We start from the raw sequence: 57,671 nt of genomic DNA, 5'->3' as shown, positions 1-57,671 counted from the left end.
CCAGGCTCAATGACTGAATATCATTGACCGGGTCTTTGGCCGTAGCGGCCAGCTGCAGATTCTTCAGCTCGGCATTATTCAGTGCCGGCACGATAAATAGCTCAGTAGCACCGCTGGCGGTAAAGGCCAGCTCGCCATTTTGTCCCGCCACATCAAAGTCGAGCTGGGTCCATTCTCCTGGCGCAAAACGGTTCAGGGTAAGGTTCAACGCACTGATTGAGGTAAAGGTACCGGTCTGCTCATCACGAATCTCAGCACTGGCATTGACCAGTTCGACACCTTCAAGGCTGATGGTCCATGGCTGCCCTGATTCCTGAGAGGTTGGCTCCTGAGATGATGGAGCAGGCTCAGAAGCTGTGCCTGTCTCGGATGCTGCCGTTGGCTGGCTTGACGTAGTCTCCAACTGCTGCTCCTGGGTCGCTGGCTGCCCGAGCCCGTCAAGGTTGCTCACACCGTCTTTACGTGTCTGGATAAAGACACGGCCGTCTTGCAAGCTGACATGCCCTATTTCAAGATGACGGGAGAAAAGCGGGACAACGGATACCGACAGCTCGGCACTGCCTAGCTGAACCAAATTTGGCTCGGCAAAGCCTTGCGGATTGCGAAACTCGGTTTGGCCCAGAGTAAAACCGATACTCGGAAAGAAACGCCAACCAATATCCCCGCTGATCACCAGATCACGCCCAGTCGCCTTCTTCACCTGCTCGGTGATCAATGGCTTAAACTGATTTGGGTCAACCAGTGCCAGTAATGCACCGATCCCCACAACGATAACAACTACAATTGCCAGTACGGCATACAAAAGCTTTTTCATCGTGTCCTCGTGTTATCCGTCCACTCTAAATAGGGTTACAAGCCTATGGGTATTTCCAGAGCCCGTTCCTGATATATCCAAGCAGTCATTTGATGTAACTTGGGTATACGACAGCAAATAGATGTATTAGTTTTTAATTATCTGTTATTAGAGCAAAAAAATAGGCAGCCGTTAAGGCTGCCTATCAAATATTGTCATTTCCAGTCAAGGTAGGCGCTGCCTGCCTCATTGCCAATGCTACGATTTCAGCAATCGAGCAATATGTGCCTTCAGCACGTCGATGGCAATACGGTTTTTACCACCGCGTGGAACAATAATATCAGCGTACTGTTTAGACGGTTCAATAAACTGCATGAACATAGGGCGTACCGTCTTTTGGTACTGCTCAAGTACCGACTCCATCGTACGGTCACGTTCAGCAACATCACGCTGAAGACGACGTAGCAAACAGATATCAAGCGGTGTATCCATAAAGACACTCGCATGCATGATTTCGCGCAGACGCGGATCGGTCAGCAGCAAGATACCTTCCAGAATGATCACCTTCTTAGGTGTCATCGGCGTGGTTTCTTCCATGCGGGTGTGCTCGCTGTAACTATACTGCGGTACTTCAACCGCATTACCTTCAACCAGCATCTGCAAGTGATCACAAAGCAAATCATGATCCAAGGCATTCGGATGATCGTAATTGGTCTTGACCCGCTCTTCCATGGTCAGGTGACTTTGATCGTTATAGTAACAATCTTCCGTGATAACACCGATCTGATGATCGCCGACTTTTTCTTTTAGCTCTTTATAAACTGTACTGGCAATCAGACTTTTACCGGACGCAGAAGCGCCTGCGATACCGATAATGACGCATTGGTGTGAGTTTTCAGACATATCAGAAAGCACCTGTAAGACAACGTAGCGAGGTGGAAATACTCATTTAAACAACTATCTGCTTTTACATCGTAAACCAGATAATTGTGCGAATAGGTATAATTAAACCGCCTGATTATAGGGATTTTCGTGGCCAGATGCCAACAAAAATGCGACACCCGGCACGATTAACTACAAAGTTTACATAATTGTTGCAAGAAAAGGATTACATTGTGCGAATTGTAATCTGCTCGGCAATCGGCTGACCCTGCCAGAACAAGCGGCTGGCCACCTGACCCGCCAAGTCAATATAAGCCGCAGCCTGCTCCGAATCCGGCGACGAGGCAACCGTCGGTCTGCCGCTGTCGATATCTTCCCGGATCTTGATATGCAGCGGCAACTGCGCCAGCAAGGGAACAGAATAGTCTTTCGCCATACGCTCAGCACCGCCGGTACCGAAAATCGGCTCATGATGGCCGCAGTTACTGCAAATGTGGTAGCTCATATTTTCCACGACCCCCACAACAGGCACGTCGACCTTTTCAAACATGTTGATCCCCTTGATGGCATCAGCCAACGCCAGATCCTGCGGCGTGGTGATCACCACGGCCCCGGTAACCGGGATCTGCTGGGCCAATGTTAGCTGGATATCGCCAGTGCCCGGTGGCATATCGACGACCAGATAATCCAGATCAGGCCACCAGGTTTCAGTAATAATCTGAGTCAGCGCCTTGGAAGCCATAGGTCCGCGCCAAATCGTCGCGCTGTCAGCCGGCACCAGGTAGCCCACCGAATTGGTAAACAATCCACACGACTCTATCGGCAACATCATCTTGCCGTCGGGTGATTGTGGCTTCTCATCCACGGTTCCCAGCATCATGGGAACCGACGGGCCGTAGATATCGGCATCCAGCAAGCCCACCTTGGCTCCTTGCTTCTCCAGCCCCAGGGCCAGGTTAACCGCAGTTGTCGATTTACCCACCCCGCCCTTGGCCGAGCTGACCACAATAATATTCTTTACCCCACGCAGCGGTGTCTTCTCGCCGGTTGCCAGAGGCGCAACCCGGGTCGTTACGTCAAACGTCATACTCTGGGCAACATGATGAAGCTGCTGCTGGGTAATAATCCAATGCTCTAGCAGCTCTATCACCGAGTTGGCGGCAAACGGCAGCGTGATCGACACAACGCCCTGAGCCGATACCGACACAACCTTTGGCGTGTCGGCCCACTCATGATGCAGCCATGGATGCTCGAACTGATTCAGCCAACGGCAGATATCAGCCACACTCTCAAATCGGATCATTGAATCACTACTCATCGTTTTTAGCGCTCCATTATGGTTGTTCCCATCCATCGTACCACCAAAGCCTATTTATCGCCGCTATTTAGCGTGATTATCACTGGATGATGCTAGGCAATACGCTGTCCATCAGGTACTATTTGAGGCTACATTTTTTTACCCATCATGAGCGAAATAAGTAATTATGGCTGCAAATCCAAGAAAAATTCTGGTGACCTGCGCCCTACCGTACGCTAACGGTTCGATCCACTTGGGACACATGCTTGAGCATGTGCAAGCGGATATCTGGGTGCGCTATCAGCGCCTTCGCGGCAACGAAGTTCATTTCATCTGTGCAGACGATGCACACGGTACTCCAATCATGCTTAAGGCCCAGCAGATGGGTATGGAACCTGAGCAGATGATTGCCGAAGTGAGCAAAGAGCACCAGGCCGACTTTGCTGGCTTCGATATTAGCTTTGACAACTACCACAGCACACATTCCGACGAGAACCGTGAGCTGGCGTCGTTCGTTTACACTCAGCTAAAAGAGAAAGGCTTTATTACCAGCCGTACGATCTCTCAGCTATTCGATCCTGAAAAGGAAATGTTCCTGCCAGATCGCTTCGTAAAAGGGACCTGCCCGAAATGTAAGGCAGAAGACCAGTACGGCGATAACTGTGACAACTGTGGCGAAACTTACAGCCCGACGGATCTTATCGAACCAAAATCTGCTGTTTCCGGCGCGACACCGGTAATGAAGGATTCCGAGCACTTCTTCTTTGACCTGCCTCAGTTCGAAGGCATGCTGCAAGAGTGGACCAAATCAGGTGCACTGCAGGACGAAACCGCCAACAAGATGCAGGAATGGTTCGAGTCTGGCCTACAGCAATGGGATATCTCGCGTGATGCGCCGTACTTCGGCTTCGAGATCCCGGGTGAAACGGGCAAGTACTTCTACGTATGGCTGGATGCACCAATCGGCTATATGGGCTCATTCAAGAACCTGTGTGACAAGCGTGATGACCTGAACTTCGACGAGTACTGGAACAAGGACAGCTCAACCGAGCTTTACCACTTCATCGGTAAAGACATTGTCTACTTCCACAGCCTGTTCTGGCCTGCAATGCTTGACGGTGCTGGTCTGCGCAAACCAAACAATGTCTTCGTTCACGGCTACGTTACTGTAAACGGCGCGAAGATGTCGAAATCGAAAGGTACCTTTATTAAAGCCGGTACTTATCTGCAGCATCTGGACCCAGAATGCCTGCGTTACTACTACGCGGCCAAGCTGAATAACCGTATTGACGATCTTGACCTTAACCTTGAAGATTTCACCCAGCGTGTAAACAGCGATGTCGTGAACAAGATTGTCAACCTGGCATCACGTAATGCCGGTTTCATTGCCAAGCGCTTCGAAGGCAAGCTGTCAGACAGTTTTGCTGAGCCTGAGCTATATGCCGAGTTTGTTGCCGCCTCTGATCGCATCGCTGAGCTTTACGAGAACCGTGAATACAGCCGTGCAATCCGCGAAATCACGGCACTGGCAGACAAGGCTAACCAGTACGTTGACGAAAAAGCCCCATGGGTTGTTGCCAAACAAGAAGGCAAAGATCAGGAGCTGCAGGAAATCTGTTCTGTCGGCATTAACCTGTTCCGCGTACTGATGACCTACCTGAAGCCTGTTATGCCTCAGCTTGCTGAGCGCACAGAGGGCTTCCTGAACGAGACCCTGACCTGGGAAGGTATTGCCCAGCCGCTGACTGGCCACGAAGTGACTAAGTTCAAGGCGCTGTTCAACCGCATCGATGCCAAGAAAGTTGAAGCTATGGTTGAATCTTCAAAAGAAGATGCCGCAGCAGAAATGGCAGCTAAAGAAAAAGCAGAAGCAGCGAAGACAGAAACTGAGCTAAGCAAAGAACCAATCGCAGACGAAATCGAGTTCGATGACTTTGCTAAAGTGGATCTTCGCATTGCGAAAATCGTGTCTTGCGAATCTGTGCCTAAAGCCAACAAGCTACTTAAGCTTGAGCTAGACCTAGGTGGCGAGACTCGCCAAGTATTCGCAGGTATCAAGTCGGCCTACAGCCCTGAAGACCTAATTGGCAAGCACACTGTAATGGTGGCTAACCTCAAGCCGCGTAAGATGAAGTTCGGCATGTCTGAAGGTATGGTACTGGCAGCGGGCCCTGGTGGTGAAGATCTGTGGATCCTTGAACCACACGAAGGTGCGCAGCCTGGTATGCGTGTGATGTAATTTTTATGCACAATTAACGCAATAATAAAGGAGCTTCGGCTCCTTTTTTTATTCAGCGAGCAATGGTTGCCAACCACTGGCAAATTGTTTCCAACTCACTGATTATCTGTAGATATTCCAAATTTATTAACCTTATCATTACCTACCAAACAGCAGACAGCTTCATAGGATATTTTCTCGGCAAAAACAGATGTTAACGACTATTTTTATCATGACGATAAATTTCGCTTTTATTCGGTATAAACGCCACTGATATTCGCTATTACCGATACAGCAGCACAAAAACTGTATATATATCAACCGGTAGGTTAATGCTTGGTTAAATTTAATGTTTTCGGAATACCATTCTGCATCAGAAAGTGTGATCTGAAACATACCTTTGAATTTTGCACAGCATTTTACTTCGCTTTAACACCTAAACTGCTGTTAACCTGCTCCGCGCTCTGGTGAATGATTTACAGAGTGAATAATTATAAGGAGTGTTCATTTCATGCCAACACAAAAAAAGAAAATGTCCCTGACTGGCCGAGTGATTCTCGGCATGCTGCTGGGCATCTTGACAGGATTCGCTATTCGCTCCCTTTTTGCTGAGACTTCATTTGTACACGAATATCTAGTGAATGGCCTGTTTGACGTTGGTGGTGCGATCTTCATTGCTAGCTTAAAAATGCTGGTTGTGCCTTTAGTATTTGTTTCTTTGGTTTGTGGTACCAGTACGCTGAACGATATCAGCACGCTAGGTCGCCTCGGGGGCAAAACCTTGTTGTTCTATCTAACAACAACAGCGATTGCCATCACCCTTGCACTGACCATGGGTAACCTGTTCCAACCTGGAGCCGGTGCCGATCTTTCTGCCGCAACAACGTTTGCAGCCAAAGAAGCCCCTTCATTGGGTGATGTCATCATCGGAATGTTCCCGACGAACCCAATCAACTCTATGGCCCAAGGCAATACACTTCAAATTATCGTGTTTGCTATTCTGTTCGGTATTGCCATTAGTGCTGCCGGCAAGCCTGGTGAGCGTATTGCTGCTGTCTTTGCCGATCTTAACGAAGTCATCATGAAGCTGGTCGCGCTGCTGATGCATATTGCGCCTTACGGTGTCTTCTTCCTGATGGCGAAACTGTTCACAGGAATCGGCCTTGATGCCATCTACAACCTGTTTGGCTACTTCGTGGTCCTAACTTGTACCCTGTTGATTCACGGTCTGGTTGTATACAGCACAATGCTGAAGGTATTCACCGGTTTGAGCCCGAAGACATTCTTGAAAAAGATGGAAGATGCAATCATGTTTGCCTTCTCCACGGCTTCGTCAAACGCAACCATTCCTGTAACGATGGAAACAGCGACCAAACGTCTTGGTGCTTCTAACCGTATCGCTTCGTTTACCGTACCACTAGGTGCAACCATCAACATGGATGGCACTGCAATCATGCAGGGTGTTGCGACAGCGTTCATTGCTCAGGCTTTCAACATTGACCTGACAATGGGTGACTACATGGCAGTCATCGTTACAGCAACACTTGCCTCTATCGGTACAGCTGGTGTTCCGGGCGTCGGCCTGATCATGCTGGCAATGGTACTGAGCCAGGTAGGCCTGCCAGTTGAAGGTATCGCGATTATCATGGGTGTCGACCGACTACTTGATATGATCCGTACTGCCGTCAACATCACTGGTGACAGTGCGGTAACCTGTATTGTGGCCAAGTCTGAAGGTGAGCTGGATGTTAATCGATTCAATGACCCGGCAGCAGGCGAGAAAGATGAAGAAGTCCATCTTCACCCGCAAGCCAAAACAGCCAGCTTCGACTAACAGTCAACGCTTGACTATAGCGGCAACATAGCAAATCCCATTAAAAGCCCCGCAAGGGGCTTTTTTGCACCATTAGGAAACATACTTGCCCCATCAACGCCCAAGGTTTTGAGCTTGATAAACAATCAAACGGTAACCAGCTGATAAATATAAAAAAATAAACCATGCCGACAGATTATTCAACGGCACACTTATTGCGTTATTCCCTCTATGAAGCACCATTGATGCTGGAGGGAAAATGCTTATCATGTCATTGATTATTGGAGTTGTGTTTAGTCTCGGCTATTACACCTACCATGTAAGGCAGAGCAATTCACTGCTGCAAAACCGCTTTAACCAGGTGATCGGCCTACGCCAGCTTATTCATCTGTTACGCTTTCACCGTCGTCAGACTCACCAGTTGCTGAATACCAGCGGGAGTTTCCTTGGAAAGGAGCAACCTTTAAACGAATCACTGGCAATCCAGAGCCTGCTTCGGACTCTAATCAGCCAGGCTGAGCACTCGCAAAAGCCCATGTACCGGATATTAATGAAGCGCATTACATCATTACTGGACGAGTGGCCAAGGTATTCTTTACAGCGAAATCAGGCTGTTCACGGCAAGGCCATCCGTCATGTCCTGTACCTGATTGATGACACCATCACCCAGAGCCTGCTGGCTGCTGACAAAGAACATGTCTTTCAACAATACCAGTCGACCTGGCCTGTCACTCTAAACGCTATCGACAGTTTGAGCCGTTTTCGCCACACTATTCACAGCTATCATCCGAACAGTACGGCGATAAAGCGCGAACTCGGTTTACATACCCAGATCCTGCGCCGGCGTCTCGGCCAGATGACAGTTAGAAGCAGCAACCCTGCTCCGCCACTTATTATTGAGGCACTGTTTGATCAGTTCGACAAGATTGACCTGGACAACCCGGACCCGGGTCTGGTCAAAGAACAGCTTTATCATTTTTCTCTGCAGGTATCAGAGACAATCTTCAACCTATTCGATCTGGTACTCGGTGATATCGGCAAAGAAGTTTCGATCAGACTTCCCGAGCTCCCTGTCGATGCCAGCAATGTAGTCAAGCTACCTCCGTCTGTTCAGGGCGTTGACAGTTCAAAACAAAAAAACCCAGCCTAGGCTGGGTTTTTATTAAACAAAAGCGGCAATTAACCGATATGTGTTTCACCGTTCATGTACTTGCGCAGTACTTCAGGGATCATAATGCGACCATCTGCTTCCTGATTGTTTTCAAGAATCGCAACCATGGTACGGCCAACAGCCAGACCAGAACCGTTCAGTGTATGAACAAGCTCTGGCTTCTTCTCGCCCTTACGACGGAAACGAGCCTGCATACGGCGAGCCTGGAAATCCCACATGTTTGAACAAGAAGAGATTTCACGGTAAGTTTCTTGAGCAGGAACCCATACTTCAAGATCGTATGTTTTCGCTGCACCGAAGCCCATGTCACCAGTACAAAGAACCACTTTACGGTAAGGAAGTTCTAGCAACTGAAGAACTTTCTCAGCATGGCCAGTCAGCTCTTCCAGTGCCGCCATTGAATCTTCAGGCTTAGTGATCTGTACCAGCTCTACTTTGTCGAACTGGTGCATACGGATCAAGCCACGGGTATCACGACCGTAAGAGCCCGCTTCAGAACGGAAACACGGCGTATGTGCCGTCATCTTAAGCGGTAGCTCAGCTTCGTCTGTAATGGTATCGCGAACCATGTTGGTCACAGGTACTTCCGCAGTCGGAATCAGTGACATACCTACACCTTCTTCAGTTGCAGGCTTGGTGTGGAACAGATCTTCACCAAATTTAGGTAGCTGACCAGTACCGAATAGGCTGTCTTTGTTCACCAGGTATGGTACATACATCTCGGTGTAACCATGCTCGTCAGTGTGAAGATCCAGCATAAACTGGGCAATCGCACGGTGCAGGCGAGCAAACTTGCCTTTCATCACGATAAAGCGCGAACCAGAGATCTTAACTGCACTTGCAAAGTCAAGACCGTCTGCCAGCTCGCCAAGATCAACGTGATCTTTAACTTCAAAGTCGTAAGTCTTAGGCTGACCCCAACGAGACACTTCAACATTCTCGTCTTCGTCTTTCCCTGCAGGAACACTGTCATCCGGCAGGTTAGGCACAGAAAGCGTAATATCCTGAAGCTCAATTTGAAGCTCAGCTAGCGCCTTTTTCGCTTCATCCAGCTCACCGCCAAGGTTGGCGACTTCAGCCAGAATCTTTTCAGCAGCTTCGTGATCGCCTTTAGCTTTAGCTTGACCAATCGACTTCGATCGCGAGTTACGCAAAGCCTGTAGCTCTTCAGTCTTAACTTGAAGGGACTTACGTTGCTCTTCTAGGTTGCGTAATTTTTCTACGTCAAGGGTAAAACCACGACGTGCGAGTTTTGCAGCTGTTTCATCCAGCTCAGTTCGAAGTAATTTAGAATCTAGCATGCTAATCCTGTGCTCTTAATATTCTGAAATGCACGTTATTTAGACAATTCTTGTCAAAATAATCTTAGGTTTACGAAACGCCAGTCAATCTGGCGTCAATTGTTCAACGATACCCAAAAAGCCTTATTATTGGTAGCGCTTTAATGCGCTTTTTGCATCTAAAGAAGCAAGATAATCCAACTTTTCGGCAATTTTAGTTTCCAAACCGCGATTTGTTGGGTGATAGTAGCGTGTACCTTCCATTTCCGGCGGGAAGTAACACTCACCGGCCGCATAGGCACCCGGCTCATCATGGGCATAGCGGTATTCTGCACCATAACCCAGATCCTTCATTAGCCGCGTAGGGGCATTACGCAAATGATTAGGGACCTCGTAGTCTGGATGGTTCATCGCATCCGCCTTCGCTTGCTTGAATGCTGTATAGACCGCATTGCTTTTCGGCGCACTGGCAAGGTAGATAATTGCCTGCGCAATGGCACGCTCCCCTTCGTAGGCCCCAACCCGGGTAAAACAGTCCCAGGCCGAGATAGCCACCTGCATCGCCCGGGGATCCGCATTACCGATATCCTCGGAAGCGATCGCCAGCAGACGTCGAGCCACATAGAGAGGATCACAACCGGCCTGCAACATACGGGCGAACCAGTACAGGGCTCCGTCGGGGCTTGAACCGCGAATCGACTTATGCACGGCGGAGATCATGTCGTACCAAAGGTCACCCTTGTTGTCGAAACGAGCGATTTTCTCACCCGCCACCTCTGCAAGCAGCGACAAAGTGATCGGCTTGATGCCTTTTTCGTTCTCTTCTGCCATGTCGATGAGCTGCTCGAGATAGTTCAGCGACATACGCGCATCACCACACACCAGATCAGCCAGCCTTTCTTTTACATCATCGACAAACTCAAGGTTGGTTTCGCTGATCCCGCGTTCAGTATCCGTCAAGGCCTGTTCGATAACCTCGAGAATGTCTGTCGACTCCAGCGACTTGAGCTTGTAGACACGGGCCCGTGACAGCAGTGCGTTATTCAGCTCAAACGACGGATTCTCTGTCGTGGCACCGATAAACGTCACGGTGCCATCTTCAATATGAGGCAAGAACGCATCTTGCTGACTTTTATTGAAACGGTGCACCTCGTCGACAAACAAGATGGTCCGTCGTCCGGCCATTTTGTTATCACGGGCTTTGTCGATAGCGGCCCGGATATCTTTCACCCCGGAGGTGACGGCCGATACACGCTCGACTTCGGCATTGGCATAATTAGCAGCCACTTCGGCCAGTGTTGTCTTGCCTGTCCCCGGCGGCCCCCAGAGGATCATCGAGTGGAGATGACCGGCTTCAAGCGCACGCCTGAGAGGCTTTCCCTCGCCCAGAATATGGCGCTGACCGATATATTCCTCAACCGTACGTGGCCTCATACGTGCAGCCAGCGGGCGAAAATCTGACGAGAAATCGAGGCTGAAGTTATTCAAAATAACAGCTCCTTAAAACGAAATTAGGCGGCACAAGGGTGCCACCTAAGAAAAGGGCGAACGGCAGTTCCGGTGTTAGTTACGCTGATCGTCAAGCTCTACACCTTTTGGCGGTGTGAACTTAAACAGGTCGCTCGGTTGCGCTTTACCGCTGAACTTACTGAACGAGAAGTTGCTGCGTTGGCCGTCCTGCTCAACCACCGAGAAACTACGTACTTCACCACTCTTGGCAACCGTCACCACGAACTTGCCCATCGAAGAGGTGCGATCTTTCGGCGTCAGGGTAAAGGTATCGGCAGTCTGGGCAACGTTGTATTTCGCCCAGTCAGCTGTATTGTTTCGGGTTAGCAGCACAAACGGAGTTTGTTCAGTCGCATCGGCAAGCCACATCGCTGTCACCTGCTCGATAAATGGACTGTAGTACCAGAGTGTCTTGCCATCCGAGATCAACAGGTTTTCATCCGGCATCACCGTATTCCAGCGAAACAGGTTTGGACGCTGAATCGCAACATCCCCTTCCCCTTCCACCAGCAAATCACCTTCCGGGCTAATGACTTTTTGCTTAAATTCGGCACTGAAAGCATTCACTTTGCCCAGCCTTGTACTCAGCTCCTGCTGCGGCGTTGCCCATGCAGCGGAAGATAAGAAAACAGGGGCTGCGACAAGCAGACTTACTAATACTTTTTTTATCATTATGACTTAACCTTTTCGGTTCAAAACTGTTCAAATCGTTTATTTACTGTCTCCAAAACCGCTCGGAAACAATTATTAACTTCGGTTACCACGCAGGCCCGGCTATATCAGGTAATCCCCTGATATAGCCTAGTCCTGTGGGGGTGGCGGTGGTGCCAACACCTCACGGTTGCCATTATGCCCCGGGGCACTGACGATACCATGCGCTTCCAGCTGCTCGACAATTCGCGCCGCCCGGTTGTAACCAATCTTAAATTTACGCTGCACGCCCGATACAGAGCCTCGGCGAGATTCGGCAACAAACGCCGCCACCTGATCAAACAACTGGTCGAGATCATCGTCACCGCCACCAGCAGCCTCGCCCGGTAGCAAGCCTTCAGCCCCCTGATCAGCATTCAGAATACCGTCGATATACTGCGGCTTCCCGCGAGCTTTCCAGTCATTAACCACATTGTGGACATCATCATCAGAGGCAAATGCGCCGTGAACTCGGACAGGATGGTTTTTACCTGCAGGCAGGTACAGCATATCACCCATGCCCAGCAAGGACTCCGCCCCGCCCTGGTCCAAAATGGTTCTAGAGTCCGTCTTGGTCGATACCGTAAAGGCCATCCGGCTTGGAATATTCGCCTTAATCAAACCGGTTATCACATCAACTGACGGACGCTGAGTCGCCAGTACCAGGTGGATGCCAGCCGCACGTGCCTTCTGAGCCAGACGGGCAATCAGCTCTTCAACCTTCTTGCCGACAACCATCATCAAATCAGCGAACTCATCGACAATAACCACAATGCTTGGCATTTTTTCAAGCATTGGCGGATATTCATCCATACTGTCTCCCGGTTTCCACAACGGATCGTGGATCGGGTGGCCAGCCGCTGCCGCTTCTGCCAGCTTGGCGTTATAGCCTGCCAGATTACGTACTCCAACCGCAGCCATCAGTTTGTATCGGCGCTCCATTTCCCCGACACACCAGCGCAGGGCGTTACCGGCATCTTTCATGTCAGTAACAACTTCGGTCAGCAAGTGCGGGATACCTTCGTAAATGGAAAGCTCCAGCATTTTCGGGTCAATCATGATGAAACGACAATCTTCAGGCTTACACTTATACAGCAAGCTGACGATCATTACGTTCACACCCACCGACTTACCCGAGCCCGTGGTACCGGCTACCAACAAGTGCGGCATCTTGCTCAGGTCGGCGACAATCGCTTCTCCGGCAATATCATAGCCAAGCACAATCGGCAGGGCTGCCTTCATATCCTGGAACCGCTCGCTGCCCACTACTTCGGACATGTAGACAGTTTCGCGATTGACGTTTGGCAGCTCCAGACCAATGTAAGGCTTGCCCGGAATCACTTCGACCACACGTACCGCAGAAGCTGACAGTGCCCTGGCCAAGTCTTTCGCCAGGCCGGAAATTCGGCTGACCTTCACACCCGGCGCCAAATCCAGCTCGTAACGGGTGATTACCGGCCCCGGATAGACTCCCACGACCTTGGCTTTAATTTTATAGTCAGCCAATTTTGATTCGACCAGCATGGCCGTTTGTTTCAGTTCCTCTTCACTGGCCGGTTCGACGGTCTGTCGCGCCGGAGCCAGCAAATCAAGGGTCGGCATCGGTGTTGTCGGCACCGGTAAATCCGCTTCTTTCTTCATCAGGAACGGATTATCCAACCCTGCCGCATGAGCCTGTGCCTTCTGGGCATCGCGGATCTTCTGCAAGAATGCTTCCTCGTCACTGACATCGCTATCATCTGCAACACCGCTTTCCTGCTCGGCACGCTCCAGTTCCGACATGCCGTCGTGGACACCAATCTCGATATCATCGGAGGCAGGCATCACCTCCGGCGTCACAACTTCAGGCTGCGAGTCTGCAACGCTTGGGATCGGCTGACTCTCTTCCGATACTACGGATCCCATCTGAACTGAATGTGAACCTGGCTCGGTAGCTGCCGACTCAATAACCGCTGGCTGTGGCTGCAAGACTTCAGGTTCATCAAATTCGGATTCTGTTATAACGGCCTCAGGCGTAACAGGCTGCATTGTTACAGATTGTGTTGCTACAGGCGGTGTTGCAGGCTGCGAGGCGGTTTGGACAACAGGCTCTGGCAAAGGCTCAGCGAAAGTGGTGCTGTCATCAGCAACTACGCTTTGCATAGCGTCCGTGTCAATGGTCGGCAAGGTATCTTGCTCATCCATATAGACCGTGAAATTTTCGTCCTTATCGAGTTCTCGCTCAAGCTCAGCAATCGTGAGTCCCTTAGCCTTTTGCGGTTGCCTGCTCGTTATCGGCTCAGGTTGCCTATTCTCTGATAATATAGACTCATGCTGTACTGGCGACTCGATGCTGTCCATCTCCGAATGCGCCGCAGTCAGCTCGACAAGTTCTTCTACCTGACCATCGACCAGCACATCCTCGACGGTAATTGCATCAGAGTGAACGACCGGGCTAGGCTTTAAGCGCTCTGGCATAACAATCTTGGGCGAGGACGGCGCATCGTTCCACGCTTGTTCGGAAAACTGCGGCTCTGTACGTGACTCTCTGCATGTCTCTCGGCGTGGTTCTCTGCGCTCAACAGTATTATCGGCTGCACTTGGCTTGCTCGATGAAGCCAGCAGAATATCATCGGCATCCGGCGCTTCAGCCTGGCTTTCCTGGGCTAACTGAGAGGCATAAGCGGTCTGCTGCTCGTCCGGAATATCTGCGGCAAATGGTGTCAGCACCTCCGATTTGTCCGAACGCACCTTGTTAAGCAACCAGGCCAATGCTCCCAGAGTTGTCTCCCCCAAGGTATCGACAATGGTCAGCCAGGAAATGCCGGTAAACAGCGTAAAGCCCACCGCCCAGACAAACATCAGTACCAATGTCGTTCCAAGCAGATTAAGCACCGGCAGGGCCATATTTGAGACAACATCGCCAACTACACCACCGGAGGAAAAGTACCAGATATCATCGAAGTTAAGATCAGCCAGCCCGCAGCTGGTCAGAAACAACAGCAACAGGCCCAGCAGCCGGGTACCATAAATCATGAAGTCGATGGTATCGCGCTCACCGCGCCGACGAAAAATAACCCATGCCCCCAGTACAATCGCCGCAGGTAATGGGTAGGCCAGCGAACCAAGGGTAAACAGAAAAGTATCTGCTACCAGTGCACCCAAGGCACCGGCTTTGTTTTGCACGGGCCCTTCCCAGGCCGTTTGTGACCACGAAGGATCGGCAGGATCAAAACTTACCAGGGCAACCATGATAAAAATCGCGGCCAATATGCCTATGATCAGAAAGCTTTCTAGCAGACGCTGTCCCCCAGAAAGGCGTATTTTTGGCTGCTGTGTGCCTTTAACTTTCCTCAAAAAACACTCCGGTGTAACAATTGTTGTCGCCTGGTTCCCTATCAGCCATTGCGCAAGGCTTTGCACTATTGATTATGGTGATTAACTGGTGCAAAAGGCTGTCGGTCAGGTCAATTTAAATCTAGTGCCCTATCTTATACCACTTGTCGTCTTTTTTTGACTATTACAAGAAAAGTGGGAGCAAAGCACTAAACTCACGAGATTTCTCTGTCGCGCAGAAAAGCAAATGCCATTGTAAACATTTGTCGAAAGGAAAGATTCATCAGAGTGTTAATTCAGCGCGGCAGGTGGCGAATTATTGTGCATATGGTGAGTTTTGTAGGGGATAAAACAAATCAAGCGGCCTAGGCCGCTTAATTTATGACCGTCAGAACGGCAATGTCGTGTAGAATTAGCGAGTCTTGATAACCAGGTTGTTGGTCTGCTTCACTTCTTCCATAACGACATAGGTACGGGTGTCATTTACGCCAGGCAAGCGTAGCAGGGTTTCACCCAGCAGCTTACGGTACGCTGACATATCTGATACGCGAGTTTTCAACAGGTAGTCGAAATCACCAGATACCAAGTGACATTCCTGAATGTCTTCCAGCTCTTGAACAGACTTGTTGAACTGTTCAAATACATCTGGCGCACCGCGGTTAAGCGTAATTTCAACGAAAACCAGCAGTGATGCATCAAGAAATTGGGGATTTAGCAGAGCCGTATAGCCGCTAATGTACCCTTGACGCTCCAGTCGACGAACACGTTCGAGACATGGAGTTGGAGATAAGCCTACACGTTTTGATAACTCAACATTTGAGATACGACCGTCTTTTTGCAGTTCATTCAATATGTTACGGTCAATTCTATCCAATTCCTTGGATGGTTTCTTTTTGGTATCTACCATTTTTTATTCCACCTTCTTACTTCCTTGCAAAAAAATATACTACAACTTTCTATTATTTAGAATCAAATACTCTGATAGTCAAACTATACTGCCAATAGATCCGCATTTACAACCTTGTCAATAGCCAATCGTACTATGATGCCAAGGGAGAAGCAGGATGATCATTGGTGTACCCAAAGAAATCAAAAACCACGAATATCGCGTCGGGCTGGTTACCAGCAGCGTTCGTGAACTGGTCTCATTAGGCCATCAGGTTCTCATCGAAACCAACGCCGGTAGTGGAATTGGTCTATCTGATTCAGACTATCAAGCTGCTGGCGCTTCAATTATTTCAACTGCTAAAGAAGTTTTTACCAGATCAGAGATGATTGTCAAAGTAAAAGAGCCTCAAGCAGCAGAAAGAGCCATGCTGAATGAAGGACAAATTTTATTCACTTATCTCCATCTTGCCCCAGATTTTCCACAAACAAAAGACCTAATTGACAGCAAAGCTATCTGTATAGCTTATGAAACGGTCACAGATCATCTAGGAAGACTACCATTATTGGCACCAATGTCTGAAGTTGCCGGCAGAATGTCTATCCAGGCAGGAGCACAAACTCTAGAGAATTCTAATGGTGGACGCGGGTTGTTACTCAGTGGTGTTCCCGGCGTAGAACCTGCTAAAGTTGTCGTCCTCGGTGGTGGTGTCGTCGGCTCTAACGCAGCTAGAATGGCCATTGGCATGCGAGCCGATGTCACGATCCTCGACCGTAACCTCGATACCCTTCGTGCCCTCGATGTCGAATTTCAGGGCAAGGCCAAAGTCATCTACTCTACCCACGAAGCGATTGACCAGCTGGTTCCCGATGCAGACGTGATTATCGGTGCCGTTCTGATCCCTGGGGCAGCCGCACCAAAACTGATCACCGCCGAGCACGTGAAACAGATGAAGCCCGGCTCGGCGCTGGTTGATGTCGCCATCGACCAGGGCGGCTGTTTTGAAACATCGCATCCGACGACCCATACCGATCCGACCTATATCGTCGACGATGTCGTTCACTACTGCGTTGCCAATATGCCCGGTGCTGTTGCTCGCACCTCGGCGTTTGCCCTCAATAATGCAACCTTGCCCTACGTGATCAAACTTGCCAGTAGCGGTTACAAGAAAGCATTGCTGGACGATCCGGGGTTCCTTGCCGGACTGAACGTGATCCATGGCAAAATCACCTGCAAAGAAGTCGCCGAAGCGTTCGATTTACACTATACCGACCCAGAGGTTGCAATCAGTATGCATTAAAATATGCGAGTCACTTATTAGAACCACTAGAAATAAGTGAGTCGGAACAAGACTAAGGTATTGTTACTTGCCAATGGGAAGCCTGACTAAGTGCTTCCCTGTTCAAACGATCTTCAATTCAAGGCTACGGACTTCCCCCGTACAGGTTATCTTGGGGGCAACGTCACCGGGGCACTTTCCTTACGTCCTCAATTTACCTACAATCACCCTTCTACATGATAATAATCTCATTTCAGCCTGGAGAAGTAATGAGTAACGTAAGACATTGTAAACTGCTCATCCTTGGTTCTGGTCCTGCTGGCTATACTGCCGCTGTCTATGCCGCACGTGCTAACCTAAATCCTGTAATGGTAACCGGCATGCAGCAAGGCGGTCAGCTAACGACGACAACCGAAGTAGAAAACTGGCCAGGTGATGCAGAAGGCCTGACTGGCCCTGCGCTAATGGATCGAATGAAAGAGCACGCTGAAAAGTTCGAGACTGAGATCATTTTTGACCATATCAACGAGACCGATTTTAGCCAGCGCCCGTTCCGCCTGAAAGGCGACAGCTGCGAATACACCTGCGACGCTTTGATCATTGCCACCGGTGCTTCAGCCAAGTACCTCGGTCTGGAATCAGAAGAAAACTTCAAGGGCCGTGGCGTTTCTGCCTGCGCGACCTGTGACGGATTCTTCTACCGCAACCAGAAAGTAGCCGTTGTTGGCGGCGGTAATACCGCAGTCGAAGAGGCACTATACTTGTCAAACATTGCGTCGGAAGTCCACCTTATTCACCGCCGCGACTCATTCCGTTCAGAGAAGATTCTTATCAAACGCCTGATGGACAAGGTAGAGAACGGCAATATCATTCTTCATACTGATCGCACTCTGGACGAAGTACTGGGTGATGATATGGGGGTGACGGCTGTTCGCATTAAGGACACCAAGTCTGATGCCACTGAGACCATCGATGTCATGGGTGCCTTTATTGCCATTGGCCACCAGCCAAACACCGGAATCTTCGAAGGTCAGCTGGATATGGCCAACGGCTACATCAAGGTACAATCTGGCACCGAGGGCAATGCGACCCAAACCAGTGTCGAAGGTGTCTTTGCCGCCGGTGACGTCATGGATCACACCTACCGTCAGGCTATCACCTCGGCAGGTACAGGATGTATGGCAGCCCTTGACGCCGAGCGCTTCCTGGACGCACTAGAAGAACAAAAATAATCAAAATCGGCCGCTACCCCTGTAGCGGCTGCTTTTAGCCTTCTACCTTTCTGCTCGCTGCCATTTACGGCACAAGATATCTTATGGACAAACAATTACAACGAGACTTGACCAAGTGGTTAAAGTCACAAAGCAAGCTCGCCAAACGCTGGCTGATGTTCAGTGTCGGGCTTGGATTTCTTTCCGGGGTGCTACTTGTCGGCCAAGCTGCGCTGCTTGCCCACATTCTCCATCAACTTATTATCGAACAGACTGATAAATATGAGCTGGTAAACAGTTTTCTCGGCCTGATCCTGATTGTCGGACTCCGCGCAGGCTGCAGCTGGGGACGTGAAATATACGGTTACCGCTGCGGCGAACAAATCCGGCTTCATATTCGACAGCTTATCCTTAACCGCCTGCACAACCTTGGCCCGGCCTACATCAAGGGCAAACCGGCAGGTACCTGGGCTAGTCTGGTACTGGAGCAGGTTGAGGAAATGCAAGATTTCTTCTCGCGCTATATCCCGCAGATGTCTATTGCGGTGCTGGTTCCGCTGGTTATCCTGTTTGCCGTCTTTCCGCTGAACTGGGCTGCCGGTCTGATTTTCCTGATCACCGCCCCGCTGGTGCCGATTTTCATGGCACTGGTTGGCTTGGGCGCAGCCGATGCTAACCGACGCAACTTTAAAGCCCTGCAACGCCTTTCTGGCCACTTTTACGACCGCCTGCAGGGGTTATCGACACTTCGATTGTTTAACCGCGCAGAAGCCGAAGCAGAGAACTTACACGCAGCCTCGCATGTACTGCGCAAGCGTACGATGGAAGTGTTGCGACTCGCCTTCCTTTCCTCGGCGGTGCTGGAGTTTTTCTCTGCCATTTCGGTGGCCATCGTTGCCGTCTACTTTGGCTTTGCCTTCATCGGCGAGCTGAACTTCGGCAACTACGGTGTCCCGCTATCGTTGTTTACCGGCCTGTTCGTCCTCGTACTGGCTCCTGAGTTTTACCAGCCGCTGCGCGATTTAGGGACTTTCTACCATGCCAAGGCCCAGGCCATTGGTGCCGCAGAGTCGATTGTCGAGTTTCTCAATGCAGAAGCAGACGAGATGACCCAGGGTGACGAGGAGCTTCCTTCACCAGAAACCATCCGGATCAGCGTTCAGGATCTGGAGGTGCTGAGTCCGCAAGGTCAGGTTCTTGCAGGGCCACTAAGCTTTGATATTCAGGCCCATGAGCAAGTTGCCCTTGTCGGCCCGAGCGGTGCTGGTAAAACCAGCCTGCTCAATGCGCTACTGGGCTTTCTGCCTTATCGCGGCAGCCTGAAAATCAACGGTGTAGAACTCAAGCAGCTTGACCATAGCGAATGGCGCCAGACAATCAGCTGGGTGGGACAAAACCCGCTGCTGGTACACGGTACCGTGCGCGACAACATTACCCTCGGCAACCCACTGGCGACCGATGAGCATGTTACTCAGGTTGCGCAGCAGGCCTATGCCGATGAATTTATCAGCCGCCTTGAGAAAGGCTACAGCCATCAGGTCGGCGACCGCTCCGGTGGCCTGTCTGTTGGTCAGGCACAACGTATCGCTGTCGCACGGGCCATGTTACAAAACGGTGCCTTCTGGTTACTGGACGAGCCGACAGCCAGCCTGGATGCCAACAGTGAACACCTGGTACTGGAAAGCCTGACAATGGCTGTCAAAGGCCAGACTACCCTAATGGTCAGCCACCGCCTTGACCAGTTAGCGGCCATGGATCGTGTACTGGTGCTGGAAAACGGCAAACTGGTTCAGAACGGTCATTTCGATCACATCCGCCAGCACGGCCTTCTCGCCGATATGCTCGCCCACACAGACAAGAGGGATCTCGATGCGTGATTTAATCCCTTACCTGAAACTCTATCGCAAACACTGGTTTGGCCTGACACTCGGCATGCTGCTTGGACTGGCGACCCTGCTGTCAGCGCTCAGCCTGCTGACGCTTTCAGGGTGGTTTATCGCCGCTTCTGCCGTAGCCGGACTGACTATTGCCCGGGAAACCTTCAACTACATGCTACCGGGAGCCGGTGTACGGGGATTCTCGATGGCACGTACTGCCGGTCGCTGGGGTGAACGCGTAGTCAGCCACAACGCCACCTTCAAGCTGCTTGCCGATCTGCGTCTGTTCTTCTTTCGCAAACTGACGCCGCTGATCCCCGGTCGCCAGGCAAACCTGCGGGATGCCGATTTGCTCAACCGCCTGGTTGCCGACGTGGATGCTATGGACCATGTGTACCTGCGTCTTGTCAGCCCGCTGGTGATCGGCGTCATTGCCCTGCTGGCGATCACTGGCTTTCTGGCCTGGTTTGATCTTGTTATCGGCCTGACACTGGGCTTCATTCTATTGGCGCTGATGTTCACCCTGCCAGTTATCTTTTACCGGCTAGGTAAAACCAATGGTGAAGCACTGACCTATGCCAAGGCTAACTACAGGATAAAGCTACTCGACTGGATCCAAGGCCACGCCGAACTATTGCTGTTCAATGCCGAAGACCGCTATCGCGAGCAAGCCGTCGCCGAGCAAGATGCCCTGCTGGCAGCACAGCGCAAGATGGCAAGCCTGACCGGTCTTGCTAATGCGATTCTGATGGCAGCAACAGGCTGGACACTGGTCCTGATCACCTGGATTGCTGCTGACGGTATTGGCGGTGCAGCACCCGATCCGTTTGTTGCCATGGTTGCCTTTGCCACCATGGCAAGCTTTGAGATCATGATGCCAGTTGCCGGTGCTTTCCAATACCTGGGTCAGACATTGACCTCTGCCCGCCGCCTGAATGAGATTATTGAAGCGACACCGGACACACCGTTTGATCCGAACGGTCATCAAGCGCAGGTCAACGGTGATATCAGTATTCGCAATATCAGCTACACCTACTACGGTAGCGACGAGCCGGTACTGAAAGATGTCTCTCTTGAACTGAAACAAGGTGAAAAACTGGCTCTGCTTGGCCGGACAGGCTGTGGCAAATCGACACTGCTGCAACTGCTGACCCGTAACTGGGATCCGCAGCAAGGCGACATCAGTATTGATGGTATCGCCCTGCCAGCATGGCACGAAGACTCACTGCGCCAGGCGATCACGGTCGTTAGCCAGCGAGTGGATGTGTTCAATGGCTCGCTGCGCGAAAACCTTGTTCTTGCCAAGCCGGATGGCTCTGACGATGAATTCAGGGACGCACTGGCAAAAGTCGGTCTTGAGGCCCTGCTTGACGGCAAGGGGCTGGATACCTGGCTGGGAGAAGGTGGCCGTCAGATTTCGGGGGGCGAACGCCGCCGGATCGGTATTGCCCGCGCGCTACTGCATGATGCGCCCATCCTGCTGATGGACGAACCAACCGAAGGACTGGATCGCCGTACAGAGCAGCAGATCATCAAGCTGCTGCTTGATCATGCTAAAAACAAAACCGTGTTATTCATCACCCACCGCCTTGTAGGATTGGATCAGATGGATCAGATTTGCCTGATGGATGAAGGGAAAATCATTGAGAGCGGGCAGCATGATAAGCTCTTGGCCGAAGGCGGCCGCTATGCCGAGCTGTGCAACCGGATCTAGAAACTAGAAACTAGAAACTAGAAACTAGAAACTAGAAAAGATTAAGCGAGGGATGCAGGTCCCTCGCTTTTTTCGTTTTGAGCCTTAAGTTACAGAACCTTATCTACCCTGACCCCTTCGTCAAAATAAAGGATCCGCACACTGTCTCCGCGCTGGAATATCATTTGCTTGTCGACATCCTGAATCACATCGATGAGCCTGCCATCCTCCGCTTTAATCAACAGCTCAACCAATCGATAATCAACTACCTTCTGGACCGGCTGGCGGTTATGAGCAATACCGGCCCCGGCGACAACACCCACTGCGGTAGCTACTTCACGCCCGGAGCCACCACCGAACTGATTACCAATCAATCCTCCAACAACACCGCCAAGCAGGGTTTCCCACCCGTTGCGCTGGGAGTTAATGACCTCCTGATGAGAGATATAACGTACCGAATCGACATCACCGAACACGATTTTATTGACCGTACGAGCCTCATTTCGGTTATAGGGTGCTGCTGTTACAACAAGAGGAAGCATTAGCAGTAACATTAAGAACTTTCTCATCATATAATTTCCTCAGTGGGGGTAACTGTATATCTAGCTACCTATATTATTTATTCTTGTATTAAGCACCAACGACTACAGTACTTATGGCTATCTATCTGCCGGAACTCGATCCGGTCAATACACAGTTTCCGGTGGCGGAAACCGCCCTGGACGACCCCAACGGACTGCTGGCATTTGGCGGCGACCTGAGACCTGAGCGCCTGCTCTCTGCCTATCGCCAGGGTATTTTTCCCTGGTATTCAGAAGGTGAGCCCATCCTCTGGTGGAGCCCGGCCCCGCGTGCCGTCTTCCTTCCCGATAAATTCAGGCCAAGCAAAAGCTTACGCAAGTTTTTCCGAAAATCAGGGTACCAAGTCACCCTGAACAAAGCCTGTCACGATGTGATTCGCCTGTGTGCCGACAGCCGTGGCCCGGAAGAAACCTGGATCACTGCCGATATGATGCAGGCATACCAGGTCATGCATAACCTCGGCTACTGTCATTCAGTAGAAGTATGGCAGGACAGCACCCTCGTAGGCGGACTCTACGGAATTCAGATTGGTACTGTGTTCTGCGGCGAGTCAATGTTTTCCCTGGCCGATAATGCATCTAAAATTGCCTTGTGGCTCTTCTGTCAGCATTTTCACGCTCACGGCGGCACGCTGATTGACTGTCAGATCATGAATGATCACTTAGCTTCGCTAGGGGCAGTTGAGATTGAACGCTCTCCATTTATGCAATTTTTGCAACAGCAAAGAGATGCCATACTAGAAGAAAGCTGTTACCAACCTCGGGAGCTGCATCAGTAAACTCATGACCAGCTATAACAAACTGTCGCTAAGAATCGGTCTGACCCCGACATCAGATTGCAACTACCTGCCTAGTGAACAGGAACAGCTAGGTGTGGTCATGGATCACCAGTGGATGACGCCATTGGGTTATGGCGTACTTATTGCCTCAGGCTACCGACGCAGTGGTAATGCACTATACCGGCCGATGTGCCAATCCTGTCAGGCTTGTACGCCGCTACGTGTCGACTGTGAGCAGTTTGCCCCGTCGAAAAGTCAAAAGCGCCAGCTGAACCAGATGAAGAAGCTACGTTGGGAATTTAAGCCCAACCTTGCCCCCGACTGGTTTGCTCTTTACGAACGATATATCCGCCTGCGGCATGCCGGGGGAACTATGTACCCGGCCAACAAAGAACAGTTCTTTGACTTTTGTACCGCCGCCTGGATGGAAACCTTGTTTTTGCACGTCTATGAGGACGACAAGTTGATAGCAGTTGCCATCACCGATGTCTTCGATGATGCGCTCAGCGCCGTCTACAGCTTCTTCGAGCCGGAATCTTCACTCTCGCTCGGTACACTCTGCGTGCTGTACCAGATCCAATACGGTAGGCAAACCGGCAGAAAGTGGCTCTACCCCGGTTATCAGATAGATCGCTGCAAGGCCATGAACTACAAAGTTCGCTTCAAGCCCTACCAGAAGCTGATCGATGGTTGCTGGCAGTAGGCCATCGATTATCTATATTAGCGCTCTGATTCGTCTCAGAATCTGATAAAAAAACGAGAAAATACGTTTTAATACGTCACAATAGCTGACAAAGGGTAACGGCAAGGGTAAAATTGCGGCCTAAACTTTACACTCAAACAGTTTCAAGGCATTATCCAGCCCGATCAGAAGCATGGCTGGTAGCCTAAGAGGATTCAATGGCAAAAGAAGACGTAATTGAAATGCAAGGTACTGTACTAGATACACTACCTAACACTATGTTCCGCGTTGAGCTGGAAAACGGTCACGTAGTTACCGCTCACATCTCTGGTAAAATGCGCAAGAACTACATCCGTATTCTTACTGGTGATAAGGTAACTGTGGAACTGACTCCATACGACCTGACTAAAGGCCGCATCGTCTTCCGCGCGCGTTAATCTTAATCCAAGATTAAAGAATGCAAATAAAACCCGGCCTGTGTGTCGGGTTTTATTTTTCTGCCAGATAAAAAATAACCGCCATAAGGCGGTTATTTTCACATCAAAAGCTTGCTGTTAGTGGGCTGGTTCCATTTCACTGCTGAACTGGAAGTCCAATTCGTCATTGACGATATCAACTCGTACCGAGCCGCCGTTTACCAAGCAACCAAACAACAACTCGTTTGCCATCGGCTTCTTAAGGTTATCCTGAATAACACGGGCCATCGGGCGAGCGCCCATAGCTTTGTCATACCCTTTATTCGCTAGCCACTCACGGGCTTCGGACGACACTTCCATCGATACGCCACGGGCATCCAGCTGGGCCTGCAGCTCAACGATGAACTTATCAACCACTTGCGAGATAACATCTTTCTCAAGGTGATTGAACCAGATAATGCCATCAAGACGATTACGGAACTCAGGGGTAAAGATACGCTTGATTTCCGACATCGCATCCAGGCTGTGATCCTGCTGAATCAGGCCAATTGACTTACGTACTGTCTCTTTCACACCGGCATTGGTTGTCATCACCAAAATCACATTGCGGAAGTCCGCCTTGCGACCATTGTTATCAGTCAGCGTACCGTTATCCATCACCTGCAACAGCAGGTTGAACACATCCGGGTGCGCCTTCTCGATCTCATCCAGCAGAACGACAGCATGCGGGTTCTTGATCACGGCGTCGGTCAGCAACCCACCCTGGTCATACCCTACGTAGCCCGGAGGTGCACCAATCAAGCGGCTTACCGTATGGCGCTCCATGTACTCAGACATATCAAAACGCAGTAGTTCGATACCCAGCGTTCGTGCCAACTGTACCGTTACCTCAGTTTTACCGACCCCTGTCGGGCCAGCAAACAGGAAGGACCCCACAGGCTTGTTATCGGCACCCAGACCTGCTCGGCTCAACTTGATCGCCTCTGTCAGCACATCAATGGCAGGGTCTTGACCAAATACTAGCATTTTCAGCTTGTTATCGAGTTTCTGTAAGACATCGCGGTCGCTTGATGATACCGACTTCTCGGGAATACGCGCCATCTTGGCAATCATTGCCTCGATATCACTGACATTGACGGTTTTCTTACGACGGCTGGCCGGAGCCAAGCGACAACGCGCACCCGCCTCGTCAATCACATCAATAGCCTTGTCCGGCAGATGACGTTCATTAATGTATTTCGCCGACAGCTCAACGGCCGCACGAATGGCCTTATTGGTAAAGCGTACCTCATGGTGCGCTTCGTATTTAGGCTTCAGCCCCATCAGGATCTTGGTGGTATCGTCCAGCGACGGCTCGACAATATCAATTTTCTGGAAACGACGTGATAGTGCCCGCTCCTTCTCGAAGATATTGCTGTATTCCTGGTAGGTCGTCGACCCCATGCAGCGAATTTTCCCACTACTCAGCAATGGCTTGATGAGGTTAGCAGCATCAACCTGGCCACCTGAGGCAGCACCAGCACCGATAATGGTGTGGATCTCGTCAATGAAGAGCACCGCGTGGTCTTCTTTTTCCAGCTGCTTCAGAATGCCTTTGAAGCGCTTCTCGAAGTCACCACGGTATTTGGTACCGGCAAGCAGGGAACCAATATCCAGCGAGTAAATGACGCAGTCTTTGATAATGTCCGGCACCTGGCCTTCAACAATGCGCCATGCCAGCCCTTCGGCGATGGCAGTCTTACCGACCCCTGCTTCACCTACCAGCAACGGATTGTTTTTACGGCGGCGGCACAGAACCTGTACAGTACGCTCAAGTTCGTGGTCTCGGCCAATCAGCGGGTCGATTCCGCCTGCACGGGCCAGTTGGTTCAGGTTGGTCGCAAAGTTTTCTAGCTTATCTTCGGAATTCTGCTCGGCACGCGGTTCGTCCCCGCCCACATCAGAACCGTTCAGGTCATCGTTATCGCTGTCTTTGACTGTTCCGTGAGAAATAAAGTTAACCACGTCAAGGCGGCTAATATCACTCTTCTTCAGTAGGTAGGCAGCGTGGGATTCCTGCTCGCTGAAAATGGCAACCAGCACATTGGCACCGGTAACTTCACTGCGGCCGGAGGATTGGACGTGGAACACGGCACGCTGCAGCACGCGCTGAAAACTTAGCGTAGGCTGCGTCTCGCGGCTTTCATCATCAGCCGGGATCAGCGGTGTCGTCTGTTCAATAAACGAATCGAGCTCTTTACGCAATGTATCCAGATCAGCTCGACAAGCCAGCAACGCCTCTTGCGCTGCCGCATTATCTAACAATGCCAAGAGCAGATGCTCAACAGTCATAAACTCATGGCGTTTTTCCCTTGCTCTTGCGAATGCACCGTTCAGACTTGCTTCAAGTTCTTTGTTTAGCATAAGGCACCTCCCCTAAATACCACTCAAAATGGTGTGCCGGAAAAAGTTCAAGCTTTTTCCTTCGTACACAGTAGCGGATGTTCATGCTCCCTCGCATACATCATCACTTGTGCCACCTTCGTCTCGGCGACTTCAGCGGTAAAGGTTCCACATACTGCTTTCCCTTCGTAATGCACAGTAAGCATCAACTGTGTGGCTTTCTCCAGATCCATGGAGAAGAACTTCTGTAACACTTCTATCACAAAATCCATCGGAGTGTAATCATCATTGTTTAAAATAACTTTATACATCGATGGTGGCTTAACCTGAGTATCCTCCTCGTCTAGTACGTCAGACTCAGGAATAATCCATTCATATAACTTGCTCATAATCTCATCTTAGTCATTTGTTCAAGGGCTTGCTACATCATCTGCATAGAAACAAGGATTTTATGAAAATGTTATAGTATGCACTTGACTGTCTAGCTCTTTTTACTAAAGTGTAACCTGTAGTAGATAATAACTGCATCAAAATAGCATTAGTATGCAAGTCGTGGTAAAAAGGAACGGCATACTAATGCAAAATGGATCTTGAATGCAAAGAGGGATGTAAAGCATGGCAACAGGTACAGTTAAATGGTTCAATAACGCAAAAGGCTTCGGTTTCATTTGCCCTGAAAGTGGCGAAGGCGATATTTTTGCACACTATTCAACTATCCAAATGGATGGATACCGCACTCTCAAGGCTGGCCAGCAGGTCAACTACACTGTCGAGACGGGTCCTAAGGGTTTCCATGCCAGAGAGATAGTCCCTGTCGAAGGTGAAGTGGTGAAATAACCCGCAATCAACTTTGTACATCAATTTCTAAGGTGAGCCGAGGCTCGCCTTTTTTATTGTCGCCTCAAACCTGCTACTTCGCCGCTCACTAATCATGCTACGCCATCTTATCCGGGCCTGTTTGCCTCATACCTAAAGTGAATAGTTACTGAATAAAGCAACCTCACCGTTATTAACATTCCTATTAACAATCACACGCTCTTTGCAGCCTTATCTTCTATCATAAGCTAAAAAATCGCTGACGAACATCTTGCGCCGATAACCCTATACCAGAAATGAGGGACTCGACAGCTGTTTCAGGGAGTTACAGACAAAGCGGCTAACCGTCACAAAATAACCAGGCGGCTCCAATAAAAAAGGCTCAGCCGAAGCTGAGCCTTTGTCTATCCGGATGGATATATTTGATTACTTCATCTGCTCGATCATGTCATCGGCAAACTCAGAACACTTACGCAGTGTTGCACCTTCCATCTGGCGCTCAAAGTCGTAAGTCACAGTCTTGTTACTGATTGCCGCTTCCATCGAGCTGATAATCAGATCTGCCGCCTCAGTCCAGCCTAAGTGGCGAAGCATCATCTCAGCAGACAAGATCAGTGAACCTGGGTTAACTTTATCCTGACCAGCATACTTAGGCGCAGTACCGTGAGTTGCCTCGAACAGCGCCACACCGTCACCGATGTTTGCACCCGGAGCAATGCCGATACCACCAACCTGCGCTGCCAGAGCATCAGAAACGTAGTCACCGTTTAGGTTCATCGTTGCAATCACATCATACTCCGCAGGACGAAGCAGGATTTGCTGCAGGAAGGCATCAGCGATGCTGTCCTTGATAACGATCTCTTTACCCGTGTTTGGATTCTTCAGGGTCATCCAAGGGCCACCGTCTAGTAGCTCTGCGCCGAATTCCGCTGCCACTTCGTAACCCCAGTCTTTGAAGGCACCCTCGGTGAACTTCATGATATTACCTTTGTGAACTAGCGTTAGCGAGTCACGGTCGTTATCGATAGTGTACTGCAGTGCTGCACGGATAAGACGTTTAGTACCTTCTTCAGAGACAGGTTTGATACCGATACCACACTGCTGTGGGAAACGGATCTTTGTCGCACCCATTTCGTCTTGCAGGAACTTGATAACTTTGTCTGCTTCCTCGGTACCCGCCTGGAATTCAACACCGGCATAGATATCTTCCGAGTTTTCACGGTAGATAACCATATCCGTTAGATCTGGGCGTTTAAGAGGACTTGGCACGCCGTCAAAATAACGAACAGGACGTGCACAGATGTACAGGTCTAGTTCTTGGCGTAGAGCAACGTTAAGTGAACGAATACCACCACCTACAGGAGTGGTTAGCGGGCCTTTGATAGCCACTTTATATTCGCGAATGAAATCTAAAGTTTCTTGCGGTAACCATGCGTCTTCGCCGTATACCTGAGTTGATTTCTCACCTGTGTAGATTTCCATCCACTCAATTTTACGGTCACCTGCATAGGCTTTTTCTACCGCCGCATCGACAACTTTGATCATAGCAGGGCTTACATCAACACCGATACCATCGCCTTCGATGTATGGAATTACCGGGTTGTTAGGAACGACCAGTTTACCTTCTGCGTCAAGAGTAATCTTCTGACCTTCAACTGGTACAACTACTTTACTATCCATTTAAATCTCCTAGCGTCCATTTGTTATCTTTTTGTAAGATGCGGGCAAATCATACTTGAAATTTTATCGATACGCCACTCGGGTTGTTTTTAGCGTATAATAGGCGGGTCAATTTAGTCACCCCCAGCACAGCACGCTATTTATGAAGCCAAACACCTCGTCACGTCAACCGACACGTTCTAATAATGAGCGTAGAGCATCAAGAAAATATAATAAACCCAAACGTCCTCGTGGCCCGCAAAAGATCATATTATTTAACAAACCTTATAACGTTTTGACCCAGTTTAGTGGCGAACCGGGAGATAAAACACTGTCTGATTACGTCCCGGTGAAGGATGTTTACCCGGCAGGGAGGCTTGATAAAGACAGCGAGGGTTTATTGGTACTGACCAATGACGGCGTACTCCAGGCCCGCCTCACGCAGCCAAAATCCAAACAACCCAAAATTTACTGGGTACAGGTTGAAGGGGCCCCGAGCGAAGAGCAGCTCGACCAACTCCGTAAAGGCGTCACTCTGAAAGACGGCCCGACCCTGCCAGCAGGGGTCGAGCGCATTGAGCACCCCGACATCTGGGACCGTAACCCGCCAATCCGCGAACGGAAAAATATTCCGACCACCTGGCTGGCTATCACCTTAAAAGAAGGGCGAAATCGCCAGGTACGCCGGATGACGGCACATATCGGTTTTCCGACCCTCCGACTCATCCGCCACAAAATGGCCAGCTGGACTGTCGAAGGCCTCGCGCCGGGCGAGTGGCGAGAGGTCAAGCTTTCGCAAACCACCTAACCATTGCGTTGCCGGCAGTCGAAACCACAACTGCCGGCCGAAAACACTTTCTCAGGCTTCCCCACAAAAAACGACACCGAAAAAGCTACACATTCCCCCCGGGTTCATCTATGATACGCCCCACAAAGCAAACGTTTGCGTTAGCATCTCAACTCAGAGAACAAACTGCTGACAGCAGCACAATTTTGCAATGATATTGTCGTTTATAACGTTCTTTTTGAATCCATTTCCGGATATCTGGTCGGTAATTTGAAAAGACGATAAAATTATTAAAGTGTGATTCTGCTCTCGCTCTGTTTCGTGAAAAAGGTTTCTGTTAGAATTGCGCCCTTAACACTATTAACGACTGAAGAGAAATATGTCAGATAACAGCCAGAAAAAAGTCATTGTCGGTATGTCCGGCGGCGTTGATTCCTCTGTATCAGCTTACTTGCTACTTCAACAGGGCTACCAAGTTGAAGGCCTGTTCATGAAGAACTGGGAAGAAGATGATAACGAAGAATACTGCTCCGCCGCAGAAGATCTCGCTGATGCACAAGCTGTATGTGACAAACTGGGTATCCACCTGCATACCATCAACTTTGCAGCTGAATACTGGGACAACGTGTTTGAATACTTCCTTGCGGAGTACAAAGCAGGTCGTACCCCGAACCCGGATATTCTTTGCAACAAAGAAATTAAATTCAAAGCGTTTCTGGAATTTGCCGATGAGGTTCTGGAAGCGGACTACATTGCTATGGGTCATTACACCCGTCGCAGCTTTCCTTCTGTCGAGGGCGAGAAGCCTCAGATGCTGCGCGGCGTAGATAACAATAAAGATCAGAGTTATTTCCTGTATACCCTTAGTCATGAGCAGATCGCGCGCAGCTTGTTCCCGGTCGGCGAACTGGAAAAACCAGAAGTACGCCGTATTGCTGAAGAACAGGGACTGGTAACTGCGAAGAAGAAAGATTCGACAGGTATTTGTTTTATCGGTGAGCGTAAATTTACCGAGTTCCTTGGCAAATACCTGCCAGCGCAGCCAGGCAATATCGAAACAGCTGAAGACGGCAGAGTGATCGGCGAACACCAGGGCCTGATGTACCACACACTGGGCCAGCGTAAAGGCCTGCATATCGGTGGCCAGAAAGGTGGAGGCGGCAACGAAGATGCATGGTACGTTGTTGATAAAGATGTCAAACGTAACGTACTTATCGTCGGCCAGGGTAAAGATCACCCTCGTCTGAAGTCAAACGGGCTGATTGCGGCACAACTTCACTGGGTTGATCGTCAACCAATCCGTGAGCCGCTCACATGTACAGTAAAAACTCGTTACCGTCAGCAAGATATTCCTTGTACCATCATCCCTATCGATGATGAGAACATCAAAGTAATATTTGATGAACCTCAAATTGCCGTGACACCGGGTCAGTCAGCTGTATTCTACAGCGGTGAAGTCTGTCTAGGTGGCGGTATTATTGAGCAGCGAATCTAAGGGAGTTGTCGCACGTGGCACAAACTTTATATGACCGTACTATCGCGTTTGCCGGCATTTGCCAGGCTGTGAAACTAGTTCAGCAGACTGCCCGTGACGGCACTTGCGATCGCGATGCATTGGAAGCCTGTTTAAACAGTATTGTGGTAACAGATCCTTCCAACACGATTGAAATCTTCGGCTGTGAGTCCAATCTGCGTATTGGTCTTGAAACACTATCTGCCGAGATTGACAGCACACCATCTGGAAACGAGATCACCCGTTATCTAGTCAGTGTCATGGCACTGGAGCGTAAGCTATCGAGTCGTCGTGACAGCATGGCACAATTGGGCGATCGCATTGATACCGCCAAACGCCAGATTGATCATTTCGAATTGCTTGATGATCAAATGGTGAGCAACTTAGCCAACATTTACCTGGATATCATCAGCCCACTCGGGCCACGGATCCAGGTAACCGGTACTCCGGCTCACCTGCAGCAACAAAACGTACAACATAAAGTACGGGCCTTACTGCTTGCTGCAGTACGCGGAGCTGTCCTCTGGCGCCAGGTCGGCGGTAAACGCCGCCACCTGATTTTTGGCCGCAAACAGATGGTCGAGCAGGCAAAAATCTTACTTGCCCGCAGCTAAATCAATACTGGGTTTATACCGGACCTACCGGTATAAATCTTCGTACAATAACGGCTCCGTTTATTGTGAGTGCCTACAAGCTGCACCCACAGTTAACGAGCGGTTACAGCAACACATTGTTTAACCCCTAATTAATCAGGAGAGAGCAACATGGAACTGTCAGCATTGACTGCTGTTTCCCCGGTAGACGGCCGCTACGGAAGTAAAACTAGTGCACTGCGCAGCATTTTCAGTGAATATGGTCTGCTAAAATATCGCACAATCGTTGAAATCCGTTGGTTACAAAAACTGGCTGCTACTGACGCTATCGTGGAAGTTCCTGCATTCAGCGACGAAGCAAACGCATTCCTAGATCGCGTTGCTGCTGAGTTTAGTGAAGAAGATGCGCTACGAATCAAGACGATTGAGCGCACAACTAACCACGATGTAAAAGCTGTTGAATACTTCCTGAAAGAAAAAGTAGCTGAAGTACCAGAACTGCACGCAGTGAACGAATTCATTCACTTCGCATGTACGTCTGAAGATATCAATAATACTTCTCACGCCCTTATGCTGCATGAAGCACGTGAGACAGTCATTCTTCCTGAAATTCGCAACGTTATCGATGCGATCAAAGGCCTTGCCAACGAATACCGTGAAGTGCCTCTACTTTCTCGCACCCACGGCCAGCCAGCTTCCCCATCAACCATGGGTAAAGAAATGGCAAACGTGGCATACCGTATGGAGCGTCAGTTCAAGCAAATCGAAAGCATTGAAATTCTAGCGAAAATCAATGGTGCCGTGGGCAACTACAATGCACACCTTTCTGCTTACCCAGAAATTGACTGGCACCAGTTCAGCGAAGAGTTCATCACAGAATCTCTTGGCGTAACCTGGAACCCATACACAACGCAAATCGAACCGCACGACTACATTGCCGAGCTGTTTGATGCAATTGCACGCTTCAACACTATCCTTCTTGACTTCGACCGTGATGTCTGGGGCTACATTGCTCTGGGTCACTTCAAGCAGAAGACAATTGCCGGTGAAATCGGCTCGTCTACTATGCCGCACAAAGTCAACCCAATCGACTTCGAAAACTCCGAGGGTAACCTGGGTCTGGCGAATGCTATCTTCGCTCACCTGGCGCAGAAACTACCAGTTTCTCGCTGGCAGCGTGACCTGACTGACTCGACAGTGCTTCGTAACCTGGGTGTTGGTTGTGGCTACGCGATTATTGCTTATACTTCGACCCTGAAAGGTATTAGCAAGCTAGAAGTCAACCAAGCGGCACTTGAAGCTGAACTAGACAAAAACTGGGAAGTATTGGCTGAGCCGGTACAAACAGTGATGCGTCGCTACGGCATCGAAAAGCCGTACGAGAAGCTGAAAGAGCTGACTCGTGGTAAGCGTGTTGACGGCGAAGGCATGCGTAACTTCATTGACGGCCTAGAGCTTCCAGAGCACGAGAAAGCGCGCCTGAAAGAGATGACGCCTGCTAACTACATCGGTGATGCAGTCAAGCTAACAGATAAGCTTTAATAATTATCTGATACCAATTCAAGGGCCTGCGATATGCAGGCCTTTTTTGTATTCAATGTTTCCATCTGTTCTCCCCCCCCCCTTTCACAAAGATTTTATTCCCTTTTATCAAAGATATAAGTTAAAGATGTATTTTTAATGCAACTTTAAGCTTGACCAAAACCACTTCGGCGCTTAACATGTATTCAAAATACATGTTAAGCATTTTATAGGTAAGTTGTATGTCTATTCACGTTAAGAACAATATTCACTGGGTTGGTCAGCGCGACTGGGAAATTCGTGATTTTCACGGCACAGAATACAAAACCCTTAAGGGTACCAGCTATAACAGTTACCTGATCCGTGAAGGTAAAAACGTGCTAATTGACACTGTCGATCACAAATTCAGCTATGACTTCGTACAAAAGCTGGAGCAAGAAATCGACCTAAATGACATCGATCTGATTGTTATTAACCATGCAGAAGAAGATCACGCCGGTGCACTTTCTCTGCTAATGTCGAAGATCCCCAATACACCTATTTACTGTACAGAAAATGCCGTTGATTCTATTACCGGTCATCATCATCATCCCGAGTGGAACTTCAACACCGTGAAAACGGGTGACAGCATTGATATCGGCAACGGCAAGTCACTGGTGTTTATCGAAACACCGATGCTGCACTGGCCTGACAGCATGATGACTTACATGACTGAAGACGCAGTACTCTTCAGTAACGACGCCTTCGGTCAGCATTACTGCGATGAGCGCCTGTTCAACGACGAAGTTGAGTACAACGAACTGATGGAGCAGTGCCTACGCTACTACTCCAACATCCTGACACCATTCAGCCCATTGGTAACAGCAAAAATCCATGAAGTCCTTGGCTTCAACCTACCGGTCGATATGGTAGCAACCTCTCACGGTGTGATCTGGCGTGACAACCCAACGCAGATCATCGAAAAGTACCTGGAATGGGCAGATGAATACAAAGAAGACAAAATCACTATCTTCTATGACTCAATGTCAAACAACACCCGCATGATGGCTGATGCCATTGCGCAAGGTATGACTGAAGCCGATCCGAATGTTGCCGTGAAAATCTTCAATGTCTCCCGTCATGACAAGAATGAAATCCTGGCAAATGTGTTCTGCTCCAAGGGTGTCCTGGTTGGCTCATCAACAATGAATAACGTTATGATGCCTAAAATTGCGGGGATGCTAGAAGAGATTACCGGTCTGCGCTTCAAGGGCAAAAAAGCAGGAGCCTTCGGTAGCTATGGCTGGAACGGCGGTGCCGTTGACCGAATCCATGCCCGCCTGACAGACGCTGGCTTCTTTACCACCGTAGGTATGAAAGCCAAATGGCGTCCTGATGGCAATGCACTGGAAGAATGCCGCGAGCACGGACGTAAAATCGCGCGCGAATGGGCACTACAACCAATTACCACAACCGAAGTGATTACTTCGCAGCCAGCAGAGCAAGCGAAACCTGAAGTCATTATTGGTCAGCCTGCAACAGTGAAAAGCAATAACGACACTCCGGCAGATAAGACCACAACTGGCGACAGCACTGAAAAGCAGATCTGTACTGTCTGTCAGTGGGTTTACGACCCAGAACTAGGTGAGCCGAACCAAGACGTTGCACCTGGAACCGCCTGGAATGACGTACCGGACTACTTCCTGTGCCCGGATTGCGGTATCGGTAAAGAAGTGTTTGAACCTATTGCCTGAGGACGTAACTGATGGATAAACATATAGTTATTATTGGTAGCGGCTTTGCCGCTTACCAGCTGGTGAAGTCGCTGCGTAAAATTGATGCCGAGACACCTGTCACCGTCATCACAGCCGATAGCGGTGATGACTACTCAAAGCCCGAGCTCAGCCATGTCTTTTCCCGCAGGCAGAATGCGAGTGACTTGATCAAGCAATCGGCTGAAGACTTTGCCAGCACACACAACATCGAACTGCTTGCCAACACCCGGGTTCAGTCCATAGATACAGAGGCAAAAACAGTCCAGCTGGCAGATAAAACTGTCAGCTACTCAGAGCTGGTATTGGCCACAGGTGCCTCATCTTTCGTACCGCCTTTTGACGGTAATGCAACAGATGAAATCGTAACGCTTAATAGCTTGGGGGAATATGCCAGTCATCAGGACAAGATTGCAACGGCCAAGTCGGTAATTATTCTCGGAGCCGGGCTGATTGGTACGGAGATCGCGATGGATCTTGCCGAGGCCGGTAAACAAGTCACCATCTGCGACAGGGCCAGCAGTATAATGCCGACACTGCTTCCCTCATTTATGAGTGCTGAGGTGTTTCAGACCATGACAGAAAAAGGTGTCGACGTGAAACTCTCTGCTACCGTGACAGTGGTTAACCGTCACCACCAGCAGCTGCTTGTCCAAATTGATGACAAAAACATCGTCGAAGCCGACGTCGTGATTGCAGCCATGGGGCTAAAGGCGAACACTGTCCTGGCCGAGCAGGCTAACATTACTGTCAACAAGGGAATTGTGATTGATGAGTTCCTTAAAACATCGGCAGATAGCGTCTACGCACTGGGCGATTGTTCCGAGCTGGGTGGAAAAATCAGGGCATTTCTGCAGCCTACTATGCTCTCGGCCATGGCATTGGCGAAAACCCTGTCAGGCAACCCAACACCGGTAAAATTACCTGCAAGCCTGGTCAAAGCCAAAACCCCGTGGTTCCCGCTTAATCTGTCGGGGCAAACAGCGCGTTCTGATGTGAGTTGGGAAATCACTCGAGATAGCGATGGCTATATTGCCAAGGCATTTGAAAAAGGCACGGAGAAACTTGTCGGCTTCGTTGTGAGTCACGAGCAGCAAAAGGCCGCTTTCCCACTGCTTCGTCAACTGCCTGCCGAGTAGCAACAATAGATTAGCAGCCTATCATCCCTAAACTAAACTGACTGCAGTTGCGCATTCCCGTCACCCTGTGATGCGGAATGCGCTATAATCGCGACAAATGCACCTCGATTAAATGGCACTATGTACCAGCTGACTTTCTCCTTTGAAGCGTTTATGTCCGAGTACTGGCAAAAGAAACCCACTGTAATAAAAGGGGGCTTCAAAGACTTTGATGACCCAATCAGCCCTGATGAGCTAGCCGGGCTAGCCATGGAAGAAGAGGTAGACTCGCGATATATTGCCAAACGCGGTAATAAGTGGGAGGTTTCCCATGGCCCACTCAGCTTCGACAATATGCCGGAGGACAACTGGTCATTTGTTGTTCAGGCAGCAAACCACTGGCATGAAGGGGCTGCGAAACTTGTCACTCCGTTTCACCAACTGCCTAGTTGGCTATTCGACGACCTGATGATCAGCTACTCCACCCCGGGGGGCGGTGTCGGTCCGCATATCGACCAATATGATGTCTTTATTATCCAAGGCTCCGGCAAACGACATTGGCGCGTCGGCCCCAAAAAAGACGATTATGAAGAAGAATTCGGTCATCCGGCACTACGCCAGATCAAAGGGTTCGAACCAATCATTGATGAGATCCTGGAGCCTGGCGATATCTTATATATCCCACCGGGTTATCCCCATGACGGTTATGCCATCGACACGTCAATGAGCTACTCTGTCGGCTTCCGCTCCCCTAAAAAGCAAGAGCTTCTAAGCAGCTTAGCCGACTTTATCATTGCCAACGAAATGGGTGATGTTCATTACCATAACCCTGATCTACCGACACGAACGAATAGTGGTGCGATCCTTAACGAAGAATATCAGGATCTGGAAGCCATGATGCGCAGCTTACTCGCCCACCCCCACTTAATGAAACAGTGGATGGGAGAACACCTAAGCAACAGCCGCCATGAATTGGATATCATTTCGGCCGAGCCACCTTGGCAAAATAGCGAAACGTACCAGTTTCTTGAAAACGGCGAAACCATGAAACGCCTAGGCGGTCTGCGGGCATTTTACTATCCGGAACAGCCATACATTCTCTACATCAACGGCGAACGGTTTGAGCTTCCCGAAGAATGCAGCTTTGCCGCCACTTACCTTTGCGACAGTGAACAGGTCACCAGCGCTTCATTGGGCAAGCAACTCGATCATCCCGCCTTTATTGCCCTACTAACCCAACTGGTTAATTTAGGCTACTGGTACCCTGTCGAGTAGTATCCGAAATAATAGCAGGCGCAGCTGCCAAAGAAATTGGCTAGCTGCGCCGTCTTGTCATCATCTCAGCAATGGTAATAAAGATCGCGACTAAACCTTAAACTGCCCAGTCAGCTCTTGCTGATGCTCGGCGAGGCTGGTCAAGCGCTCTCCTATCCCAGCGGAGTTCTCTGCCTGGTTTAAGATACTCTCACTCAAGTGGCGTATATTGGCTACATTGCTGTTCACCTCACCCGAAACAGCCTGCTGCTCCTGTGCAGCATGCATGATTTGTTCGTTCATTGACTGAATTGCTTTTACCGCATCCGTAATTTGCTTGAGACTATCAACAGCCTGACCAACCTGCTGTGCCGTATCTCCGGCCAGCTGATTACCCTGCTCGATAGCACCAACCACATCCCGCGTGCCTTGCTGAAGCACCTCGATGACAGTACGTATCTGCCCAACAGAATCCTGTGTGCGGCTCGCCAGCTGGCGTACTTCATCTGCAACAACCGCAAATCCACGCCCTTGCTCACCGGCTCGGGCAGCCTCGATTGCCGCATTCAGCGCCAGCAGGTTTGTCTGCTCGGAAATACCCTCGATCACCTGCAAGATTTGGTTGATGTCTTCACTGTTATTTTCCAGATCCTTGGCAACGGGGACAGCCGCCTCCATCTGCAAGACCAGTTTCCCCATCGACTGGGCGGATGTCTGAATAACAGTCTGGCCGTCCTGGGCCGAGATATCAGCCTGGCTAGCAGCAACCACCGCCGTTTCCGTATGATGTACAACCTGCTCGGCGGTCTGGGCCATTTCCTCGGCTGCCGTTGCAACCATATCAACCTCTTTGAACTGAGACTGACTGCCATCCCGGGTTTGACTGGCCACATCAGCCGCTTCTGTCGCCGTTTTACTCACTTCGTCCACGGCAACAACAACCTGGCTAATGGTATTTTGCAGCTTATCCAGGAAGCGGTTGAACCAGAGAGCAAGCTCCCCCACCTCGTCTTGCTGTGCAACATGAAGCCTTTGGGTCAAGTCACCTTCACCGGAAGCGATATCTTTAAGCCGCTCAGCCACCTGCTTAATAGGCGCAACCAAACGGGAGGCAGCCAACAGGACGACCAGCAGGCCGACAAAGGCGATCACGACACTGGCGATAACCTGAATCCTGGATGATTCATCACGTTGAATCGCTATTGTCTTATCCAAAGCGATAGCTTCTGCCAATACCTGCTCGCTCGGAAGTTGAATAACAACTCCCCAGCTCACCTGGCCAAGTTCGACCGGCGTATAAGCCTGAAGCCATTGCTGATTCTGGCTCCAGCCGACATAATCGTTTCCAGTCAAGAGCCAGCTACTTAGCTCAGCCGGTAGGCCATCGCTGTTAGTAAACTGACTACCGGGGCGATTATTTGCCTGATCCCACGCAACGATGGTTCCGTCTTTGCTTAGCAAAGATACCTTACCAGCCCCACGATATAGATTTTTATCAACTTCGCTGATGACAGCCTGCAGCGCATCTAGGCGGATATCGATTCCCATCACACCGACGGCTTCGCCATCGACGCTTAGCGGGATGGTAATCGTACTCACCAGTTGCCCGCCGATTCCCCTTTTAGCTATTTGAGGATCCAGCACACAGGTCTGCTTAGTATCCAGGCTACAGTTGAACCATTGGTTGGAGCCACTATCTACAATTTCTTGTTCAGCGATAATATATTGCTCGGCTTCATCCGCTCCTGCCTTCGACCAATATGGCGCAAAACGCCCTTTGTCATTGGCACCGACATAATCCGCCCCATGATAATTGCTGTCTTCGGCATCGAGCCCATCAGGGGTAAAGACAACGAAAGCACCGTAGATGTTGGAAAATTCATTCACGGAGCGCCGCAAGAGTTCATTGATCGAGCCTCGAAGCTCAGAACTATTGGTAAAGTTTTCCTCGGCATTGTATTTGAGGAACAACACGCTCTGGGCCAGCATTTCAGCCCGGTAGATGGCTTCATCGAAATACTGCTGAACATATATCGCCTGACGCTCTGCCTGAGCCTGGACAACATCCTGGGATTTGTTACGGAGGGAAGTGAATGACTGCTCACTCACTAGCTGCTGGCTCTGGCCAGAAAAATAAAATGATAGGCTGGTTAAGACCAAGACTGTTACCAACAGCCCAACCCCTGCCATCAGGGTGATCTTCCACTGCACCGATAGTGACCGCATATAAACAATCCTTGTTCGTACAACTCAGTCGAAAATGTAATGGTAAACTACATTTTTATCAATATTTTATAACATGCCAACCGTGTCATAAATTTGACCGATAGCAACATTTTTTTGACAAAACAACAGGCGAAAAAAAGCGCGGCTTTGACACCGCGCTTAAAGCCTGTCACAGGCTTGAATTAATGGACATTCAGGCAAGCTACCGCGTGAACGTCTCCCCCTTCTAACTGAGGCTTGCTGTCAGCACACGACGCCGTAGCCTGAGGACAGCGGGTACGGAACACGCAGCCTGAAGGTGGATTCATTGGTGAAGGAAGCTCTCCCTCCAGCAATTCAATATGTTTATTACGCTCCAGATCAGGATCCGGGATTGGTACCGCAGACATTAGCGCCTTGGTATACGGGTGCTTAGGCTCGGCAAACAACGCCTCACCTTCTCCCATCTCTACCGCATTACCCAGGTACATCACCAGCACGCGATCTGATATATGCTTAACCACTGATAAGTCGTGAGCAATGAAGATCAGGCTCAAGCCCATCTCTTTCTGCAACGACTTCAGCAGGTTAACAACCTGTGCCTGAATCGATACATCAAGGGCCGATACCGGCTCGTCACAAATGATGAGTTTAGGTTTGAGGATAAGTGCACGGGCAATACCGATACGCTGACACTGGCCACCGGAGAATTCGTGCGGATAGCGGTTAATCACGTTTGGCAGCAGACCAACTTTCGCCATCATTGCCTTAACTTGCTGCTTCACATCGTCAACAGGCAAGTTTGGATAAAACGCCTTCAGCGGCTCAGCAATGATCTCGCCGACAGTCATTCGAGGGTTCAGTGATGCAAGCGGATCCTGGAAAATCATCTGGATCTCTTTACGCTTTTCACGCATGCGGACCTGGTCTAGCTTAGTCAGATCCTGCCCCAGCCAGACAACATTACCCGCAGTAGCCTCAACCAGACCAATCACAGCACGAGCAAACGTCGACTTACCACAGCCGGATTCGCCAACCACACCCAGCGTTTCACCTTCATAGAGACGAATACCAACACCATCGACCGCTTTTAGCTTTGACGGCTTGCTCCACGGCCATGCCGACTTAGGGGCAATATCAAAATGAACTTTAAGATCTTTAATATCTAACAGCAGGTTCTTTTGTGCTTCCATTACCACGTCCCCATATCAGAAAAACACGCACGTAAACGACCTTCGGCAAAGTCTTTCAACGCAGGAGCTTCCTGCGTACAGCGACTTGACACCCTGTGGCAACGCTCCTGATAAGGGCAGCCAACCGGCAGACGAAGTAAGTTAGGCGGGTTACCCGGAATCGTTGGTAACTCCTCGCCGTCCGTATCAAGGCGAGGGATCGCTTTGAGCAAACCTTCTGTATACGGGTGCGATGGTTTGTAGAAGATTTCATTGATCTTGCCGTATTCCATCGTACGGCCTGCGTACATTACCAGTACTTTGTCACAGCTACCGGCAACAACGCCCAGATCATGGGTGATCATAATGATCGCGGTATTGAAATCGCTCTTTAGCTCGTTCAGAAGCTCCATGATCTGGGCCTGAACGGTTACATCCAGTGCAGTTGTCGGTTCATCGGCAATCAATAGCTTAGGTCGACATAACAGCGCCATAGCGATCATCACACGCTGGCGCATACCGCCCGAAAATTCATGCGGATACATAGTAATACGCTTACGCGCTTCCGGAATTTTAACCGCTTCCAGCATACGCACACTTTCTTCAAAAGCTTCGGACTTACCCATTCCTTTGTGCAGCATCAGCACTTCCATCAGCTGATCACTGACTTTCATATATGGGTTAAGCGACGTCATCGGATCCTGAAAAATCATCGCAATCTGCTCGGCGCGAAGCTTATTCAGCTTGCTCTCGGGCAGATTAAGAATCTCGCGGCCTTCAAATTTTGCGCTACCGCCGATGATACCGTTTTTGGCCAGCAGGCCCATGATGGCGAAAACAGTCTGGCTCTTACCCGAACCTGACTCTCCCACAATACCCAGGGTTTCACCCTGTTTTAGAGAAAAATTAAGATCGTTAACCGCGGTGACGATACCGTCTTGTGTTGTAAATTCTACGCGTAGATCTTTGACATCTAATAAGCTCATAATACTTCCTTATACTCTCTCGCCTTTGACCCACAAGTTTGTTTCATGAGCCAAAAAGCGATTCATTCTTATCTGTCTTTTGGATCCAGTGCGTCACGCAAGCCGTCACCCACATAGTTAAAGCAGAACAAAGTTACAACCATAAACGCAGCCGGGAACATCAGCTGCCAGATAGCAACTTCCATCGTTTGCGAGCCTTCCTGTAGCAAGGCACCCCAGCTTGTCATTGGCTCCTGGACACCCAGGCCAAGGAAACTCAAGAATGATTCAGTTAGGATCATTGCCGGTACCAGTAGGGTTGAGTACACAGCAACAATACCTAATACGTTTGGTACGATATGGCGAGTAATGATTCTCCAACGGCTAACGCCCGAAACATGTGCCGCCTCGATGAACTCTTTGCTTCGCAGGGACAAGGTCTGCCCCCGAACTATACGAGCCATATCAAGCCAGGATATCGCCCCGATCGCCACAAAAATCAGCATGATGTTTCGACCGAAGAAAGTAACCAATACGATGACGAAGAACATGAACGGAATCGAGTACAAGATTTCCAGAAGACGCATCATAATGCGGTCGGTGCGACCACCGACAAAACCCGATGTTGCACCATATAGAGTACCAATCACCACCGCAACCAAGGCGCCCAAAATCCCCACCATCAGGGAGATGCGCCCGCCAATAAGCGTTCGGGTATACAAGTCACGACCAAGGCTATCGGTACCAAAGAAGTGACCCTCTGCACCAAGACTCGGAGCGGCATGCAGTGCGTACCAATCGGTATCATCAAAAGCATACGAGCTGAACATCGGACCGAAAATCACCGCCAGCGTTATACAGAAGAGAATAGCAAGGCTGATCATCGCCGCTTTGTTTCGCATAAAACGAATACGGGCATCCTGCCACAAACTACGGCCTTCAATTTCCAGCTGCTCGGAGAATTTCTCGACGGCCTCTACATTGTCTTTTTTAGTAAGCATCATTTGTTCGGCCCTCTAGTAACGAATTTTCGGATCAATGTACGCAAGGACAATATCAACAATGGCGTTGAAGATAATAGTCAGCGTACCGATTAGAATTGTGATACCCAATACCAGTGAATAGTCACGGTTAAAGGCTGCGTTAACAAAGAGCTTTCCGATACCAGGCAGACCAAAGATGGTCTCGATGACGACCGAACCGGTGATAATACCGACGAAGGCCGGGCCCATATAGGAAACAACCGGTAGCAGCGCAGGTTTCAGCGCATGCTTGATAATGATGTAGGAATAGCTCAGGCCCTTGGCACGAGCTGTACGAATAAAGTTACTGTTCAACGTCTCAATCATGCTACCGCGGGTAATACGGGCAAATGTCGCGACATACAGCAGGGACATACCGAACATTGGCAGCAGCACGTACTTGGTTGAACCATCATTCCAGCCACCAGCCGGTAGCCAGCCAAGATTGATCGAGAAAATATAGATAAGCACCGGCGCCAATATGAAGGACGGCATGACCACCCCCGCCATGGCGGTAGACATTATCGTATAGTCTATCCAGCTATTTTGCTTCAACGCGGCAATGGTGCCGACGGTGACCCCCATCACCAGTGCAAAGATGAAGGCAAAGAAACCGATTTTAGCGGAGACAGGCAGAGCCTTGGAGACCAGCTCGTTCACCGTAAAGTCTTTATATTTAAAGGATGGGCCAAAATCACCCTGAACAATATTTCCAAGGTACGTCGTATATTGTTCAAATACAGGTTTATCCAGGCCGTATTTGGCTTCGATATTTGCCATCACTTCCGGAGGAAGCGGACGGTCGCTTGAAAAAGGGTTACCTGGTGCAAAACGCATCAGGAAAAACGAGATTGTAATTAATACCAACAGAGTTGGTATTGCTTCAAAAATCCGTTTAGCGATGAATTTAATCATAAACTCCACCGTATATTTAAGTCTGTGACAGTTAAAAAAAATTGTAAGTATCAAATACGAACAATGAGCACTGCCCCGAATCGGAGCAGCGCTTAATTATTTATCTTGCTGTTTATTAGTCAGCAATGATGTACATGTCTTTGCTGAAGATATTATCTTCAGGGTTTTTCTCTGGATAGCCACCTAGTTTAGGGTTAACCAGGCGAGCATTCACATAGTGGTAGATAGGCATGATAGGCATGTCTTTAGCCAGCAGTGCTTCCGCATCCTTATAGGCAGCCGAGCGGTCTGCATCAGATGCAGCAGCCAACGCCTTGTCTAGCTGGGCGTCGTATGACTTGCTCGAGTACTTCGGATAGTTCTGCGAGTGGCCGTCACGAAGGATCGCCAGGAAAGTCGACGCTTCGTTGTAGTCACCACACCAGCCAGCACGTGATACATCAAAATCACCCTGACGCTTGGTATCTAGGTAGCTCTTCCACTCCTGGTTTTCAAGAACGGCCGTAACACCCAATGATTTTTTCCACATAGAGGCAATTGCAACAGCAACTTTCTTGTGGTTTTCACTGGTGTTGTATAGCAGATCGAACTTCAGAGGGTTGTCAGAACCATAACCCGCCTTAGCAAGTAGTTCTTTCGCCTTGGCTACACGTTCTTTCTGCGACAGCTCCGAGTACTGAGGCATATCAACGTCAAGTCCGTTAGTCGCCAATGGAGTAAAGTTATAAGCCGGTGTCTCGCCCTTGCCTACGATGAACTTGGCAATCACATCACGGTCGATAGCGTAAGATAGTGCTTTACGGACATCTTCGTTATCAAACGGCGCTCTGGTGGTATTGAATTCGTAGTAGTACGAACACAGGTAAGGCGTAACTTTTACATCTTCCGGATATTCTTTCACCAAGCGCTTGAAGTGCTCGTTTGGCATTTCATACGTAACGTCTACCTCGCCTGCCAGGAAGCGGTTCATTTCGGCAACCTGGTTCTCGATTGGCAGATAGGTAACTTGGTTCAGAACTGTTTTATCGTTATCCCAATATGTTTCACTTCGGGCAAGTACGATACGCTCGTTAACCACCCACTTATCCAGTGTATAAGCACCATTACCGACATAATTGGCTGGGCTTGTCCACTTGTCACCGAGTGACTCAACAACTTTCTTGTTTACTGGCTTCAGTGAGGTGTGAACCGTCATTGATGCAAAGTAAGGAACTGGCTTATCAAGGGTAACTTTAAGAGTGTGCTTATCGACTGCCTCAACACCCAAGGTTTCTGGGCTTTTCTTGCCAAGAATAATGTCACCGGCGTTAGCCATGGTGGTCATGTCCAGGTAAGAGGCATAAGGCGAACCAGTTTTAGGATCGGCCAGACGACGCCAGGTGTAGACGAAGTCTTCAGCGACAACAGGATCGCCGTTTGACCATTTTGCATCTTTACGGAAGTGGAAGATCCACGTTTTATTATCTTTGGTTTCCCATGACTCTGCTACACCGCCAACCAGCGCACCATTGCCGTCCTGGTTAACAAGGCCTTCAAGCAGATCACGCAATACATTGGATTCTGGAACACCTGAGACTTTCTGAGGGTCAAGAGATTCAACTTCTGTACCGTTACCGCGAACCAGTTCTTGTTTCGCTGCTAGCTTGACACCAGCTGGTACATCAGCCGCAAGAGTAGAAAATGAGGTCGCGGCTACGGCCATACCCGCGCTTAATAGTAGCGCCTGAGTAATTTTGTTCTTATACATGCATTAACTCCAATACATTCTATCGATACGTCCATGACGGTCTTCAGCAGGCGCATAAAATGTCAGCAATATCTGCATTATTAATCCTCAACAATACAGAGCAAACCGAAGAATTGGTCAAAACCTTATCAGGCATTGAAGCAATTTGCCACATTTTGATTACAAAAAGTGATATTATGCTTAATAAATAGCATGCAAGCAGTTCATTCACCCAATCAATAACAAGCTTGCAGTTCAATCTATCAGAAAATCCTAACTATAGAGAAAAATCCGCCAAAAACGCCAAAAAAATGTCATTTTTGAATGAATAATTGCAGGATTGAATAAATATTCAGCATAAAAAACTCAGGAGAGTAACAAAACAAGCCTGAGTCAATAACATTTTTGCAAAACCCAGACGGATAAGCATAAAAAAGCACCCTAAACAGGGTGCTTCGGAAAAAACTGACACTTACTTATTTTCACTGTCTATATCTAAACCTGGGTTCATAACACGATTTGACTGTTTTTTCTTTTCAACTAGTGTCTGATCATTATCACTATTATGCGACTCAGTATGCATATCTTCATACAGAATCTCACCCAGAATCTGTTTAATTCGTCGGTTTGATACGCGTCTGTGCTTCATAAAACCCTCCACTGTTAACCTCAATAACAGAAATTCAATAAAACCTAAGCAAGCTGATAGCTAACAGAGGCTATCGATGCAAACAGCTAAATTGAATAATTATTCCTGACAAAAAGTCTCTTTCATCGAAAAGCTTTTCAAGCCGGATTTTAAATATGGCACAAAAGAGATAACTGCGCCTGTAGCACACACTTAATAACGAAACAGAATAAAAAAAACACTGATAGATTAACTTTTCACAAAGGCATTTATTAACAATTTTCAAGTACCTATAACAGGCCAATAACGCTACTATCGTTTCTATTGAAGCGACCCGCCAAGCCAGAGATATCAGGTGTGTACTTCAATATTCCGTTCCCGTTCCGTTCTATCTTGAGAGTTGATATATGAGACCAGCTGGTTGTTTCTCACGTCCAAGCCCTTCCCGTGTTCGTCACGGCTATGTGCCACCGTCACATAAGACCAAAGGCGACACTAACGGTGTCAAGTAAGCCCACGTCTTAAGCTTAAAACACCACCCTAGCCCCTTCTCATAGGGGCTATTTTCATTCGTATCTCCTACCCCGTCAGCAAACCGGCTTGTCAATTTCAGCACGGTGTGAAATGATCTTTTCGCCGATCCAGGGACGTGGATCTAGATAGATAGTAAATGGAACGACAACGGATGAAAAAAGATAAGCGTGATAATGCAGAGACTTATACCATCTCGCAGTTGGCACAAGAGTTCTCGGTAACACTCAGAAGTATCCGCTTCTATGAAGATCAAGGTCTTCTAAAACCAGACAGAAAGGGAAAGCAACGGATCTTTTCACGTCAGGATCGTGCACGCCTGAAATTGATATTACGGGGTAAGCGGTTAGGCTTCAGTCTTACCGATATTCATGAGCTATTCCATCTCTACGACTCTGAAAAACGTAACAAAAAGCAGCTACACGCCATGCTGAACACCATCCAGCATCGGCAAAAACTCCTACAACAACAACAAGCCGATATTCACTCTGTCATGATGGAGCTCAATTCAGCCGAGCGCAGCTGTTATCAGCAGCTCGGAAAATTGGAATAAACACTTATACCCAAGCTACCTCAAGATGCAGGATTCAGAGTGAGGCCAGCGGGCTCAGTTCAAGGAAAATAACGGTAGGAATGGTAGCCCCTTTCAACGTTATTTGACACAGAAATGAGTTCGCTGGCTCACTCCCAAAGGGCGAGTTTACTTGGCTTCTATGCGTTGTTACCGATTATTGATTTAGATCCACTAGATCCTCAAATCGGCGCCTAGCCTAGTAGCCAAGTAATTCTCGCTGAAACGAGCATCTTGAGGTAGTTTGGGTATATACCAATACAAAAGAGCCCGGCAATGGCCGGGCTAAGCACTGGAAAAGGTATCAATTACCAGTAAACTCGTGCGCCGATCGCAAATTTGCTTTCAGAGTCAGATGACTTAACCCCGACAAAGCTATCACTTGCCTTATTCGTGTAACCAAGCGTATCGCCGTCTTCATAGCCGTATTCCACATAGATACGTGACCAACTATTGAAATTGTAATCAGTACCTATGTAATAAGTTTTTCCGTCACCGTCTTCCTGCAGAGCATTCGACTCCTGTGCAGCATAGCCAACACCAGTGTACGCCGTTGCATTATCTGCCCAGCTATACGTAGCTCCCAGGCTAAAGCCATCTCCATCGATAGTAACGTTGGACCCTTTTTTCGCCAGCTCCGAATTATAGTAGGTAAAACCAAGCAGCACCGGTCCGACGGTATATTCAAGCGTACCTTCGAAGAAGGTATTTTCGATATCGGCAGTGATTTTCTCTTCCTTGGTAAACTCCGGAACAGCCGGGTTAGGCGTTACCGTTTTTGTGCCTACACTGAATGACTTATCACGGTTAACACCGCCACCGAAGTGAAAGTTAAAATTACCGACGCTCGAGGAGACAAACAATTCGGCGAGCTCCTGGTTGTTGTCATCTTCTGTCAAACCGTAGTTAGCCGCGAGTAGGAAACTTTCGCCTTCATAATTATATTTTACCAGCGAGTCATGACGTGCTTTCGATAGCGTGGCATGGAGAATTCCGTTTCCTCCAAAGAAATATGAATATTCAGCACCATACATGTCATCCGATACGATCCATTGACGACCGATAGAAAACTTACCAAAATCGGTATCTAACCCGACATAGTGCAAACGGTTTTTCATCGTGTAGTCAGAGCCATCAGCTTTAAAGTTCAGGCCAAACTCCACTTTACCAAATACATCCACTGTCTCGGTAAGTGTATATTCAGCCTTAACACCTGCACGCGAAGAGCCCGCGTTTAAAGTGACATCTTTGTCTTCATATTTTTCAATCTGAGTACGAAGCTGGCCATAAAAATCAACCATGGCTTCTTCAGTTTTAAGAAGTTCTACTGCGCTAACAGCGTTACTAAAGATAACGGCAGGAACCGCTACTGCTAATAGTGTTTTTTTCATTATACTTTCCTGTAATATTTTGTTGTGTTTTTCAACCCTTCCTGAGTCGAAAAGAAACATATCAACAACAAAAAAACACCGCAACACCACAAAACACCATAAATAACCACATCAGTAGCATCTTGATCCGTTATTACAAGCCCATGCAGAGAATGATTATTCATTAATTTTATAAAACAAGACCTAATATTGAAATTAAATTCACGATACTTGAAAAAAAAGGAACTTTATATCGATAACCAAATGGAATAGGACATAAATAAAAGAGGAAAAAAAATATAAATTAATTTTAATCATTAACTAAAAAGACATAAATCTGAGTCAATTTTAGGACAAAGTGAACTAATATAGAACAAAGAGAAAACGATAGTTAACGCCAAACAAAAAATGGCGTCCCATAATTGGACGCCACTATATTCTAATTACGAATAGATTATTTATTAATGAAGCGCAATACGCACCAACCATATATTATGATGGTCTTGTAAATACCCACCATTTTCTGCGATTGACTTTAAATATCCGAGGCGATGATGGCCCTCAAGCAAATTAAATGGTGCCTTTAATATCCGGCCGTTTGTCGCATATAGGTCTCTTTCATACTGCAGTACAATGGGGGCAACAGGCCAGGTTCCATTGTCCTGCATATTCTGAACAAGCCAGCTACGCTGAAACAACGGATTATTCATTCGACTGGAGAACTTACTAACCACATCATCATGCGGTGTCTTGATTTGGTTAATAATGTCATCGGTACTCCATCGCTCCTTTGTAAAGCTCATGGCCTGAAAATCTAACCAGCCCCAGTTACAAAGCACGCCTTTCCAATGACGATATACCCACTGCTCAAGCACTTCTTCCGGAAACTGGGGTAACACACCATGTACTCTTTCGCGCCATTGCTCCCAAGGTTCACAATGCCGACTACCAAAACCATCTGGTGCTAATTCATAGAGTAATCGATCGCTCCTGATCATAACTACGTCCCCCTATTGCCAAACTGCTGCACCGAGCAACAGCGTAAAACCATAACCATTCACTTTGAAAGGTTAATTATTCCGTTAATTTGAAATTAGCACAGGACAGGATGAAAGAACATAAGAATAATAGAGAAAGATTATTCACAGCGACAAAGCTGCCAGCCGGCGGTGGCTCAAGAAACAATCATATAAGAGCGGCCAAACGACCAAAATAGCCAAAGGTGGTAGTTATTCAACCCTGGCGAGATGTCAAAACGAAGAGTTATGCAACAAAAGAAAGAAGGGAGGCACAATCATTCAATACAAACAGGGCAGAACCTAAGTTCTGCCCTGAGCAAGAAAACCAAGTACCCGCATGGCTTTACTGATCTGTTACCCAGCGGTCAGCAGCAGAGGTATCGGTCTCACGAGCATCAACCCAGCGTGACTCTTCGGGGGTCTGCTCTTTTTTCCAGAACGGGGCTCGTGTTTTCAGGTAGTCCATAATAAACTCACACGCCTGAAAAGCTGCGCCACGGTGGGCACTCGACACGCCGACAAAGACAATCTGATCACCCAGCTCCAAATCGCCGACCCGGTGAATAACCCGAGTTTGCAGCAACGGCCAGCGCTCGCGGGCTTGCTCGACGATATCTTCCAACGATTTTTCCGTCATCCCCGGATAGTGCTCCAGAGACAAGCCAGTGACAGTATCGCCCTGATTGAAATCTCGCACCTTACCGATAAAGGTCACCACAGCACCGGCATCAGTGCCTTCGGCCAACTTGGCGTACTCATCAGCAACCGAGAAATCTTCAAACTGAACAGAGATCATATTTAGCCTCCGGTAACCGGCGGGAAGAAGGCAATCTCATCCCCATCTTTGATAACAGTATCTAATGGACAAATAGTCTGATTGACAGCGACCAGCAACTTGCCGGATTCCAATGCCAGTTGCCACTTGTCACCACGTTCGCACAGATGAGTACGCAGCTCCTCTGCCGTCGCAAACCCGGCATCCATTTCAAGGCGATCAACGCCTACCAGCTCTTTTACCTGAGCGAAGAAAAGTACATTAATCATGCTTCCACCTTAAAGTGACCTGACTTGCCGCCAGTTTTCTCAAGCAACCGGATCTGACCGATAACCATATCTTTTTGCACCGCCTTGCACATATCATATATGGTCAACGCAGCAACGGAAGCCGCAGTCAGTGCCTCCATCTCAACGCCGGTTTTGCCCGCCAGCTTACAACAAGATTCGATACGTACCATATTCTCGGCTTCTATCGCCTCTAGCTGCACTTCGACTTTCGACAACAACAGCGGGTGACAAAGCGGGATCAAATCCCATGTTTTCTTGGCCGCCTGAATACCGGCAATACGCGCCGTAGCAAATACATCGCCTTTATGATGCTTACCGGATACGATAAGAGCAAGTGTCTCCGGCGCCATATGGACGAACGCTTCCGCGCGTGCTTCCCGTACGGTTTCCGTTTTACCCGAAACATCGACCATGTTGGCCTCACCGGATGCATTGATATGTGTAAATTGGTTCATTGTTTATTTTCCTAGGTGAGGCATAAAATTACATGGACGGTGGCTTGCATCCAACTGCTCTTTGATGATTTTCGTCCAGCCTGTCCGGCAGGCGCCCGTCGAGCCCGGCATGGCAAAGATAACGGTCTTATTGGCCATACCTGCAACCGCCCGGGACTGGATTGTTGAAGTGCCGATTTCCTGGTAAGACACCATGCGGAAAATCTCACCAAAACCCTCGACTTGTTTATCAAACAAAGGGAGCAACGCCTCGGGCGTATTATCTCTTGAGGTAAAGCCCGTTCCGCCAGTGATCAGTACCGCCTGCACCTTCTCATCAGCAATCCACTGAGAGACAACCGCGCGTATCTGATAAACATCGTCAATCACTATTTTTTTATCGGCTAGCTTGTGACCGGCTTCTTGCAGTGACTCTGCAAGGTACTGGCCCGAGGTATCATTGTGTTCGGTGCGCGTATCTGACACCGTCAATACAGCCACATGTGCTGGTTCAAACGCAGTTTCTGCATGACCCATTACAGTAATTCCCAAACTGAAGTAGTAATAAATTGAAATTTAGGCGGCCTGATCAGTATTACGTACCGATCAGAACCGGAAATTATCCGCCAATTGAGGCAAGGTGCGGCGTCATACCCGTATTACCGTCATCAAGAAAATGCCCAACGGCTTTTTGCTGCAACCCACTTTGGATACGATCGATCAAGTCTGCTCGCTGAGTATCAGCTTCCAGCAAATCGCGTAAATCAACGCCATGATCGCCGAACAGGCAAAGGTGAAGTTTACCGTTGGCCGAAATACGTAAGCGGTTACAGCTTTGGCAGAAGTCTTTTTCATACGGCATGATAAGACCAATCTCGCCCTGATAGTCTGGGTGGCAAAATACCTGAGCCGGCCCGTCGTTGTTACTTCTTATTTTAAGAAGCCAGCCGTTCGCGATGAGGTGGTTGCGGATACTGACACCGGAAACATGATGATTATTGAACAAATTGTCCATTTCACCCGTTTGCATTAGCTCGATAAATCGAAGTTGTATCGGCCGAGTCTTAATCCAGTCGAGGAACTTTGGCAGCTCCTGTGAGTTGAGATCTTTTAGCAGGACAGTGTTGATTTTTACCTGTTCAAAACCAGCTTCAAACGCTGCATCGATACCCGCCATCACCTGATGGAACATATTTTCACCAGTGATCTGGTAAAACATCTTCGGGTCAAGACTATCGACACTGACGTTGATATGGGTTAGCCCGGCATCACGCCACTCACCAACGTGCTTCGCCATGCGATAGCCGTTGGTGGTTGTCGCTACTTTACTGATACCTGGCTGGGAAGCCACAGTACCGATAATATCAGTAAAATCACGGCGCAGGCTCGGTTCACCACCTGTGATACGCACTTTCGTCGTACCACAGTCGGCAAACGCCCCTGTTACACGCTTGATCTCATCAAGCGTCAGAAAAGAAGGCTTCTTCCTTTCTGCAGGTTGATAGCCGTCAGGCAGGCAGTATGTACATCTGAAATTACAGACATCAGTCACTGAGAGTCGTAAGTAATAAAACTTACGATGAAAATTATCTTCAAATTGATTCGCCACGGAACACCTTTCCAAATACGGGAGGCCGATGCATTTCTTTGTCGACCCTGGTGACTACCTGTCACTGGCTTCATCCACCTATTGTCATCCCCAAAAGGCTGCAACTTAGTGAATAAAGCTCGGAGTTATGGCTGCTGCACACATTATTATATCGCCTAGCGACATGTGCAGCGGCTTAATTATTATAACCTATCAGAGAAAGTGCTTTATTGACAAATCTCTGAAAAAAACGTGTTGCATTCTACCTTTCGTAAGAATTCACGACAATACTACTAAAGGGAAGATAGTTAAAAATTCTCATAAAAAGTGGGGGGATTATGTCCAACATTATTGAATCTGCGACTGTTGACGATATTGCACTCTATTTACAGCGAGAAGAAGGACTGGATGCAAAGCGTGCCCGTGAGCAGGCGATGCGTGTCATAGACGGCTTCAACGACATGATGGAAAAGGGGATCATTAAAGGCTGGTACTTTAACGAGCAAAGCCATCTTGAGTTACTGCCTAGTGATAATGCGCTGAAAATCATTGCGAATCAGAAATAATTCGCATAATGCACAGTGCAAATTGCAGTGAGATTCGCAATATGCAATTACACGCACTCATTCAGCTTTAAAGCACCACCGTACGGCCAAAATAGCGGTATAAATTCCGGCATCACAATTGCATTGTCTAAGTTACCTGACAACTATTACGACAGTTGGAGCCGATTATGAAACAGTCTATACCGCTACTTTTTCAACAGCGCCATGTGTTACCCGGTGGGAGAATGCCAATACGGGTTGCTCCTGGGCCACAAATGGACGCATTCAAGGCTGCGCTAACCTCTGATATTGGCTTTGGTATCTGTATGTTTGACGAGGCTGAACACGGCCACCACTTCTTCCATATCGGAACCCGAGTGACGGTTGAGGATTTAGATACTTCAGCCCTGGATGGTTCACTGATTGTTACTGTATACGGCCATGAAAACTTCCGAATCAATGCTCTAGAACAAGACGATAGCGGTGTCTTCTCCGGGGAATATGACATTATCCCTCAGTGGCCGGAAGTCGAAATTCGCAACGACCAAATTGTTCTGGCGGACAAACTCAAGCAGATGTTCAACAAACATCCTGAGCTCAACCAACTTAACTTAAAGAAAGAGTTCAATAATCTAAGCTGGCTATGTCAGCGCTGGCTGGAAATACTGCCAGTGCCTGCCAGCGAGAAGCAAGCACTGCTTAACACGCCTAACTGCCAGGATACCTACGATTACCTGATGAGTATCATGCAAAAACCGCACTAGCCGCGTTTCATCCCAACACACTGTCGTTCTATGTGTTTGCCTCTCGTACCCTGTACGGGAGGTTTTTTATTATGAAATTAGCACCATACGTGACTTATACTCCATCTCGTCCCGGCCTATTTGTAATTCACATAGCGATTTGTATACACTGACCGCTCTATTTTGATAACGGATTTATGCAACTACGGCTATGACTACAACAAATATTGCTGATGCTAAAATTGTTGCCATTGGCGGCGGACATGGCCTTGGCAGGATCCTGTCTGCGCTCTCCGACTATGGCTCTCAGGTTACAGGAATTGTCACCACGACCGACAATGGAGGCTCTACCGGCCGTATTCGAGCCTGCCAGGGAGGAATTGCCTGGGGAGATACCCGAAACTGTATCAACCAGCTCATTACCGAGCCCTCAGTAGGTTCAATGATCTTCGAATACCGGTTTCGGGGCAACGGTGAGCTAAGTGGCCATAATCTGGGTAACTTGATGCTTAAAGCTCTGGATAACCTCTCTATTCGCCCGCTAGAAGCTATCAACCTGATCCGTGACATGCTCAAGGTGAAAACCCATATTGTGCCCATGTCTGAGCACCCTGCTGATTTGGCAGCCATGATTCAAAGTGGCGAGATAATCAGCGGCGAAACCAGCGTGGATGAGTTACAGGAAGTGCCGCAGCGACTCTATGTCGAGCCCGCCGTTCCTGCCACAAGGGAAGCCGTCACCGCCATAGAGGAAGCGGATGTGATTTTACTAGGGCCAGGCAGCTTCTTAACCAGTGTCATGCCACCACTGTTACTCAAAGAAATTGAACTTGCTCTTAAGAGCTGCAACGCCAATATCGTCTTTGTCACTAATCTGGATAAAGAGAGCGGACCTGCCGGGATGATGTCCCTTGAAACAATGCTACATTGGTGTGAGAGGGCAATGGGAGGACGCCAGGTTGATGGCGTCCTGTCGGATCAATACCGTTCTGAATTAGATGCGCGATATCACCAGGTGATTGAAGATCTGGCCTCGAGCAATCACGAATGGCGTCATGATCGCGAGAAACTAAAGCATGCGGTTGATAAGCTCATCGTTGCTAGCTAGCTGTTTGTATTCTATAGCCATTCCCTTGACCATCTGTGTAAACTCACACAGGTGGTCATTCATCCACTGCTCCTGACCTTGTTTCACCCGAGATTCACACTCTTGCGCCATTTCAGCTAGCTCATCAGCACCAAAACTTGCAGCGCTGCTTTTTATCGCATGACTAATTTCCCTGACCTGGCTAATAGTAGGTTGATCTGATAACTGACGTAAGTACTGCTCCAGCTCGTCACTGAAGACATTAAGCAACAGTGTTACTGTGTCCTGACCAACTTCTTCAGATAAGCGCTTGATTGTAGATGCATTAATACTCGTTGCCATTTATTTTATCTCCCTGTTACTACCTGCCGCTTCCTGCCAGGCCTGTAATTTTCTATATATCGTTGATGGGCTGACTTCCAACAAGCCCGCTGCTCGGGGAATATTTCCCTCACACGCATCAATCGCCGCCTGAATGGCGCGTTTCTCAACAACCCACAAGGGCTCAATTTGCGATTTATCGATGGAATGATTGTGAGAAACCCCATCACGAGTGTCCGCATTATTTTGCGGTTCAGCAGTTAGCTGAACAGTACGTGCAATTTCTGCGCCATCTCCACCAGATATGGGCGGCGGAACCATATCTAACGTGACCTCTTCACCGGTATTCAGTACCACTATGTTTCGGATCACATTTTGTAGTTCACGGACATTCCCCTGCCAGCTATGGCGCTGAAACAGATTGATAACCTCTGGAGAGAAACGACTAAAGTTCTTGCCTTCTTCTACTGACATCAGAGCCAGTAAAGCATGGGCAATTTCAATGACATCCTCGCCACGATCCCTAAGCGGCGGCAAGGTAACGGGAATCACATGCAGGCGATAATACAAGTCTTCACGAAAACGCCCTTCCTGAACCTCAACCCATGGATTCCGGTTGGTTGCACAAACAAAGCGAACATCCACGCTGCTTGTTTTGGATGAGCCGACTTTCTGATAGGTGCCGGTCTGGATAAAACGCAGTAGCTTACTTTGCAAATCCAAATCCATTTCGCAAAGCTCATCGAGAAACAGTGTCCCCTTGTTAGCGAGCTCTACGGCTCCCTGCCTTTCGGTCGAGGCACCGGTAAACGCCCCTTTTACATGGCCAAACAGTTCGCTTTCTATGAGCTCTTTCGGAATCGCCGCACAGTTCAAGGCCACAAAAGGATGATCATTTCGCGGGCTTGCCGCATGCACAGCTTCTGCACAGACTTCCTTACCTGTACCGCTTTCACCGGTAATAAATACCGTTGCCTTACTAGAGGCCGCAGACTCAATCACTCGATACACAGCCTGCATTGGAAGGCTGTTACCTATAAATCCTTGGTACTGCGCCCCGCCCTGCTTGGACTTCTGGCGCTCTTTCGGCGCTTTATTCTCTTCTTTTAGCGCGTTGTTAACGGTGATCCGCAAACGGTCCGCTTCACACGGCTTGATCAAAAAGTCCTGCGCACCATGACGCATGGCTTCTACGGCCACATCGATGGAACCATGTGCCGTCATGATCACCACCGGAATATTACCGTGATCTCGACGCACAGATTCCAGCACTTCCATGCCCGTCATGTCAGGCAGTCGAAGATCAAGCAATATTAAGTCAGGAGTAATATCTTTGACGAAGCTGAGTGCTTCCGTCCCGGTCCCGACAATACTGACCATTAAACCCAGGGGATTTAGGTAAGATTTGTACAAGGCCGCAACCGAGGCGGTATCTTCTACCATTAATACTTGTCGCTGAGTTGACCTGCTTTCCATTGCCCCTCCAAAGCCTTTCTTCCTAAACTAATTGTAATCAATAGAAAAAAAACTGTTATGAGAAATTTCAAATTTTCTAAATTCCTATTATGAATCGCATATTGATTTGCAAAATGCAAATAACAACGTGATAGATAAAGAAAACGGTGACAAATTACTCGCGAAGCGTCGCAAAAAAGTCCAATTATCGGGATCAAAAAAGTTGGCACGGAGTCTGCATTAACTAAACTGACTCTTTCCTGAGAGTCAACCTAGCCAACTGACGTTGTTTGTGGAATTATTTCACTAAAACAATGACGCCAACCGAATCTGTTCTCGGTTGGCTTTTTTTTTATGAGGGGTTGGGAGGAGTACAAGAGCCTTACCAGGCCCCTGTGACGTTAGCTGTTTACGATGAACTGCTCTCGCATCGAGTGGATCTTATCGCGCAATTCAGCGGCTTTCTCAAATTCCAGGTTCTGTGCCAAGTCATACATTTCTGATTCCAACTGCTGAATCTCAATTTCCAGCTGCTGCGGTGAC

51 protein-coding genes and 1 riboswitch (2 of these 52 cut by a window edge) are annotated in these 57,671 nt (G+C 48.9%); of the genes, 23 read left to right on the top strand and 28 right to left on the bottom strand.

Going from position 1 to position 57,671, the window contains the following annotated elements; all coding sequences use genetic code 11:
• From L4D19_RS15470 to apbC, 3 genes are all read right to left on the bottom strand, one after another.
• Positions 1-814: the 5' end (the start) of an AsmA family protein gene (locus tag L4D19_RS15470; protein ID WP_428453175.1), read on the bottom strand. 1,373 nt of this gene lie to the left of the window's left edge; the window shows 814 of its 2,187 coding nt (coding positions 1-814); the start codon lies at positions 812-814; the stop codon falls past the left edge of the window.
• Between the two features lie 237 nt (positions 815-1,051).
• On the bottom strand, positions 1,052-1,696 hold the full coding sequence (gene udk / locus L4D19_RS15465; protein ID WP_160648541.1) for a uridine kinase: 645 nt from the start codon (positions 1,694-1,696) through the stop codon (positions 1,052-1,054).
• Between the two features lie 205 nt (positions 1,697-1,901).
• On the bottom strand, positions 1,902-2,993 hold the full coding sequence (gene apbC, locus L4D19_RS15460; RefSeq protein ID WP_428453174.1) for an iron-sulfur cluster carrier protein ApbC: 1,092 nt from the start codon (positions 2,991-2,993) through the stop codon (positions 1,902-1,904).
• Positions 2,994-3,159: 166 nt separating this feature from the next.
• On the opposite strand from apbC, the gene metG reads away from it, so the two are divergent.
• The 3 genes from metG to L4D19_RS15445 all read left to right on the top strand — a co-directional run bounded on the left by metG (position 3,160) and on the right by L4D19_RS15445 (position 8,153).
• On the top strand, positions 3,160-5,211 hold the full coding sequence (metG, locus tag L4D19_RS15455) for a methionine--tRNA ligase (RefSeq protein WP_428453173.1): 2,052 nt from the start codon (positions 3,160-3,162) through the stop codon (positions 5,209-5,211).
• Positions 5,212-5,701: 490 nt separating this feature from the next.
• Entirely contained in the window at positions 5,702-7,024 is a 1,323-nt protein-coding gene (locus L4D19_RS15450; RefSeq protein WP_160648543.1) for a dicarboxylate/amino acid:cation symporter, read from the top strand.
• Positions 7,025-7,271: 247 nt separating this feature from the next.
• Positions 7,272-8,153: a hypothetical protein gene (locus L4D19_RS15445; protein ID WP_428453172.1), complete on the top strand. Its 882-nt coding sequence runs from the start codon at positions 7,272-7,274 to the stop codon at positions 8,151-8,153.
• 29 nt (positions 8,154-8,182) lie between these two features.
• Here L4D19_RS15445 and serS read toward each other — a convergent pair whose 3' ends face one another.
• From serS to lrp, 5 genes are all read right to left on the bottom strand, one after another.
• Positions 8,183-9,475 (bottom strand): serine--tRNA ligase, encoded by a 1,293-nt coding sequence (serS, locus tag L4D19_RS15440; protein ID WP_428453171.1) that lies wholly within the window; start codon positions 9,473-9,475, stop codon positions 8,183-8,185.
• A gap of 126 nt (positions 9,476-9,601) precedes the next feature.
• Positions 9,602-10,942, bottom strand: coding sequence for a replication-associated recombination protein A (locus tag L4D19_RS15435; RefSeq protein WP_428453170.1), 1,341 nt, complete (start codon positions 10,940-10,942; stop codon positions 9,602-9,604).
• 75 nt (positions 10,943-11,017) lie between these two features.
• Entirely contained in the window at positions 11,018-11,632 is a 615-nt protein-coding gene (gene lolA, locus L4D19_RS15430; protein ID WP_489685918.1) for an outer membrane lipoprotein periplasmic chaperone LolA, read from the bottom strand.
• 132 nt (positions 11,633-11,764) lie between these two features.
• Positions 11,765-14,989 carry a DNA translocase FtsK 4TM domain-containing protein gene (locus L4D19_RS15425; RefSeq protein ID WP_428453169.1) on the bottom strand — a complete coding sequence of 1,075 codons (3,225 nt, stop codon included), beginning with the start codon at positions 14,987-14,989 and terminating at the stop codon, positions 11,765-11,767.
• 391 nt (positions 14,990-15,380) lie between these two features.
• Entirely contained in the window at positions 15,381-15,875 is a 495-nt protein-coding gene (gene lrp, locus L4D19_RS15420; protein ID WP_007467256.1) for a leucine-responsive transcriptional regulator Lrp, read from the bottom strand.
• 157 nt (positions 15,876-16,032) lie between these two features.
• Here lrp and ald point away from each other — a divergent pair, with 157 nt between their 5' ends.
• From ald to cydC, 4 genes are all read left to right on the top strand, one after another.
• On the top strand, positions 16,033-17,154 hold the full coding sequence (gene ald / locus L4D19_RS15415) for an alanine dehydrogenase (RefSeq protein WP_428453168.1): 1,122 nt from the start codon (positions 16,033-16,035) through the stop codon (positions 17,152-17,154).
• Between the two features lie 248 nt (positions 17,155-17,402).
• Complete coding sequence (trxB, locus tag L4D19_RS15410) at positions 17,403-18,365, top strand: thioredoxin-disulfide reductase (RefSeq protein ID WP_428453167.1); 963 nt, start codon at positions 17,403-17,405, stop codon at positions 18,363-18,365.
• 83 nt (positions 18,366-18,448) lie between these two features.
• Positions 18,449-20,221: a heme ABC transporter permease/ATP-binding protein CydD gene (gene cydD / locus L4D19_RS15405; RefSeq protein WP_428453166.1), complete on the top strand. Its 1,773-nt coding sequence runs from the start codon at positions 18,449-18,451 to the stop codon at positions 20,219-20,221.
• A complete protein-coding gene (gene cydC / locus L4D19_RS15400) occupies positions 20,214-21,935 on the top strand; it encodes a heme ABC transporter ATP-binding protein/permease CydC (protein ID WP_428453165.1) in 1,722 nt (573 codons plus the stop codon). Before cydD ends, cydC begins: the two co-directional genes overlap by 8 nt.
• Before the next feature lie 89 nt (positions 21,936-22,024).
• On the opposite strand, the gene L4D19_RS15395 is transcribed toward cydC, so the two are convergent.
• Positions 22,025-22,483 carry an outer membrane lipoprotein gene (locus tag L4D19_RS15395; protein ID WP_428453234.1) on the bottom strand — a complete coding sequence of 153 codons (459 nt, stop codon included), beginning with the start codon at positions 22,481-22,483 and terminating at the stop codon, positions 22,025-22,027.
• An 86-nt stretch (positions 22,484-22,569) separates the two neighbouring features.
• Between L4D19_RS15395 and aat the strand changes: the two genes are divergently transcribed.
• The 3 genes from aat to infA all read left to right on the top strand — a co-directional run bounded on the left by aat (position 22,570) and on the right by infA (position 24,393).
• A complete protein-coding gene (aat, locus tag L4D19_RS15390; protein ID WP_075764724.1) occupies positions 22,570-23,274 on the top strand; it encodes a leucyl/phenylalanyl-tRNA--protein transferase in 705 nt (234 codons plus the stop codon).
• Between the two features lie 4 nt (positions 23,275-23,278).
• On the top strand, positions 23,279-23,977 hold the full coding sequence (locus tag L4D19_RS15385; protein ID WP_428453164.1) for an arginyltransferase: 699 nt from the start codon (positions 23,279-23,281) through the stop codon (positions 23,975-23,977).
• Positions 23,978-24,174: 197 nt separating this feature from the next.
• Entirely contained in the window at positions 24,175-24,393 is a 219-nt protein-coding gene (infA, locus tag L4D19_RS15380) for a translation initiation factor IF-1 (RefSeq protein ID WP_005298441.1), read from the top strand.
• A gap of 117 nt (positions 24,394-24,510) precedes the next feature.
• Here the strand turns inward: infA and clpA are convergent, their stop codons facing one another.
• Positions 24,511-26,775 (bottom strand): ATP-dependent Clp protease ATP-binding subunit ClpA, encoded by a 2,265-nt coding sequence (clpA, locus tag L4D19_RS15375; protein WP_075764728.1) that lies wholly within the window; start codon positions 26,773-26,775, stop codon positions 24,511-24,513.
• A gap of 47 nt (positions 26,776-26,822) precedes the next feature.
• Complete coding sequence (clpS, locus tag L4D19_RS15370) at positions 26,823-27,143, bottom strand: ATP-dependent Clp protease adapter ClpS (RefSeq protein ID WP_075764730.1); 321 nt, start codon at positions 27,141-27,143, stop codon at positions 26,823-26,825.
• Positions 27,144-27,369: 226 nt separating this feature from the next.
• Between clpS and cspD the strand changes: the two genes are divergently transcribed.
• On the top strand, positions 27,370-27,591 hold the full coding sequence (cspD, locus tag L4D19_RS15365; protein WP_075764732.1) for a cold shock domain-containing protein CspD: 222 nt from the start codon (positions 27,370-27,372) through the stop codon (positions 27,589-27,591).
• Positions 27,592-27,996: 405 nt separating this feature from the next.
• On the opposite strand, the gene icd is transcribed toward cspD, so the two are convergent.
• Positions 27,997-29,250, bottom strand: coding sequence for an NADP-dependent isocitrate dehydrogenase (gene icd, locus L4D19_RS15360; protein ID WP_428453163.1), 1,254 nt, complete (start codon positions 29,248-29,250; stop codon positions 27,997-27,999).
• 142 nt (positions 29,251-29,392) lie between these two features.
• Here icd and L4D19_RS15355 point away from each other — a divergent pair, with 142 nt between their 5' ends.
• From L4D19_RS15355 to L4D19_RS15325, 7 genes are all read left to right on the top strand, one after another.
• The gene (locus L4D19_RS15355; protein ID WP_428453162.1) at positions 29,393-30,037 is read left to right on the top strand and encodes a pseudouridine synthase; all 645 of its coding nucleotides are present in this window, start codon (positions 29,393-29,395) and stop codon (positions 30,035-30,037) included.
• A gap of 358 nt (positions 30,038-30,395) precedes the next feature.
• The gene (gene mnmA / locus L4D19_RS15350) at positions 30,396-31,511 is read left to right on the top strand and encodes a tRNA 2-thiouridine(34) synthase MnmA (RefSeq protein ID WP_428453161.1); all 1,116 of its coding nucleotides are present in this window, start codon (positions 30,396-30,398) and stop codon (positions 31,509-31,511) included.
• Between the two features lie 14 nt (positions 31,512-31,525).
• On the top strand, positions 31,526-32,143 hold the full coding sequence (gene hflD, locus L4D19_RS15345) for a high frequency lysogenization protein HflD (protein ID WP_075764740.1): 618 nt from the start codon (positions 31,526-31,528) through the stop codon (positions 32,141-32,143).
• A gap of 150 nt (positions 32,144-32,293) precedes the next feature.
• Positions 32,294-33,664 carry an adenylosuccinate lyase gene (gene purB, locus L4D19_RS15340; RefSeq protein ID WP_428453160.1) on the top strand — a complete coding sequence of 457 codons (1,371 nt, stop codon included), beginning with the start codon at positions 32,294-32,296 and terminating at the stop codon, positions 33,662-33,664.
• A 221-nt stretch (positions 33,665-33,885) separates the two neighbouring features.
• Entirely contained in the window at positions 33,886-35,376 is a 1,491-nt protein-coding gene (gene norV / locus L4D19_RS15335) for an anaerobic nitric oxide reductase flavorubredoxin (protein ID WP_428453159.1), read from the top strand.
• A gap of 11 nt (positions 35,377-35,387) precedes the next feature.
• A complete protein-coding gene (norW, locus tag L4D19_RS15330; RefSeq protein ID WP_428453158.1) occupies positions 35,388-36,533 on the top strand; it encodes an NADH:flavorubredoxin reductase NorW in 1,146 nt (381 codons plus the stop codon).
• Between the two features lie 120 nt (positions 36,534-36,653).
• Positions 36,654-37,787, top strand: coding sequence for a ribosomal protein uL16 3-hydroxylase (locus tag L4D19_RS15325; RefSeq protein ID WP_428453157.1), 1,134 nt, complete (start codon positions 36,654-36,656; stop codon positions 37,785-37,787).
• Positions 37,788-37,877: 90 nt separating this feature from the next.
• Here L4D19_RS15325 and L4D19_RS15320 read toward each other — a convergent pair whose 3' ends face one another.
• The 6 genes from L4D19_RS15320 to L4D19_RS15295 all read right to left on the bottom strand — a co-directional run bounded on the left by L4D19_RS15320 (position 37,878) and on the right by L4D19_RS15295 (position 45,792).
• Positions 37,878-39,992, bottom strand: coding sequence for a methyl-accepting chemotaxis protein (locus tag L4D19_RS15320; protein WP_428453156.1), 2,115 nt, complete (start codon positions 39,990-39,992; stop codon positions 37,878-37,880).
• Between the two features lie 182 nt (positions 39,993-40,174).
• Complete coding sequence (gene oppF / locus L4D19_RS15315; protein WP_428453155.1) at positions 40,175-41,164, bottom strand: murein tripeptide/oligopeptide ABC transporter ATP binding protein OppF; 990 nt, start codon at positions 41,162-41,164, stop codon at positions 40,175-40,177.
• The gene (locus L4D19_RS15310) at positions 41,164-42,129 is read right to left on the bottom strand and encodes an ABC transporter ATP-binding protein (protein WP_428453154.1); all 966 of its coding nucleotides are present in this window, start codon (positions 42,127-42,129) and stop codon (positions 41,164-41,166) included. Before L4D19_RS15310 ends, oppF begins: the two co-directional genes overlap by 1 nt.
• 68 nt (positions 42,130-42,197) lie before the next feature.
• Positions 42,198-43,109, bottom strand: coding sequence for an oligopeptide ABC transporter permease OppC (gene oppC / locus L4D19_RS15305; RefSeq protein ID WP_239412592.1), 912 nt, complete (start codon positions 43,107-43,109; stop codon positions 42,198-42,200).
• 15 nt (positions 43,110-43,124) lie between these two features.
• Positions 43,125-44,045 carry an oligopeptide ABC transporter permease OppB gene (gene oppB / locus L4D19_RS15300; protein WP_428453153.1) on the bottom strand — a complete coding sequence of 307 codons (921 nt, stop codon included), beginning with the start codon at positions 44,043-44,045 and terminating at the stop codon, positions 43,125-43,127.
• A 115-nt stretch (positions 44,046-44,160) separates the two neighbouring features.
• Positions 44,161-45,792 (bottom strand): ABC transporter substrate-binding protein, encoded by a 1,632-nt coding sequence (locus L4D19_RS15295; protein WP_428453152.1) that lies wholly within the window; start codon positions 45,790-45,792, stop codon positions 44,161-44,163.
• A gap of 59 nt (positions 45,793-45,851) precedes the next feature.
• Between L4D19_RS15295 and L4D19_RS15290 the strand changes: the two genes are divergently transcribed.
• Together L4D19_RS15290 and L4D19_RS15285 are read left to right on the top strand one after the other, a co-directional pair.
• Positions 45,852-45,983 (top strand): hypothetical protein, encoded by a 132-nt coding sequence (locus tag L4D19_RS15290; RefSeq protein WP_428453151.1) that lies wholly within the window; start codon positions 45,852-45,854, stop codon positions 45,981-45,983.
• A 1,101-nt stretch (positions 45,984-47,084) separates the two neighbouring features.
• Complete coding sequence (locus tag L4D19_RS15285) at positions 47,085-47,483, top strand: MerR family transcriptional regulator (protein ID WP_428453150.1); 399 nt, start codon at positions 47,085-47,087, stop codon at positions 47,481-47,483.
• 326 nt (positions 47,484-47,809) lie between these two features.
• On the opposite strand, the gene L4D19_RS15280 is transcribed toward L4D19_RS15285, so the two are convergent.
• From L4D19_RS15280 to moaA, 7 genes are all read right to left on the bottom strand, one after another.
• On the bottom strand, positions 47,810-48,892 hold the full coding sequence (locus L4D19_RS15280) for a porin (protein WP_428453149.1): 1,083 nt from the start codon (positions 48,890-48,892) through the stop codon (positions 47,810-47,812).
• A gap of 440 nt (positions 48,893-49,332) precedes the next feature.
• Positions 49,333-49,869 carry a hypothetical protein gene (locus tag L4D19_RS15275; RefSeq protein WP_083651861.1) on the bottom strand — a complete coding sequence of 179 codons (537 nt, stop codon included), beginning with the start codon at positions 49,867-49,869 and terminating at the stop codon, positions 49,333-49,335.
• Between the two features lie 364 nt (positions 49,870-50,233).
• Positions 50,234-50,686, bottom strand: a complete 453-nt coding sequence (gene moaE, locus L4D19_RS15270) for a molybdopterin synthase catalytic subunit MoaE (protein WP_428453148.1) — start codon at positions 50,684-50,686, stop codon at positions 50,234-50,236.
• A 2-nt stretch (positions 50,687-50,688) separates the two neighbouring features.
• Positions 50,689-50,934, bottom strand: coding sequence for a molybdopterin synthase sulfur carrier subunit (gene moaD, locus L4D19_RS15265; protein WP_160648571.1), 246 nt, complete (start codon positions 50,932-50,934; stop codon positions 50,689-50,691).
• Entirely contained in the window at positions 50,931-51,410 is a 480-nt protein-coding gene (gene moaC / locus L4D19_RS15260; protein WP_160648572.1) for a cyclic pyranopterin monophosphate synthase MoaC, read from the bottom strand. Before moaC ends, moaD begins: the two co-directional genes overlap by 4 nt.
• A 3-nt stretch (positions 51,411-51,413) precedes the next feature.
• Positions 51,414-51,926: a molybdenum cofactor biosynthesis protein B gene (gene moaB / locus L4D19_RS15255; protein ID WP_428453147.1), complete on the bottom strand. Its 513-nt coding sequence runs from the start codon at positions 51,924-51,926 to the stop codon at positions 51,414-51,416.
• 82 nt (positions 51,927-52,008) lie between these two features.
• On the bottom strand, positions 52,009-52,998 hold the full coding sequence (moaA, locus tag L4D19_RS15250; RefSeq protein ID WP_428453146.1) for a GTP 3',8-cyclase MoaA: 990 nt from the start codon (positions 52,996-52,998) through the stop codon (positions 52,009-52,011).
• A riboswitch (molybdenum cofactor riboswitch) is annotated at positions 52,987-53,135 on the bottom strand. Its footprint overlaps the gene before it by 12 nt.
• A gap of 180 nt (positions 53,136-53,315) precedes the next feature.
• Between moaA and L4D19_RS15245 the strand changes: the two genes are divergently transcribed.
• The 3 genes from L4D19_RS15245 to yvcK all read left to right on the top strand — a co-directional run bounded on the left by L4D19_RS15245 (position 53,316) and on the right by yvcK (position 55,373).
• Positions 53,316-53,543, top strand: a complete 228-nt coding sequence (locus L4D19_RS15245; protein ID WP_160648575.1) for a hypothetical protein — start codon at positions 53,316-53,318, stop codon at positions 53,541-53,543.
• A 167-nt stretch (positions 53,544-53,710) separates the two neighbouring features.
• Complete coding sequence (locus tag L4D19_RS15240; RefSeq protein ID WP_160648576.1) at positions 53,711-54,286, top strand: LON peptidase substrate-binding domain-containing protein; 576 nt, start codon at positions 53,711-53,713, stop codon at positions 54,284-54,286.
• 190 nt (positions 54,287-54,476) lie between these two features.
• Positions 54,477-55,373 carry a uridine diphosphate-N-acetylglucosamine-binding protein YvcK gene (gene yvcK, locus L4D19_RS15235; RefSeq protein ID WP_428453145.1) on the top strand — a complete coding sequence of 299 codons (897 nt, stop codon included), beginning with the start codon at positions 54,477-54,479 and terminating at the stop codon, positions 55,371-55,373.
• Here yvcK and L4D19_RS15230 read toward each other — a convergent pair.
• The 3 genes from L4D19_RS15230 to uvrB all read right to left on the bottom strand — a co-directional run.
• Complete coding sequence (locus L4D19_RS15230) at positions 55,335-55,694, bottom strand: Hpt domain-containing protein (RefSeq protein WP_160648578.1); 360 nt, start codon at positions 55,692-55,694, stop codon at positions 55,335-55,337. The genes yvcK and L4D19_RS15230 overlap by 39 nt on opposite strands.
• A complete protein-coding gene (gene luxO, locus L4D19_RS15225; protein ID WP_428453144.1) occupies positions 55,695-57,149 on the bottom strand; it encodes a quorum-sensing sigma-54 dependent transcriptional regulator LuxO in 1,455 nt (484 codons plus the stop codon).
• Positions 57,150-57,529: 380 nt separating this feature from the next.
• A protein-coding gene (gene uvrB, locus L4D19_RS15220) for an excinuclease ABC subunit UvrB (protein WP_428453143.1) crosses the window boundary here: on the bottom strand, positions 57,530-57,671 show its final stretch. 1,883 nt of this gene lie beyond the right edge of the window; the window shows 142 of its 2,025 coding nt (coding positions 1,884-2,025); its start codon lies beyond the right edge, outside the window; it ends in the stop codon at positions 57,530-57,532.

Origin of the sequence: Photobacterium kasasachensis (genome assembly GCF_050336885.1) — a bacterium.
Taxonomy (GTDB): domain Bacteria; phylum Pseudomonadota; class Gammaproteobacteria; order Enterobacterales; family Vibrionaceae; genus Photobacterium; species Photobacterium kasasachensis.
Note: the sequence above shows the minus strand (reverse complement) of the source record. Positions and strands in the feature narration are given on the sequence as shown.

Bases quoted from the DNA above. Each gene is read 5' to 3' on its own strand.
- udk (WP_160648541.1), bottom strand. From the start codon at position 1,696: ATGTCTGAAAACTCACACCAATGCGTCATTATCGGTATCGCAGGCGCT.
- apbC (WP_428453174.1), bottom strand. From the start codon at position 2,993: ATGAGTAGTGATTCAATGATCCGATTTGAGAGTGTGGCTGATATCTGC.
- metG (WP_428453173.1), top strand. From the start codon at position 3,160: ATGGCTGCAAATCCAAGAAAAATTCTGGTGACCTGCGCCCTACCGTAC.
- L4D19_RS15450 (WP_160648543.1), top strand. From the start codon at position 5,702: ATGCCAACACAAAAAAAGAAAATGTCCCTGACTGGCCGAGTGATTCTC.
- L4D19_RS15445 (WP_428453172.1), top strand. From the start codon at position 7,272: ATGTCATTGATTATTGGAGTTGTGTTTAGTCTCGGCTATTACACCTAC.
- serS (WP_428453171.1), bottom strand. From the start codon at position 9,475: ATGCTAGATTCTAAATTACTTCGAACTGAGCTGGATGAAACAGCTGCA.
- lrp (WP_007467256.1), bottom strand. From the start codon at position 15,875: ATGGTAGATACCAAAAAGAAACCATCCAAGGAATTGGATAGAATTGAC.
- ald (WP_428453168.1), top strand. From the start codon at position 16,033: ATGATCATTGGTGTACCCAAAGAAATCAAAAACCACGAATATCGCGTC.
- trxB (WP_428453167.1), top strand. From the start codon at position 17,403: ATGAGTAACGTAAGACATTGTAAACTGCTCATCCTTGGTTCTGGTCCT.
- cydD (WP_428453166.1), top strand. From the start codon at position 18,449: ATGGACAAACAATTACAACGAGACTTGACCAAGTGGTTAAAGTCACAA.
- cydC (WP_428453165.1), top strand. From the start codon at position 20,214: ATGCGTGATTTAATCCCTTACCTGAAACTCTATCGCAAACACTGGTTT.
- L4D19_RS15395 (WP_428453234.1), bottom strand. From the start codon at position 22,483: ATGAGAAAGTTCTTAATGTTACTGCTAATGCTTCCTCTTGTTGTAACA.
- aat (WP_075764724.1), top strand. From the start codon at position 22,570: ATGGCTATCTATCTGCCGGAACTCGATCCGGTCAATACACAGTTTCCG.
- L4D19_RS15385 (WP_428453164.1), top strand. From the start codon at position 23,279: ATGACCAGCTATAACAAACTGTCGCTAAGAATCGGTCTGACCCCGACA.
- infA (WP_005298441.1), top strand. From the start codon at position 24,175: ATGGCAAAAGAAGACGTAATTGAAATGCAAGGTACTGTACTAGATACA.
- clpA (WP_075764728.1), bottom strand. From the start codon at position 26,775: ATGCTAAACAAAGAACTTGAAGCAAGTCTGAACGGTGCATTCGCAAGA.
- clpS (WP_075764730.1), bottom strand. From the start codon at position 27,143: ATGAGCAAGTTATATGAATGGATTATTCCTGAGTCTGACGTACTAGAC.
- cspD (WP_075764732.1), top strand. From the start codon at position 27,370: ATGGCAACAGGTACAGTTAAATGGTTCAATAACGCAAAAGGCTTCGGT.
- icd (WP_428453163.1), bottom strand. From the start codon at position 29,250: ATGGATAGTAAAGTAGTTGTACCAGTTGAAGGTCAGAAGATTACTCTT.
- L4D19_RS15355 (WP_428453162.1), top strand. From the start codon at position 29,393: ATGAAGCCAAACACCTCGTCACGTCAACCGACACGTTCTAATAATGAG.
- mnmA (WP_428453161.1), top strand. From the start codon at position 30,396: ATGTCAGATAACAGCCAGAAAAAAGTCATTGTCGGTATGTCCGGCGGC.
- purB (WP_428453160.1), top strand. From the start codon at position 32,294: ATGGAACTGTCAGCATTGACTGCTGTTTCCCCGGTAGACGGCCGCTAC.
- norV (WP_428453159.1), top strand. From the start codon at position 33,886: ATGTCTATTCACGTTAAGAACAATATTCACTGGGTTGGTCAGCGCGAC.
- norW (WP_428453158.1), top strand. From the start codon at position 35,388: ATGGATAAACATATAGTTATTATTGGTAGCGGCTTTGCCGCTTACCAG.
- L4D19_RS15325 (WP_428453157.1), top strand. From the start codon at position 36,654: ATGTACCAGCTGACTTTCTCCTTTGAAGCGTTTATGTCCGAGTACTGG.
- L4D19_RS15320 (WP_428453156.1), bottom strand. From the start codon at position 39,992: ATGCGGTCACTATCGGTGCAGTGGAAGATCACCCTGATGGCAGGGGTT.
- oppF (WP_428453155.1), bottom strand. From the start codon at position 41,164: ATGGAAGCACAAAAGAACCTGCTGTTAGATATTAAAGATCTTAAAGTT.
- L4D19_RS15310 (WP_428453154.1), bottom strand. From the start codon at position 42,129: ATGAGCTTATTAGATGTCAAAGATCTACGCGTAGAATTTACAACACAA.
- oppC (WP_239412592.1), bottom strand. From the start codon at position 43,109: ATGCTTACTAAAAAAGACAATGTAGAGGCCGTCGAGAAATTCTCCGAG.
- oppB (WP_428453153.1), bottom strand. From the start codon at position 44,045: ATGATTAAATTCATCGCTAAACGGATTTTTGAAGCAATACCAACTCTG.
- L4D19_RS15295 (WP_428453152.1), bottom strand. From the start codon at position 45,792: ATGTATAAGAACAAAATTACTCAGGCGCTACTATTAAGCGCGGGTATG.
- L4D19_RS15290 (WP_428453151.1), top strand. From the start codon at position 45,852: ATGTCAGCAATATCTGCATTATTAATCCTCAACAATACAGAGCAAACC.
- L4D19_RS15285 (WP_428453150.1), top strand. From the start codon at position 47,085: ATGAAAAAAGATAAGCGTGATAATGCAGAGACTTATACCATCTCGCAG.
- L4D19_RS15280 (WP_428453149.1), bottom strand. From the start codon at position 48,892: ATGAAAAAAACACTATTAGCAGTAGCGGTTCCTGCCGTTATCTTTAGT.
- L4D19_RS15275 (WP_083651861.1), bottom strand. From the start codon at position 49,869: ATGATCAGGAGCGATCGATTACTCTATGAATTAGCACCAGATGGTTTT.
- moaE (WP_428453148.1), bottom strand. From the start codon at position 50,686: ATGATCTCTGTTCAGTTTGAAGATTTCTCGGTTGCTGATGAGTACGCC.
- moaD (WP_160648571.1), bottom strand. From the start codon at position 50,934: ATGATTAATGTACTTTTCTTCGCTCAGGTAAAAGAGCTGGTAGGCGTT.
- moaC (WP_160648572.1), bottom strand. From the start codon at position 51,410: ATGAACCAATTTACACATATCAATGCATCCGGTGAGGCCAACATGGTC.
- moaB (WP_428453147.1), bottom strand. From the start codon at position 51,926: ATGGGTCATGCAGAAACTGCGTTTGAACCAGCACATGTGGCTGTATTG.
- L4D19_RS15245 (WP_160648575.1), top strand. From the start codon at position 53,316: ATGTCCAACATTATTGAATCTGCGACTGTTGACGATATTGCACTCTAT.
- L4D19_RS15240 (WP_160648576.1), top strand. From the start codon at position 53,711: ATGAAACAGTCTATACCGCTACTTTTTCAACAGCGCCATGTGTTACCC.
- yvcK (WP_428453145.1), top strand. From the start codon at position 54,477: ATGACTACAACAAATATTGCTGATGCTAAAATTGTTGCCATTGGCGGC.
- L4D19_RS15230 (WP_160648578.1), bottom strand. From the start codon at position 55,694: ATGGCAACGAGTATTAATGCATCTACAATCAAGCGCTTATCTGAAGAA.
- luxO (WP_428453144.1), bottom strand. From the start codon at position 57,149: ATGGAAAGCAGGTCAACTCAGCGACAAGTATTAATGGTAGAAGATACC.